Origin of the sequence: Paenibacillus sp. FSL H8-0168 (assembly GCF_038592955.1) — a bacterium.
Taxonomy (GTDB): domain Bacteria; phylum Bacillota; class Bacilli; order Paenibacillales; family Paenibacillaceae; genus Paenibacillus; species Paenibacillus polymyxa_B.
In genome coordinates, this window is record NZ_CP151948.1 from 5,040,001 (window position 1) to 5,096,595 (window position 56,595).

Annotated in this window: 70 protein-coding genes and 1 other annotated feature (2 of these 71 cut by a window edge); of the genes, 2 read left to right on the forward strand and 68 right to left on the reverse strand. The window is 45.6% G+C overall.

Annotated features, from left to right (window positions below; all coding sequences use genetic code 11):
- Nucleotides 1–581, forward strand: the 3' portion of a protein-coding gene (gene pdaB, locus MHI21_RS22300) for a polysaccharide deacetylase family sporulation protein PdaB (RefSeq protein ID WP_061831406.1). Its footprint begins 199 nt before the window's first position; the window shows 581 of its 780 coding nt (coding positions 200–780); the start codon falls outside the window, past its left edge; the stop codon is at nt 579–581.
- A gap of 106 nt (nt 582–687) precedes the next feature.
- On the forward strand, nt 688–1,431 hold the full coding sequence (gene gerD, locus MHI21_RS22305; protein WP_165179906.1) for a spore germination lipoprotein GerD: 744 nt from the start codon (nt 688–690) through the stop codon (nt 1,429–1,431).
- A 35-nt stretch (nt 1,432–1,466) separates the two neighbouring features.
- Here gerD and MHI21_RS22310 read toward each other — a convergent pair whose 3' ends face one another.
- From MHI21_RS22310 to MHI21_RS22645, 68 genes are all read right to left on the reverse strand, one after another.
- Complete coding sequence (locus tag MHI21_RS22310; protein ID WP_341163020.1) at nt 1,467–2,573, reverse strand: Mrp/NBP35 family ATP-binding protein; 1,107 nt, start codon at nt 2,571–2,573, stop codon at nt 1,467–1,469.
- Nucleotides 2,574–2,641: 68 nt separating this feature from the next.
- Nucleotides 2,642–3,409: an N-acetylmuramoyl-L-alanine amidase CwlD gene (gene cwlD, locus MHI21_RS22315; RefSeq protein ID WP_341163019.1), complete on the reverse strand. Its 768-nt coding sequence runs from the start codon at nt 3,407–3,409 to the stop codon at nt 2,642–2,644.
- 68 nt (nt 3,410–3,477) lie between these two features.
- Nucleotides 3,478–4,647, reverse strand: coding sequence for a sulfate adenylyltransferase (sat, locus tag MHI21_RS22320; protein WP_061831402.1), 1,170 nt, complete (start codon nt 4,645–4,647; stop codon nt 3,478–3,480).
- 53 nt (nt 4,648–4,700) lie between these two features.
- Entirely contained in the window at nt 4,701–5,393 is a 693-nt protein-coding gene (locus MHI21_RS22325) for a phosphoadenylyl-sulfate reductase (RefSeq protein ID WP_013312138.1), read from the reverse strand.
- A 1,186-nt stretch (nt 5,394–6,579) separates the two neighbouring features.
- Entirely contained in the window at nt 6,580–6,972 is a 393-nt protein-coding gene (rpsI, locus tag MHI21_RS22330) for a 30S ribosomal protein S9 (protein WP_013312140.1), read from the reverse strand.
- A gap of 20 nt (nt 6,973–6,992) precedes the next feature.
- The gene (gene rplM / locus MHI21_RS22335; RefSeq protein ID WP_013312141.1) at nt 6,993–7,430 is read right to left on the reverse strand and encodes a 50S ribosomal protein L13; all 438 of its coding nucleotides are present in this window, start codon (nt 7,428–7,430) and stop codon (nt 6,993–6,995) included.
- Between the two features lie 183 nt (nt 7,431–7,613).
- On the reverse strand, nt 7,614–8,399 hold the full coding sequence (truA, locus tag MHI21_RS22340) for a tRNA pseudouridine(38-40) synthase TruA (RefSeq protein WP_061831400.1): 786 nt from the start codon (nt 8,397–8,399) through the stop codon (nt 7,614–7,616).
- Nucleotides 8,400–8,550: 151 nt separating this feature from the next.
- Nucleotides 8,551–8,916, reverse strand: a complete 366-nt coding sequence (rplQ, locus tag MHI21_RS22345) for a 50S ribosomal protein L17 (RefSeq protein WP_013312143.1) — start codon at nt 8,914–8,916, stop codon at nt 8,551–8,553.
- Between the two features lie 34 nt (nt 8,917–8,950).
- Complete coding sequence (locus MHI21_RS22350; protein ID WP_007432558.1) at nt 8,951–9,895, reverse strand: DNA-directed RNA polymerase subunit alpha; 945 nt, start codon at nt 9,893–9,895, stop codon at nt 8,951–8,953.
- Between the two features lie 135 nt (nt 9,896–10,030).
- Nucleotides 10,031–10,426: a 30S ribosomal protein S11 gene (gene rpsK / locus MHI21_RS22355; RefSeq protein WP_013312144.1), complete on the reverse strand. Its 396-nt coding sequence runs from the start codon at nt 10,424–10,426 to the stop codon at nt 10,031–10,033.
- 19 nt (nt 10,427–10,445) lie between these two features.
- Nucleotides 10,446–10,814, reverse strand: coding sequence for a 30S ribosomal protein S13 (gene rpsM, locus MHI21_RS22360; protein WP_007432560.1), 369 nt, complete (start codon nt 10,812–10,814; stop codon nt 10,446–10,448).
- 21 nt (nt 10,815–10,835) lie between these two features.
- Nucleotides 10,836–10,949: a 50S ribosomal protein L36 gene (rpmJ, locus tag MHI21_RS22365; protein ID WP_003333770.1), complete on the reverse strand. Its 114-nt coding sequence runs from the start codon at nt 10,947–10,949 to the stop codon at nt 10,836–10,838.
- Nucleotides 10,950–11,067: 118 nt separating this feature from the next.
- Nucleotides 11,068–11,283, reverse strand: coding sequence for a translation initiation factor IF-1 (infA, locus tag MHI21_RS22370; RefSeq protein WP_006212898.1), 216 nt, complete (start codon nt 11,281–11,283; stop codon nt 11,068–11,070).
- 2 nt (nt 11,284–11,285) lie between these two features.
- Nucleotides 11,286–11,594, reverse strand: coding sequence for a KOW domain-containing RNA-binding protein (locus tag MHI21_RS22375; RefSeq protein WP_013312145.1), 309 nt, complete (start codon nt 11,592–11,594; stop codon nt 11,286–11,288).
- A gap of 9 nt (nt 11,595–11,603) precedes the next feature.
- Entirely contained in the window at nt 11,604–12,143 is a 540-nt protein-coding gene (locus MHI21_RS22380; RefSeq protein ID WP_328800966.1) for a M24 family metallopeptidase, read from the reverse strand.
- Between the two features lie 5 nt (nt 12,144–12,148).
- Nucleotides 12,149–12,793, reverse strand: a complete 645-nt coding sequence (locus tag MHI21_RS22385) for an adenylate kinase (protein WP_061831398.1) — start codon at nt 12,791–12,793, stop codon at nt 12,149–12,151.
- A gap of 90 nt (nt 12,794–12,883) precedes the next feature.
- Nucleotides 12,884–14,182, reverse strand: coding sequence for a preprotein translocase subunit SecY (gene secY, locus MHI21_RS22390; protein WP_342418938.1), 1,299 nt, complete (start codon nt 14,180–14,182; stop codon nt 12,884–12,886).
- Complete coding sequence (gene rplO / locus MHI21_RS22395; RefSeq protein ID WP_013312149.1) at nt 14,182–14,622, reverse strand: 50S ribosomal protein L15; 441 nt, start codon at nt 14,620–14,622, stop codon at nt 14,182–14,184. Before rplO ends, secY begins: the two co-directional genes overlap by 1 nt.
- A gap of 43 nt (nt 14,623–14,665) precedes the next feature.
- The gene (rpmD, locus tag MHI21_RS22400; protein ID WP_013312150.1) at nt 14,666–14,851 is read right to left on the reverse strand and encodes a 50S ribosomal protein L30; all 186 of its coding nucleotides are present in this window, start codon (nt 14,849–14,851) and stop codon (nt 14,666–14,668) included.
- Between the two features lie 12 nt (nt 14,852–14,863).
- Complete coding sequence (rpsE, locus tag MHI21_RS22405; protein ID WP_013312151.1) at nt 14,864–15,361, reverse strand: 30S ribosomal protein S5; 498 nt, start codon at nt 15,359–15,361, stop codon at nt 14,864–14,866.
- Between the two features lie 27 nt (nt 15,362–15,388).
- On the reverse strand, nt 15,389–15,757 hold the full coding sequence (gene rplR, locus MHI21_RS22410; RefSeq protein ID WP_007432568.1) for a 50S ribosomal protein L18: 369 nt from the start codon (nt 15,755–15,757) through the stop codon (nt 15,389–15,391).
- A 115-nt stretch (nt 15,758–15,872) separates the two neighbouring features.
- Nucleotides 15,873–16,415: a 50S ribosomal protein L6 gene (gene rplF / locus MHI21_RS22415; protein WP_013312152.1), complete on the reverse strand. Its 543-nt coding sequence runs from the start codon at nt 16,413–16,415 to the stop codon at nt 15,873–15,875.
- A 33-nt stretch (nt 16,416–16,448) separates the two neighbouring features.
- Complete coding sequence (gene rpsH / locus MHI21_RS22420; RefSeq protein ID WP_007432570.1) at nt 16,449–16,847, reverse strand: 30S ribosomal protein S8; 399 nt, start codon at nt 16,845–16,847, stop codon at nt 16,449–16,451.
- A 32-nt stretch (nt 16,848–16,879) separates the two neighbouring features.
- The gene (locus MHI21_RS22425) at nt 16,880–17,065 is read right to left on the reverse strand and encodes a type Z 30S ribosomal protein S14 (protein ID WP_010348808.1); all 186 of its coding nucleotides are present in this window, start codon (nt 17,063–17,065) and stop codon (nt 16,880–16,882) included.
- A 76-nt stretch (nt 17,066–17,141) separates the two neighbouring features.
- Complete coding sequence (gene rplE, locus MHI21_RS22430; protein WP_007432571.1) at nt 17,142–17,687, reverse strand: 50S ribosomal protein L5; 546 nt, start codon at nt 17,685–17,687, stop codon at nt 17,142–17,144.
- Nucleotides 17,688–17,718: 31 nt separating this feature from the next.
- Nucleotides 17,719–18,072, reverse strand: a complete 354-nt coding sequence (gene rplX / locus MHI21_RS22435; protein ID WP_013312155.1) for a 50S ribosomal protein L24 — start codon at nt 18,070–18,072, stop codon at nt 17,719–17,721.
- A gap of 36 nt (nt 18,073–18,108) precedes the next feature.
- Nucleotides 18,109–18,477, reverse strand: a complete 369-nt coding sequence (rplN, locus tag MHI21_RS22440) for a 50S ribosomal protein L14 (protein ID WP_007432573.1) — start codon at nt 18,475–18,477, stop codon at nt 18,109–18,111.
- A gap of 34 nt (nt 18,478–18,511) precedes the next feature.
- On the reverse strand, nt 18,512–18,775 hold the full coding sequence (rpsQ, locus tag MHI21_RS22445; RefSeq protein WP_007432574.1) for a 30S ribosomal protein S17: 264 nt from the start codon (nt 18,773–18,775) through the stop codon (nt 18,512–18,514).
- A 50-nt stretch (nt 18,776–18,825) separates the two neighbouring features.
- Nucleotides 18,826–19,023 carry a 50S ribosomal protein L29 gene (gene rpmC, locus MHI21_RS22450; RefSeq protein ID WP_007432575.1) on the reverse strand — a complete coding sequence of 66 codons (198 nt, stop codon included), beginning with the start codon at nt 19,021–19,023 and terminating at the stop codon, nt 18,826–18,828.
- A complete protein-coding gene (rplP, locus tag MHI21_RS22455; protein ID WP_007432576.1) occupies nt 19,013–19,447 on the reverse strand; it encodes a 50S ribosomal protein L16 in 435 nt (144 codons plus the stop codon). Before rplP ends, rpmC begins: the two co-directional genes overlap by 11 nt.
- Nucleotides 19,448–19,449: 2 nt before the next feature.
- On the reverse strand, nt 19,450–20,115 hold the full coding sequence (gene rpsC, locus MHI21_RS22460) for a 30S ribosomal protein S3 (RefSeq protein WP_013312156.1): 666 nt from the start codon (nt 20,113–20,115) through the stop codon (nt 19,450–19,452).
- Nucleotides 20,116–20,128: 13 nt separating this feature from the next.
- Nucleotides 20,129–20,461 (reverse strand): 50S ribosomal protein L22, encoded by a 333-nt coding sequence (gene rplV / locus MHI21_RS22465; RefSeq protein ID WP_013312157.1) that lies wholly within the window; start codon nt 20,459–20,461, stop codon nt 20,129–20,131.
- A 36-nt stretch (nt 20,462–20,497) separates the two neighbouring features.
- The gene (gene rpsS, locus MHI21_RS22470; RefSeq protein ID WP_007432579.1) at nt 20,498–20,776 is read right to left on the reverse strand and encodes a 30S ribosomal protein S19; all 279 of its coding nucleotides are present in this window, start codon (nt 20,774–20,776) and stop codon (nt 20,498–20,500) included.
- Nucleotides 20,777–20,848: 72 nt separating this feature from the next.
- Nucleotides 20,849–21,679 carry a 50S ribosomal protein L2 gene (rplB, locus tag MHI21_RS22475; RefSeq protein ID WP_013312158.1) on the reverse strand — a complete coding sequence of 277 codons (831 nt, stop codon included), beginning with the start codon at nt 21,677–21,679 and terminating at the stop codon, nt 20,849–20,851.
- A gap of 30 nt (nt 21,680–21,709) precedes the next feature.
- Nucleotides 21,710–22,000, reverse strand: a complete 291-nt coding sequence (gene rplW, locus MHI21_RS22480) for a 50S ribosomal protein L23 (protein ID WP_013312159.1) — start codon at nt 21,998–22,000, stop codon at nt 21,710–21,712.
- On the reverse strand, nt 22,000–22,623 hold the full coding sequence (rplD, locus tag MHI21_RS22485; protein WP_013312160.1) for a 50S ribosomal protein L4: 624 nt from the start codon (nt 22,621–22,623) through the stop codon (nt 22,000–22,002). Before rplD ends, rplW begins: the two co-directional genes overlap by 1 nt.
- A 26-nt stretch (nt 22,624–22,649) precedes the next feature.
- Nucleotides 22,650–23,273, reverse strand: coding sequence for a 50S ribosomal protein L3 (gene rplC, locus MHI21_RS22490; RefSeq protein ID WP_013312161.1), 624 nt, complete (start codon nt 23,271–23,273; stop codon nt 22,650–22,652).
- Between the two features lie 32 nt (nt 23,274–23,305).
- Nucleotides 23,306–23,614, reverse strand: coding sequence for a 30S ribosomal protein S10 (gene rpsJ, locus MHI21_RS22495; RefSeq protein WP_005544556.1), 309 nt, complete (start codon nt 23,612–23,614; stop codon nt 23,306–23,308).
- A gap of 339 nt (nt 23,615–23,953) precedes the next feature.
- A complete protein-coding gene (tuf, locus tag MHI21_RS22500; protein WP_023990558.1) occupies nt 23,954–25,144 on the reverse strand; it encodes an elongation factor Tu in 1,191 nt (396 codons plus the stop codon).
- A gap of 94 nt (nt 25,145–25,238) precedes the next feature.
- Nucleotides 25,239–27,317, reverse strand: coding sequence for an elongation factor G (gene fusA / locus MHI21_RS22505; RefSeq protein WP_029514491.1), 2,079 nt, complete (start codon nt 27,315–27,317; stop codon nt 25,239–25,241).
- A 47-nt stretch (nt 27,318–27,364) separates the two neighbouring features.
- A complete protein-coding gene (gene rpsG / locus MHI21_RS22510) occupies nt 27,365–27,835 on the reverse strand; it encodes a 30S ribosomal protein S7 (RefSeq protein WP_007432586.1) in 471 nt (156 codons plus the stop codon).
- 50 nt (nt 27,836–27,885) lie between these two features.
- Nucleotides 27,886–28,308 carry a 30S ribosomal protein S12 gene (gene rpsL, locus MHI21_RS22515; protein ID WP_007432587.1) on the reverse strand — a complete coding sequence of 141 codons (423 nt, stop codon included), beginning with the start codon at nt 28,306–28,308 and terminating at the stop codon, nt 27,886–27,888.
- 144 nt (nt 28,309–28,452) lie between these two features.
- Nucleotides 28,453–28,704: a ribosomal L7Ae/L30e/S12e/Gadd45 family protein gene (locus tag MHI21_RS22520; RefSeq protein WP_007432588.1), complete on the reverse strand. Its 252-nt coding sequence runs from the start codon at nt 28,702–28,704 to the stop codon at nt 28,453–28,455.
- 218 nt (nt 28,705–28,922) lie between these two features.
- The gene (gene rpoC / locus MHI21_RS22525) at nt 28,923–32,537 is read right to left on the reverse strand and encodes a DNA-directed RNA polymerase subunit beta' (protein ID WP_029514492.1); all 3,615 of its coding nucleotides are present in this window, start codon (nt 32,535–32,537) and stop codon (nt 28,923–28,925) included.
- Nucleotides 32,538–32,677: 140 nt separating this feature from the next.
- Complete coding sequence (gene rpoB / locus MHI21_RS22530; protein WP_061831396.1) at nt 32,678–36,223, reverse strand: DNA-directed RNA polymerase subunit beta; 3,546 nt, start codon at nt 36,221–36,223, stop codon at nt 32,678–32,680.
- Nucleotides 36,224–36,578: 355 nt separating this feature from the next.
- Nucleotides 36,579–37,181, reverse strand: coding sequence for a class I SAM-dependent methyltransferase (locus MHI21_RS22535; protein WP_061831395.1), 603 nt, complete (start codon nt 37,179–37,181; stop codon nt 36,579–36,581).
- Between the two features lie 148 nt (nt 37,182–37,329).
- Nucleotides 37,330–37,695 (reverse strand): 50S ribosomal protein L7/L12, encoded by a 366-nt coding sequence (rplL, locus tag MHI21_RS22540; RefSeq protein ID WP_010348819.1) that lies wholly within the window; start codon nt 37,693–37,695, stop codon nt 37,330–37,332.
- A gap of 68 nt (nt 37,696–37,763) precedes the next feature.
- Nucleotides 37,764–38,267, reverse strand: a complete 504-nt coding sequence (gene rplJ, locus MHI21_RS22545) for a 50S ribosomal protein L10 (protein ID WP_013312168.1) — start codon at nt 38,265–38,267, stop codon at nt 37,764–37,766.
- Between the two features lie 74 nt (nt 38,268–38,341).
- Nucleotides 38,342–38,493: a sequence feature (ribosomal protein L10 leader region), on the reverse strand.
- A gap of 68 nt (nt 38,494–38,561) precedes the next feature.
- Entirely contained in the window at nt 38,562–39,254 is a 693-nt protein-coding gene (gene rplA / locus MHI21_RS22550; RefSeq protein WP_013312169.1) for a 50S ribosomal protein L1, read from the reverse strand.
- Nucleotides 39,255–39,341: 87 nt separating this feature from the next.
- Complete coding sequence (gene rplK, locus MHI21_RS22555) at nt 39,342–39,767, reverse strand: 50S ribosomal protein L11 (RefSeq protein WP_007432595.1); 426 nt, start codon at nt 39,765–39,767, stop codon at nt 39,342–39,344.
- Nucleotides 39,768–39,840: 73 nt separating this feature from the next.
- Nucleotides 39,841–40,374, reverse strand: a complete 534-nt coding sequence (gene nusG, locus MHI21_RS22560) for a transcription termination/antitermination protein NusG (RefSeq protein WP_007432596.1) — start codon at nt 40,372–40,374, stop codon at nt 39,841–39,843.
- Nucleotides 40,375–40,396: 22 nt separating this feature from the next.
- A complete protein-coding gene (gene secE, locus MHI21_RS22565) occupies nt 40,397–40,588 on the reverse strand; it encodes a preprotein translocase subunit SecE (protein WP_013312170.1) in 192 nt (63 codons plus the stop codon).
- Between the two features lie 20 nt (nt 40,589–40,608).
- Nucleotides 40,609–40,758, reverse strand: a complete 150-nt coding sequence (gene rpmG, locus MHI21_RS22570) for a 50S ribosomal protein L33 (protein ID WP_023990562.1) — start codon at nt 40,756–40,758, stop codon at nt 40,609–40,611.
- 334 nt (nt 40,759–41,092) lie between these two features.
- A complete protein-coding gene (gene sigH / locus MHI21_RS22575; RefSeq protein ID WP_016324748.1) occupies nt 41,093–41,737 on the reverse strand; it encodes an RNA polymerase sporulation sigma factor SigH in 645 nt (214 codons plus the stop codon).
- 162 nt (nt 41,738–41,899) lie between these two features.
- Nucleotides 41,900–42,421 (reverse strand): NYN domain-containing protein, encoded by a 522-nt coding sequence (locus MHI21_RS22580; protein WP_007432599.1) that lies wholly within the window; start codon nt 42,419–42,421, stop codon nt 41,900–41,902.
- A 4-nt stretch (nt 42,422–42,425) separates the two neighbouring features.
- On the reverse strand, nt 42,426–43,172 hold the full coding sequence (gene rlmB / locus MHI21_RS22585) for a 23S rRNA (guanosine(2251)-2'-O)-methyltransferase RlmB (RefSeq protein WP_013312173.1): 747 nt from the start codon (nt 43,170–43,172) through the stop codon (nt 42,426–42,428).
- Nucleotides 43,173–43,227: 55 nt separating this feature from the next.
- Entirely contained in the window at nt 43,228–43,686 is a 459-nt protein-coding gene (locus MHI21_RS22590) for a ribonuclease III domain-containing protein (protein WP_341162976.1), read from the reverse strand.
- Entirely contained in the window at nt 43,683–45,086 is a 1,404-nt protein-coding gene (gene cysS / locus MHI21_RS22595) for a cysteine--tRNA ligase (protein WP_342418939.1), read from the reverse strand. Before cysS ends, MHI21_RS22590 begins: the two co-directional genes overlap by 4 nt.
- A 24-nt stretch (nt 45,087–45,110) precedes the next feature.
- Nucleotides 45,111–45,791, reverse strand: coding sequence for a serine O-acetyltransferase (gene cysE / locus MHI21_RS22600; protein WP_069290484.1), 681 nt, complete (start codon nt 45,789–45,791; stop codon nt 45,111–45,113).
- 486 nt (nt 45,792–46,277) lie between these two features.
- Nucleotides 46,278–47,738 (reverse strand): glutamate--tRNA ligase, encoded by a 1,461-nt coding sequence (gene gltX / locus MHI21_RS22605; protein WP_342418940.1) that lies wholly within the window; start codon nt 47,736–47,738, stop codon nt 46,278–46,280.
- Between the two features lie 39 nt (nt 47,739–47,777).
- Nucleotides 47,778–48,254: a 2-C-methyl-D-erythritol 2,4-cyclodiphosphate synthase gene (gene ispF / locus MHI21_RS22610; protein WP_025723806.1), complete on the reverse strand. Its 477-nt coding sequence runs from the start codon at nt 48,252–48,254 to the stop codon at nt 47,778–47,780.
- The gene (gene ispD / locus MHI21_RS22615; protein WP_039274950.1) at nt 48,251–48,949 is read right to left on the reverse strand and encodes a 2-C-methyl-D-erythritol 4-phosphate cytidylyltransferase; all 699 of its coding nucleotides are present in this window, start codon (nt 48,947–48,949) and stop codon (nt 48,251–48,253) included. The genes ispF and ispD overlap by 4 nt, the downstream gene beginning before the upstream one ends.
- Nucleotides 48,950–49,018: 69 nt before the next feature.
- Nucleotides 49,019–50,104 (reverse strand): PIN/TRAM domain-containing protein, encoded by a 1,086-nt coding sequence (locus MHI21_RS22620; RefSeq protein WP_254330788.1) that lies wholly within the window; start codon nt 50,102–50,104, stop codon nt 49,019–49,021.
- 194 nt (nt 50,105–50,298) lie between these two features.
- Nucleotides 50,299–51,045, reverse strand: a complete 747-nt coding sequence (gene pssA, locus MHI21_RS22625) for a CDP-diacylglycerol--serine O-phosphatidyltransferase (RefSeq protein WP_025723803.1) — start codon at nt 51,043–51,045, stop codon at nt 50,299–50,301.
- Between the two features lie 54 nt (nt 51,046–51,099).
- Nucleotides 51,100–52,176, reverse strand: a complete 1,077-nt coding sequence (gene disA / locus MHI21_RS22630) for a DNA integrity scanning diadenylate cyclase DisA (protein ID WP_013312183.1) — start codon at nt 52,174–52,176, stop codon at nt 51,100–51,102.
- A 12-nt stretch (nt 52,177–52,188) separates the two neighbouring features.
- Nucleotides 52,189–53,562, reverse strand: a complete 1,374-nt coding sequence (radA, locus tag MHI21_RS22635; protein WP_013312184.1) for a DNA repair protein RadA — start codon at nt 53,560–53,562, stop codon at nt 52,189–52,191.
- A gap of 241 nt (nt 53,563–53,803) precedes the next feature.
- Nucleotides 53,804–56,248: an ATP-dependent protease ATP-binding subunit ClpC gene (gene clpC / locus MHI21_RS22640; protein ID WP_023990572.1), complete on the reverse strand. Its 2,445-nt coding sequence runs from the start codon at nt 56,246–56,248 to the stop codon at nt 53,804–53,806.
- 44 nt (nt 56,249–56,292) lie between these two features.
- Nucleotides 56,293–56,595, reverse strand: partial view of a protein arginine kinase gene (locus MHI21_RS22645; RefSeq protein ID WP_039274956.1) — the 3' portion only. 762 nt of this gene lie beyond the right edge of the window; only the last 303 of its 1,065 coding nucleotides appear in the window; its start codon lies beyond the right edge, outside the window; the stop codon is at nt 56,293–56,295.

Sequence of the window (56,595 nt, forward strand, 5' to 3'; positions counted from 1 at the left end):
GCGATAAGCGCACTGCCCCCATCTTAAAAGTCCTTGAGGATAAGAAAGTGACCAAGTCCACCTTTTTTCTTTCTGCCCCTTGGAGTAAAACACATCCGGAACTTGTGAATCAGATTAAAGAAAGCGGATTTGAGATCGGCAGTCATGGCCATAAACACGAAAATTACAGCAGCTTAAGCGATGAAGATATTCGTAAGCAGATTTCAATTGCTCATACCACATTAACCGAACTGACAGGACAGTCCCCGAAGTTGATCCGTATGCCTAATGGCGACTTTGATAAAAGAGTCCTTCAGGTTGCCGGCACTTTAGGCTACAAAACCATTCAGTGGGATACAGATTCCCTGGACTGGAAAAACCCTGGTACTCAGGTCATAATCGACCGTGTTGTAAATAAAGCGCATCCTGGCGATATCGTCCTTCTGCATGCCAGTGATTCCTGTAAACAAACGCATGAAGCCCTGCCGGTCATTATCGACAAGTTGCGAGCACAAGGCTATGAATTCGTGACTGTATCTGAACTGCTTCAACAGGGTACAGTAAAAGGCAAAGAGGTACGCGATCAGGCACTGGGTCTTTAAGGAGTTATTTTACATCGTTCTCAGCTAAAAACCAAAAGCAAATCGACATATTTCTCCCCATTCATCCGCATACTATCCACATTCATGATGAAGGAGGAATACGGCCATGAATTGGACTCGTTTGCGATTTGTTAGCACGATATGCGTACTGGGCGTTGCACTGAGTGGATGCGGCTCGGATCAGGGTTCTGCGCCCCCCCAGAACAGTTATAAAGAGATGAAAACGATGGTTGTCGATATCTTGAAAAGCGATGACGGAAAAAAAGCCGTAGAGGAGGCTTTAACCGGGGAAAGCACTTCAAAAGAAGGACAATCCGGTCAAAGCAGTGAAGAGGGTGGGGCTGGTGGTGGATCTGGTGGCAGCATGGGAATGAAAATGCTTATGCCCATGCAATCGGCTGAACAGATGAAGATCGCAGTCAAAGATACTTTGGTATCACCTGAATATAAAAAAGAAATCGAAAAGATTATGACCGATCCGCGTTTTGCCGGAGAATTTGCCAAAGCCATCAACAGCCAAAGCAAACAGCTTCATATGCAACTTATAAAAGACCCTTCTTATCAAAAATCAATTGAAGCAATGCTCAAGTCACCAGAATTAACCAAAATGTATATGGACTTAACTAAAACCCCTGAATATCGCAAACAATCTATGACAGTCATGCATGATGCCATGCAAAATCCAATTTTCCGACTTGAGGTTATGAATTTACTCAAAACCGTCGTACAAGAGGAGCTTCAACCCAAGGTTGAGAAAAAAAGTGGTGAGCAAGGCGGTGCAGGCGGCGATAAGCAAGGTGGTGGAGGCAGCGAAGGTGGGGGCGAAGGAGAACAAGGAGGAAGCCAATAATAAAAAGGCTGGTTTAATAAACCAGCCTTTTTTCTTTATTCAGATTCCGTGTGCAAAATCGTAATCTGAGCAGCAATATCATTGTAAATGGTCCCCGTGGCAGACTCAGATTTATATACAGATGGAGAAAAGTCGGCTTCTGACGGATGGTTATCTGGAATACCCAGCGGAATTTGAGCAAGAAGTTTTGTATGAAGAGTGTCTGCCAACATAGCCCCCCCTCCTCGCCCAAAAACATAGTCCTTTTCTCCAGTGGAGGACACATAATAAGACATGTTCTCCACAACGCCGATGACCTTATGATCCGTTTGAAGCGCCATTGCGCCTGCACGTGCAGCTACAAAAGCCGCCGTTGCATGTGGAGTAGTGACAATGATTTCTTCACTCTGCGGAATCATTTGATGTACGTCAAGCGCTACATCGCCAGTGCCTGGTGGTAAATCGAGAATCATATAGTCCAGTTTTCCCCATTCGACATCACTAAAAAACTGTCTGAGCATTCTCCCCAGCATGGGACCTCTCCAGATCACCGGGTTGTTTTCTCTAACAAAGAAGCCCATAGACATGATTTTGATACCAAATCGCTCCACTGGCTGAATGATACCATCTTCGACAGTAGGCACATCCTCTACTCCAATCATATCCGGCACACTGAATCCATAGATATCCGCATCAATCAAACCCACACGCTTCCCCTGTCTAGCTAAAGCAGCCGCCAAATTTACAGCTACTGTCGATTTTCCGACACCACCTTTTCCGCTTGCAATGGCAATAAATCGTACGCCAGATGCTGGGCTAAGTAGCTCATGTTCTTCCATGCCAACAGCATGTCCTTTGGTCAAAACCGGGTCAGCCGCTTCCTCGGTCTCCTCTCCATTTTGAAGGGCAGACTTTTCATGCTCAGATGCCTCACGAATACGAATATGAACGTGACTTAATCCCGCCTCTTCTAATGTCTGCCGTATTTCTCGTTCCAACTCTTTCAGCGTCTCTTCCTGGCTATTCAGGGTAATGGCAGTCAAGGATACCCGATCCTCTTTAACCACCACATCCCGAATAAAATGGAGATCGACTAGACGGCGTCCTGTATGAGGCTCCCGCACTTGTTGAAGTAGCTCTATAACTTGCTCTCTTGATTGCATGAATTATCAGCACCTCTGCTTTAATGAATTACGGAGTGGTAAACACTTACAGTATACCACTATCTGGCTTAAGGTGCTGGTGAGATCCCCTTTTCCCCGGCACTGTAACGCAAAATCCCCTTATATATGGACGCCGCCACCTGCCTTTGATAGTTCACGTCACTAAGTCGTCTAGCTTCCTCAGGATGGGACAAAAATCCTACTTCTACAAGGGCTGATGGCATTTTGAGAGCTTTCAATAAATAAACTGTGTTCACGGTCTTAGCCACTCTGTCCGTATTTTCCAAGTTGCGTTTGATCTCTTCCTGAATTAAAGACGCCAAATTCCCGTTATCTGCATGGTTAGGTACGTAAAAGGTTTGGGCTCCACTCCAACGGCTCGACGGAATACTGTTCATATGGATACTTAGAAAGAGGTCTGCTTTCTGCTCCTCAATTATACGCACACGCTGCTTCAAATCCTCCGTTTTTCTTCTGGAATAACCTTTCGTTTCTTGCTGCGCCAGGTCGCGATCATCCTCACGTGTCATGACAACAACAGCACCTGCTTGCTGTAAATAATCCCGCAAATAAAAAGCGATTGCCAGATTAATATCCTTTTCAATAATCCCTTCTTTGCTAACCGCCCCTCCATCAGGCCCTCCGTGTCCAGCATCTAGGGCAATTACTTTACCAGTAAGGGGTAAACTCCAATGGGTCCAAGCTCTCGAAGCAGGTATCTCATACAATGCCAGTGTAATAAATAGAACGGCGAGACAACAGCCCAACAGCATTTTTTGCAACGTCCGATAGCGAATCCACAGTGTAACCTCGTTTTTACGATTATTTTTTTGCATAACAAAACGCCTCCGTCCTATACAGATACTAATAATCTATATGGGACGAGGCGTGTAGATAGTACAACTCAGGCATGAACAAATTCTTTCATACCTTCAATCAGCACTTGAGCGACTTCCGGTCGTGTAAATTCAGGTGGCGGGCAAACCCCAGAGCGCAACAATTCCCGTACCTTGGTGCCCGAGAGCGTTAAATGATGCTCTTTGGGATGTGGGCATGTTTTACTTGAGGCCATATTTCCACATCGGGTGCAATAAAAGCTGTGTTCAAAGAACAATGGAGTAATCCCCAGCTCTTCAGGTGTAAAGTGCCTGAAAATTTCCTGTGCTTCGTAGGTACCATAATAGTCTCCTACACCGGCATGATCCCTTCCAACAATAAAATGGGTGCAGCCATAGTTCTTTCGCACAATAGCATGGAAAATGGCCTCTCTAGGACCCGCGTATCGCATGGCAGCAGGAAATACCCCCAGAAAAGTCCGATCAGCCGGATAATAATTGTCCAACAGCACCAGATAGCTCTTCATACGCACATCTGCCGGAACGTCATCTGACTTGGTTTCACCAACGAGTGGGTTTAGAAACAAAGCATCCACAATCTCCATCGCGCTTTTTTGAATGTACTCATGTGCCCGGTGTACCGGATTTCGTGTTTGAAATCCGACTACTGTTTTCCAGCCTTTTTCTGCAAAATAGTCGCGTGTCTGTGATGGTGTATAGTAAAACTCACTAAATTGTGTGGGCTCCGGCCGATTCAGCACTTGCACACATCCACCAACATACGTAGCAGGTCGATCTAACAGTTTTTTTACGCCAGGATGAGCCGGGTCATCCGTCTTGAATACTCGTCTGGCTTCCTCAGCCTGATCTACCTGATAAATACTTTCAATATCAAGTACAGCATAAATAGTACCGTCTGTTTCACCCACCAAAGCCACCTGCTGACCTAATTTCAATTCACTGGCTACACTTTCTGCAACTGCAAGAGTAATGGGAATACTCCAGACTGTACCATCGGCAAGACGCATATCTGTTACCACTGACCGATAATCAGATTCATTCATAAACCCCGTCAAAGGAGAAAATGCCCCCACTCCAATTAAATCCAGATCAGAAATGGTCCATGAGTTTACACGGATTGGGAACAATTCCTCTGCGGCCTGCAAAAGTGCTTTTTGCTTCGGTCCTGTAATGATTTTATCAACAAGTGTTCCGCCATGCGGAAGAATTGCAGTCATAATGCACTTCCCTTCTCTTCATAAATATGACTCATAGCTACCTGAATACCATTTTATTGATGGAGCCCACACTCCGTTTTCTCATTGCCTGACCAGCGACCTGCACGAGGATCTTCACCTGGTAGGACCTCACGGGTACATTGCTCACAACCGATACTGGGATAATTGCGATCATGCAATGGATTATACAGCACTTCATGAGTACGGATATAGTTCCATACATCCTCGGATGTCCAGCTTGCCAAGGGGTTAAATTTAACGAGTCCAAACTTTTCGTCATACTCTACCTTTTTTGAATTCGCACGGGTAGGGGCCTGATCCCGGCGAATACCGGTAATCCATGCATCGTATTGTGACAAAATACGTGTCAGCGGCTCAACTTTGCGTATACCACAACATGTGTTTGGATCTGTTTTCCACAGTTCCTCTCCATGTTCAGCCGCTTGCTCTTCAGGAGTAATTAAGGGAGAGACCCTAACAAAATCCAAGTTATATCTGGCTTTCATCTGATCTCGCGTATCATAAGTTTCTTGAAAATGAAAGTCGGTGTCCAAGTAAAAAATGTCGGTGGAAGGGCTAATTTTTTGAAGCATATCTACTAGTACTACATCTTCTGCTCCGAAGCTACAAGCAAAGGTAAGATTGGGAAATGTAAGAACAGCATACTGGATAATTTCCTCTGGCGTAGCCTCTTCCAGTTCAATTGCCTTGACTCTAATCAACGCTTCTTTCTCCAATAAATTCATTATCAATGCGCCTCCATATGAAGATTCATAAATAAGTGTCACTCCAATACCGACTAAACTAATAAGATTAAATACAGTATAAAACTTTCACAATCATTGTCAATCCACGGCAAAATGTCCTGATGCAAGCATTTATCCACCTAAATTTGCAGGAATGTTGCTCTGTCAGCATTCTTTAATGCTTTCTTGCGTATCCAATCAAGTTCATTGACTTTATATAAAATATTCTTATACCAAACATTTTGAAAATGGACCATAGGCCCAGTGCGCGGCAGCCATCGGTAATGCTGAACAGCTTTGGGTTGCTTTGATCAAGCAAGAACCATCTGTAGAAGAAAGCAAGTGAAACCCACTATACTATTCCGGAGCTCTGGGTCAGCGATGCCTTCATTCTGAAAATTATAAAAGGAATGACTGCGCGCTAAACTCTTATTATACCTCTATTCAATCCCAAAGCGCTCGTAGCGGCAATTTCCGAGGAATTGATCACTGGACACAAGCAAGACTCTTATCGCTACTGGAAGCCTATTTAAAGCCTGTCATCAATGAGGGGCGATATTATGAGGGTAGACAGTCGGACAATACATGGTACTCCCGGTTATAGTTTGGAGCGATTGCTGTGTAGACTATTTCTATTACCAGTAACATGTACATCGCCGTTGCAATTGCAGTAGCCTAGGAAGCGGACACTGCTAGGCTAAGGACCGTCTTTCTGCACCGGCATACAAATAAAAAGAGGTATTCCTTGCCGTATCCCTAGCTAAGCCCAAAACAGCTGTACAAGAGGCATAGACAGTGCCAGCCAGAACATATCAAGGAGGACTTTACATAAACAAGTGAAAGCAAAGTATCCTCGTGAAACAGCACTTAGCAGAAAATATTAAGATGAGGCTATATTGAATAACCGAACATTATATTTTTAGTCACAGGTTATAAACATTACAGAATAAACTGCGTTGAAATAGCAAACTGTATTTGTGTATAACAATATCATCTTCAATTCCATCGTGGATAACTTTTCGTATTCCGTGCATTTGCATGCAGTTATTTATGTATTCGCTGAAACATGCTGAAGCTTGTAACTTTTAGAGTAGGTCTACTTATCCACATGTGGATAATGATCAGGAAATGACTAAATAAAAAAGAACCCTTTCCATAAGGAAAAGGTTCTTCTGTATTCGAAATATTAACGTTTCGAGAACTGTGGTGCACGACGAGCGGCTTTGAGACCGTATTTTTTACGTTCTTTCATACGTGGGTCACGAGTCAAGAAGCCTGCTTTTTTCAAAGCTGGACGGAATTCCGGATCTGCTTTCAACAGAGCACGGGAAATACCGTGGCGAATTGCGCCGGCTTGACCAGAGATACCACCACCATGAGCAATAACGAGTACGTCATAGCTGCCAACTGTTTCTGTCAGGTTCAGTGGTTGTTTTACGATCAGTTTGAGAGTTTCCAAACCAAAATATTCATTAATATCACGCTTATTGATGACAATGCGTCCTTCACCCGGTACGAGACGAACACGAGCTACCGAATGTTTACGACGACCTGTCCCATAGTATTGTACTTGTGCCATGAAACTGTCCTCCCTTTTAATTATCCGCGAAGTTCGTAAACTTCAGGTTTTTGTGCTGCATGTGGATGCTCAGTGCCTCTGTAAGCTTTAAGTCTCAGCTTCATTTTCTCGCCTTGACGAGTTTTAGGAAGCATACCGTGAACAGCCAATTCCAACATACGCTCAGGCTTGTTCTTAACCATTTCTTGTGCAACCGTTACTTTCAGACCACCCGGATGCAGGGAGTGACGGTAGTATTTCTTGTTCTCCATTTTTTTACCGGTCAATACGATTTTTTCCGCATTGATTACAACAACAAAATCACCTGTGTCCACATGTGGTGTAAATTGTGGCTTGTGTTTGCCGCGAATCAACGCAGCCGCTTCGCTTGCCAGACGGCCGAGCGTTTTGCCTTCGGCATCAATGATGTGCCAGTTGCGCTCAACTTCATTTGGCTTCGCCATATACGTAGTACGCATGAAAAGTATCCTCCTTAAGTTCGTTAACAGAAATCATCATTTATCTTCGTTCGTTAAGTTGCTGCATTATTGATGGATTAGATGTTAATTTAAAGTGATTATCTTAATTGGGGCTGTGGGAAAGCCATTAAGAAAACACAACTTTTATATTACAGGATAACCATCAATTCCGCAAGGGTAAAATCAATGTTTTTTGATGTTTTCGTCGTACTCTACATTCCAGAGCGTTAAAGCGTGTCCAACGGCCGTAGGTCCAGCCTTTGAACGATTTTTTGCCTCCAAAATGGAAGGAATATCATCCGACGATTTTTTGCCTTCTCCCACTTCCAGCAAAGTACCCATAATAATCCGAACCATGTGCTGCAAAAATCCGCTACCTGTAATATAAGTATGGATAATTCCCTGGTCATCCGAGCCCGGACGTGAAAAGGAATGGTCTACTGTCATATAGGCTTCATAAATAGTGCGAACATGATTCGTCTTTTGGGAACGTCGAGATGCGAACGAAGTATAGTCAAAGGTGCCCACTAAATGAGCCAACCCTTCCTCCATCGCTCTTACATCCAGTCTCGTTGGATGATGGGCCTGTGTACGACGGTGAAAGATGTCCGGAAATCGGTTCGCATTAATGCTGTACCGATATGTCTTCCGCTTCGCCATGCGGCGTGCATGAAAGGACAGTGGCACCTCTCTCGCATCCGTAACGATGATATCACGAGGCAACCAGGCATTAAGTGCCAGACACCAGCGCTGTAACGGAATCGGCGATTCAGTGTGAAAATTGAATACCTGCCCGTATGCATGTACACCTGCATCTGTACGGCCTGAGCCTGTAATTTTAAGACGCTCGCCCGTCAATGAGTAAATAGCATGTTCAAGGCAGTCCTGAATGGTGTTACCGTCAGGCTGCGTCTGAAAGCCATCATAGTGGGTTCCGTCATAGTTCACCTTCATGCACAAGTTCCGCATGTTTCTCACACCTTTATAGGGGTAGTCTCTGGCCTTACAAGGAATAACCGAACATAACAAAGGAGAAGCCCCTCAAGGACTCCTCCAAGAGAAAAAAAGGGTTGTTCAGAATCAAGCCGATTCTGTCCACCCTTCCCTCATCTTCGCCTGTCTACGCGCGGTCAACCAATTCCAGATATACCATTGGAGCGGCGTCGCCACGACGAGGTCCCAATTTCAAGATACGAGTGTATCCACCTGGACGCTCAGTGTAACGTGTAGCCAATTCGCTAAACAGCTTTTGGATTGCATCCTGCTCACCATCCAAAGTTTCACGGCGAACGAACGCAGCCACTTGACGACGTGCGTGCAGATCTCCTTTTTTCGCTTTGGTGATCAGTTTTTCAGCAATAGAACGAACTTCTTTCGCTTTAGCCTCAGTAGTTTGGATACGCTCATACAAGAACAGATCGGTTACCAAATCACGAAACAAAGCTTTACGGGCACTGGAGTTACGGCCCAATTTTTGGTATGCCATGTAATTTCCCCTCCTTCACAAAAACGTTGCTGTACTATTCTTCCGTACGAAGTCCTAAACCAAGTTCCTCAAGCTTCTCTTGTACTTCTTCCAAAGATTTGCGACCCAAGTTACGGACCTTCATCATATCTTCTTCAGATTTAGTCGTGAGTTCTTGTACCGTATTGATACCAGCGCGCTTAAGGCAGTTATAGGAACGGACGGAGAGATCCAGCTCTTCGATCGTCATTTCAAGAACTTTTTCTTTCTTGTCTTCTTCTTTTTCAACCATAATTTCAGCATCTTTTGCCTCGTCCGTGAGACCCACGAACAACATCACATGCTCGGTCAAAATTTTGGCTCCAAGGCTCACTGCTTCCTCGGGACGAATACTTCCGTCAGTCCAAACCTCAAGTGTCAGCTTGTCGTAATTCGTAACCTGGCCGACACGCGTATTTTCTACGCCGTAGTTCACGCGTGCAATCGGAGTGTAGATGGAGTCGACGGGAATGACGCCGATCGGCTGGTCATCACGTTTGTTCCGATCCTGCTTAACGTAACCGCGACCGCGATTGGCAAAAATACGCATGTGAAGTCTCGAACCCGGTCCGAGCGTAGCAATGTGAAGATCCGGATTAAGAATTTCCACATCACTATCCGCACGGATATCTCCTGCCGTTACAACTCCTTCGCCTTCCGCATCGATTTCGAGTACTTTCTCTTCATCCGAGTGGATTTTAAGCGATAAAGCTTTCAAGTTCAGAATGATCTCCGTTACGTCTTCCTTCACACCGGGAACCGTTGCAAACTCGTGCAGAACCCCATCGATCTGAACCGATGTGACTGCTGCCCCCGGTAACGAGGATAACAGAATACGGCGAAGCGAGTTACCCAACGTCGTACCGTATCCGCGTTCCAGCGGTTCTACTACGAATTTTCCATAGGTGCCATCATCATTGACGTCAACCGTCTCAATTTTCGGCTTTTCGATTTCTATCACTGCAATATCCCTCCTTCAAAACGTCGCTCCTATATGAAACATTCACCTTATCCATAGTCTATCATGCAGTATACCTAAACATCCATTCTTGGCAGTTTGTGCCGGATCTATACTACACGCAGAGGAGAAATCTCACTAGACGCGACGACGTTTTGGAGGACGGCATCCGTTATGAGGTACCGGAGTTACGTCTTTAATCAGGTTAACTTCCAAACCAGCAGCTTGCAAAGAGCGAATTGCTGCTTCGCGACCTGCACCAGGTCCTTTAACCATGACTTCGACAGTTTTCATGCCGTGTTCCATAGCAGCTTTAGCAGCAGTTTCTGCGGCCATTTGTGCTGCGAATGGAGTGGATTTACGGGAACCACGGAATCCCATGCCGCCTGAGCTGGCCCAAGAGATTGCATTACCGTGTGGATCTGTGATCGTAACGATCGTGTTGTTGAACGTGGAACGGATGTGTGCCACGCCAGTCTCGATATTTTTACGGTCACGGCGTTTTGTACGTACAACTTTTTTCGGTTTAGCCATTGAATGTTATCCTCCCTTCTTATTTCTTTTTGTTCGCTACAGTCCGACGAGGACCTTTACGGGTACGAGCATTAGTTTTAGTACGTTGTCCGCGAACAGGCAATCCACGACGGTGACGAACACCACGGTAGCAGCCAATCTCAGTCAGACGTTTAATATTTAAGGAAATTTCACGACGCAGATCGCCTTCTACTTTAACTTCTTTGTCGATCGTTTCACGTAATTTGCTCACTTCATCTTCAGTCAAATCACGAACACGCGTGTTTGCACTGATGCCTGTTTCCTTCAAGATTTTCTGAGAAGTCGTTTTACCGATTCCGAAAATGTAAGTCAAGGCGATCTCAACGCGTTTGTCACGTGGCAAATCCACACCAGCTATACGAGCCATTTTACGCTACACCCCCTTCTATTAACCTTGTTTTTGTTTGTGTTTCGGATTTTCGCAAATAACCATTACATTCCCTTTGCGGCGAATGACTTTGCATTTTTCGCAAATAGGTTTTACAGAAGGTCTTACCTTCATGTTGATTACCTCCTCCAAGCTTTACCCTGGTAAAACTCGCTTCGTGAACATTCACATCGTTTTGCCGAGCAAAACAAGTTTTTTTAAATGACATACGTTTAATAAAAACCTGCATGAATTACTTGCGGTACGTTATACGGCCTTTGGTTAAATCGTAAGGCGATAACTGTACAACCACCTTGTCGCCTGTCAAAATACGGATAAAGTGCATCCGCAGCTTTCCGGAAACATGAGCAAGAATTTGATGACCGTTCTCCAGCTCTACCTTGAACGTAGCGTTCGGTAGTGGCTCGATTACCGTACCTTCAACCTCAATGACATCTTCTTTGGCCAAAGTCAGTCTCCTTTCTCTTCAGCTTGGTATTCGGACGAGTCCAGGAAAGTTTTCACTGCATGGCGCAGCTTTCCGTTCGTCACCCGACCGCTTTCGTTTAAACTGTTTACAATCTCGCTACTAATCTTTGGCTGAGGCACCAAATGAAGAACATTTTTCTTCTTCGCTTGATCAAACTTTCGTTTATCCCCATCCGCAATATATACAAACCTGCTATCTGCTACTGAAACGACAACCGCAATCTGTCCGGCACCTCTGCCCTTCAGAATCTTCACCAGCTGACCGATTTGCAGGTTTCCTTGCTGAATCATTCCAATCACCTACGCACTCAGTTTCGTGAAAATGTCCATGCCGCCCGTTTCGTACGTCACCGCTTGCTCGTTATGAGCACATGAGGTTACGTTCATCGTAACGACCGTCCAGTTGTCTTCCAGCGTCCCTACATGGTGAGAACCTATCTGAATCATAGATTCAATAGCCAGCCCAATGCCGGTTTTCAGCCTCGGCCCCTGCTCAGGAATACCACGGTTTGGATTCTCAATATATTGCCGAATGGCATGCGACATTGTAAACTGGCGAGTTTTCGCGATGATATCGCCTTTGTTTAACTTGCGTTTGCCGGGAAATCCGTGCACCAGTTGTTCGTTGACTGAAGCGCAAATGCTAGCAGGAAAACCGTTATAACCTTTAAAAGACGGCACAGCTCCCTGACTGCGAATATACCGATCAGCTAAATGATCAAGTTCACCGGTCGTAATACCGGGCTCGATGTGTCCTGCCAAGAGATGATCCGTCTCCGTATCTATTCTCTTAGCTTTCCTCATTAAGCTTGATTCCGTCCCCGACTTGCAAATGATCATTACAGCTAACCCCGCAACAAGGACACGATATTTTGGGAAACCACATCAATATCCTGTTCTCCGTCAATATGACGCAGAAGATTCTGGTTCTCATAAAACGTGAGGAGTGGTGCTGTTTTATTACTATATTCTTCAAGTCGTGTTCTTACGCTATCTTCATTATCGTCAGGACGCTGATAGAGTTCCCCACCGTCTTTATCGCAAATGCCTTCAACCTTAGGAGGATTAAAGACAATATGATAGCTAGTTCCGCAGCTTTTACAAACCCGCCGTCCTGTGATTCGTGCCAACAAGTTGTCACTATCCACTTTCAAGTTGATGACGTCATCTAGCTTCGTATTCAAACGACCCAAAATTTGATCCAAGGCTTCAGCTTGAGCCAAAGTTCTTGGAAAACCGTCCAGCAAGAACCCTTTCTTGCAATCTGGCTGTTGTAGCCGTTCTTCAACGATACCGATTGTTACGTCATCCGGAACAAGTTCACCCTTGTCGATATATTCTTTAGCTTTAATGCCAATAGGTGTTCCCTGTTTCATCGCTAGGCGAAAAGCATCACCTGTCGAGATATGAGGAATGCCGAATTCCTTCACAATGACATCTGCTTGTGTACCTTTACCAGCCCCCGGAGGGCCCATGATCAAAATATTCACAATCTGTCACTCCTCAAGACGACCCCTACACAAGAAACAGCACAAAAGGTGCCGGTAAGCATGCGAACATCCTAAGCCGGTACCTATTGCCTATTTGTTGATGAAGCCTTTGTAATGGCGTTTGATCAGTTGGCTTTCGATTTGCTTCATTGTATCCAATGCTACACCAATGATGATGAGCAATGAAGTACCGCCAATTTGCACGGAACGAGGCAAGCCCGAAAGCGAACCGAAGAATACCGGCAAAACGGATATGACTGCCAGAAACAAAGCTCCTGTCATTGTCAAACGTGACATTACTCGTGTCAAGTATTTCTCCGTGGCCTTACCCGGGCGAATTCCCGGAATATAACCGCCGTTCTTCTTCATATTGTCGGCCATTTGCTGCGGATTCATCTGTACAAAGGTATAGAAGAATGTGAAACCGATAATCATTACGACATACAAAACCATGCCCAGCGGCTTGTCATAGTACAAGTAAGTGGTAATCCACTTAGCCCAAGCATGATCTGCCCAGAAACTCGCAATAATTGTCGGGAATTGCAGCAATGATACCGCAAAGATTACCGGAATAACGCCTGCCGCATTAATTTTCATCGGAATATGCGTATTCTGGCCACCGTACATTTTGTTGCCAACTACACGTTTCGCGTATTGTACCGGGATTTTTCGAATACCTTGCTGGATGTAGATAACACCAACAATAATCAGAACAATCACCAGGGCAATTATAATTGCCTTCAGAATATTCATAAACAGCTGATCTGCCTGAATAAACTGAGATTCTACAACCGTCCGAATATGTCTTGGAATACCCGCCGCAATCCCTGCGAAGATAACAATAGAGATACCGTTGCCGATTCCTTTTTCAGTAATTTGCTCACCGAGCCACATAAGGAACGTAGTTCCTGCTGTAAGCACAATGGCAATAACCAGATAATCTGCAAAATTGGCTCCTGGAATCATCGCTGCACCGTACAGTCGATTAAAGCCAATCGACGTTCCGAATGCTTGAATCAGGCCAAGTATTACCGTACCATAACGCGTAATTTGAGCCAACTTCTTTTTACCATGCTCTCCTTGTTTAGCCCATTCCGCAAGTTTCGGAATCACGTCCATTGACAGCAACTGTACAATGATGGACGCTGTAATATATGGCATAATCCCGAGGGCGAAGATCGAAAACTGATACAATGCGCCCCCTGAGAAGGTGTTAAGGAGTCCAAACAACTCGCTTCCTGCCTGATCCTGAGAAGTAAAGACTTGCTTGTTCACGCCGGGAACCGGCACGAAGGAGCCAATACGATATACAAAGAGTATAAACAGGGTAAACAGGATTCGGGTTCTAAGATCCTCAACCCGCCATATATTTTTCAGGGTCTTGAACATTAGATCACCTCGGTTTTACCGCCGGCAGCTTCAATTTTCTCTACCGCAGATTGAGAGAACTTGTTCGCTTTAACTGTCAACTTCACAGTGATTTCACCGTTACCCAGAATTTTAATTCCGGATTTGGCGTTTTTCACAATGCCATTGTTCAGCAAAAACTCAGGGCTTACTTCTGTACCCGCTGCAAAACTGTTCAAATCTTCGATATTCAAAACCGCATACTCTTTACGAGTAGGATTTACGAAACCGCGTTTAGGCAAGCGACGATACAGTGGGTTTTGACCACCCTCGAAGCCCGGACGTACACCACCGCCGGAACGAGCGTTTTGACCTTTATGACCACGACCAGAAGTTTTACCCGTACCGCTACTAGGACCACGACCCAAACGTTTACGTTCTTTGCGGGAGCCTGGAGCTGGGGAAAGCTCATGTAACTTCATCGTTCGTTGCACCTCCTTGATTATTGTTAAAATACTTTATTTCTTAAGCCTCAATTTCTTTAACAGAAACCAAATGGCTAACTTGATTAATCATCCCGCGAATAGCTGCATTGTCGGGTTGAACTACTTTATGGTTGATTTTACGCAAGCCGAGCGTTTTAACAGTCGTTCTCTGATTACCAGGACGGCCGATCAACGAACGAACGAGGGTAATTTCTAATTTCGCCATGATATTCCCTCCTTAGCCCAGCAGCTCTTCGATGGATTTGCCGCGCAATTTTGCAACTTCTTCAGCGCGTTTCAAGCGGGACAAACCTTCCAAAGTCGCATTGACCATATTCATGGAATTCGAAGAACCCAAAGATTTTGTCAAGATATCACCTACACCAGCAAGTTCCAGTACAGCACGAACCGGACCACCAGCGATAACTCCAGTACCTTCCGATGCCGGTTTCAACAGAACCCGGCCAGCACCGAACTTACCTGTAACAAGGTGAGGAATTGTTGTTCCTACGAGTGGAACGTGAACCAGGTTTTTCTTAGCATCTTCAATACCTTTGCGAATTGCATCAGGTACTTCGCCAGCTTTACCGATTCCAGCGCCTACCCAGCCGTTGCCGTCGCCCACTACTACCAGAGCACTGAAGCTGAAACGGCGTCCGCCTTTGACAACTTTAGCTACACGATTAATATTTACTACTCTTTCAGTCAGTTCCAAAGTATTCGGATCTACACGCAAGTCGTTAACCTCCTTTTGAGAAATGTCTTAGAATTCAAGGCCTGCTTCGCGAGCTGCATCAGCCAAAGCTTGAATCCGTCCATGATACAAGTATCCACCACGGTCAAATACGATGTTAGCATGACCTTTTTCTTTCGCACGTTTAGCAACGAGTTCGCCAACTTTACGAGCTGCTTCTACACTACCGCCGTTTTTGATTTCGCTGCTCAGTTCTTTATCCATAGTGGATGCAGATACCAATGTTACACCAGCTACATCATCAATCAGTTGTGCGTAGATATGCTTGGAAGAACGGAACACGTTCAAACGAGGACGTACAGCCGTACCTTCGATTTTCTTACGTACACGCAGATGTCTTCTGACACGTGCTTTATTTTTATCTTGTTTTGTAATCATCTCAAGTTTTCACTCCCTTCAGTTTGCCTTTTAAAACTTTATACTAAGACGCACTGGGTAAAAAAGAAGTACGAAGTCTTTCCAGCAGAAAGACCGCACAAAGTCGGTAAGAAACTTATTTCTTCTTACCGGCTTTACCTTCTTTACGAATGATGCGCTCGCCTTCGTATTTAATCCCTTTACCTTTGTACGGTTCAGGTTCACGAACGGAACGAATTTTAGCAGCGTAGGCACCTACACGCTCTTTATCAATTCCGCGAACGATGATTTTAGTGTTCGAAGGAACTTCGAATTCGATGCCCGCTTCCGGTGTGATTTCAACCGGGTGAGAGTATCCAACGTTCAGAACGATTTTATCTCCGGATTTGCTTGCACGATATCCGACCCCAACCAGCTCCAGAGATTTTGAAAACCCTTCAGTTACACCACTTACCATGTTGTTGACAACGCTGCGGGTTGTTCCATGCAAAGAGCGGTGAAGTTTGTTGTCCGAAGGACGAACTACATTAATTTCATTGTTTTCCACAGTAACGGACATGTCTTTATGAAGCTCACGAGTCAATGTTCCTTTAGGACCTTTAACTGTGATTGCTGTGTTGTTCAAAGTCACGTCAACACCACTTGGTACTGTGATTGGTTTACGACCAATACGGGACATATCTGTTGCACCTCCTATCTTTTAAACGTTATCTTACCAAACGTAGCAAACAACTTCTCCGCCGGCTTTGGACTGACGCGCTTCTTTGTCAGTCATGATACCTTTGGATGTTGAAATGATTGCGATCCCGAGTCCACCCAGTACGCGTGGAATCTCATTGCTCTTCGTGTAAACGCGAAGACCTGGTTTACTGATTCTTTTCAAACCTGTAATAACACGCTCGTTGTTTGCACCGTATTTCAAGAAAATACGGATGATCCCTTGTTTGCTATCTTCAACAAATTCCGCATCACGAATGAATCCTTCACGTTTCAGGATGTCGGCGATTTGTTTTTTCATTGTAGATGCAGGCATTTCTACTGTTTCGTGACGAACTGTGTTCGCGTTACGAATACGAGTAAGCATATCTGCAATTGGATCAGACATAGTCATTGTGTATAAACCTCCTTCCCAAACAGGACTTTTTACCAGCTTGCTTTTTTCACGCCAGGAATCTGGCCTTTATAAGCTAATTCACGGAAGCAAATTCTGCAGATCTTAAACTTTTGCAGTACCGAATGTGGACGACCACAACGCTCGCAACGAGTGTAAGCACGAACTTTAAACTTTGGTGCGCGTTGTTGTTTGACTTTCATTGAAGTTTTTGCCACTTAGCCTGACACCTCCTAAATAGTTTCGGAGAACAGGGTGTCTTTAAAATCAGACGCCCGAAACGTTATGCCAACATTATTTTGCGAAAGGCATGCCCAGCTGAGTCAGAAGCTCACGGGACTCTTCGTCAGTTTTGGCAGTCGTTACGATAACGATGTCCATACCACGAACTTTATCAACTTGATCATACTCGATTTCCGGGAAGATCAACTGTTCTTTCAGACCAAGCGTGTAGTTACCACGTCCGTCAAAAGCTTTTGTCGATACACCATGGAAGTCACGTACGCGAGGAAGAGTAATGTTGAACAATTTGTCCAAGAAATAATACATACGCTCGCCACGAAGTGTTACCTTTACACCGATCGGCATGTTTTCACGCAATTTAAAACCTGCAATAGATTTTTTTGCGCGAGTGATTACTGGTTTTTGACCAGCGATCAGCTGCATGTCGTTGAGAGCTGAATCAAGTACTTTGGAGTTTTGGACTGCGTCGCCAACACCCATGTTGATTACAACTTTCTCGATTTTAGGCACTTGCATCACTGTTGTATAGTTGAACTTCTGCATCAAAGCAGGAGTGATTTCTTTCAAGAAACGTTCTTTCATTCTTGTTGTAGCCATGAATCATATACCTCCTTTCTTCAAAAAATAATTAGTCGATCACTTCGCCAGAACGTTTTGCAATGCGCACTTTTTTTCCGTTGTCCAAAACTTTGTAACCAACACGGGTTACTTTTCCGCTCTTCGGATCAATGTGCATAACGTTGGAAACGTGAATCGGAGCTTCTTTCTCGATGATGCCGCCTTGTGGATTCAGCTGATTAGGCTTTTGGTGTTTTTTAATCATGTTAACACCTTCCACAAGCACACGGTTTTGACGAGGGTAAGCAGCGATAACGCGACCTTTTTTACCTTTATCTTTACCTGTAATCACCAGAACAGTGTCGTCTTTTTTGACGTGCAGCTTGTTGTTATGGGATTCCAGAACTTTTTTCACTTTTGGCATTTCGTACACCTCCTACGGGCACATTTTAAGGTGAGTTTAGATCACTTCCGGAGCCAAGGAAACGATTTTCATGAAGTCCTTGTCACGAAGTTCGCGAGCAACTGGTCCGAAAATACGAGTACCACGTGGACTCTTGTCTTCTTTAACGACCACTGCTGCGTTTTCGTCAAATCCGATGTAGGAACCGTCTTTACGGCGGATAGAACGTTTAGTACGAACAACAACCGCTCTTACTACATCACCCTTTTTGACAACGCCGCCTGGTGTTGCTTGTTTTACGGAACAAACGATCAGGTCACCAATTTGAGCTGTACGACGTCCCGTACCACCGAGCACACGGATACACATCAGTTCCTTCGCGCCGGAATTGTCAGCTACAGTCAAACGTGTAAATGGTTGAATCATTTATTTATCCTCCTTTCGGAAAAACTACACTACATTAGATTATAACAGCTTTTTCAACGATTTCGACCAGTCTCCAGTTTTTGTCTTTGGACAAAGGGCGAGTTTCCATGATTTTAACAGTATCACCAATTTGTGCGGTGTTGTTTTCATCATGAGCTTTGAATTTCTTAGTTACTTTAATGCGTTTATGGTAGAGATCATGTTTTTTGTAAGTTTCTACAGCAATCACAATCGTTTTATCCATTTTGTCGCTGACTACTTTACCGACTAATACTTTACGGGCATTACGTTCGCTCATTGTTGGCCTCCTTCCTAATTACAGGCGGATTTCCCACCCGGTCTGATATCTTAGCTAATCCCAAGTTCTCTTTCACGGATCACAGTTTTAGCACGAGCAATTTCCTTACGCACAGCGCCGATCCGAGTCGGGTTATCAAGCTGACCGGTAGCGAGTTGAAAACGAAGGTTGAAAAGTTCTTCTTTAAAACCGGAGATCTTTTGTTCGATTTCAGCAGTGGTTAGGTTGCGGAATTCACTAGCCTTCATTTGCTTCACCACCCAATTCTTCACGTTTCACAAACTTAGTTTTGATTGGCAGTTTGTGAGCGGCAAGACGCATTGCTTCACGAGCAATCTCTTCCGGAACACCAGCAAGTTCGAACATAATCTTGCCTGGTTTCACTACTGCAACCCATTTTTCTACGTTACCTTTACCACTACCCATACGAACCTCAAGAGGCTTCTGAGTAATTGGTTTGTCAGGGAAAATTTTAATCCAAACCTTACCACCACGTTTGATGTAACGAGTCATCGCAATACGTGCAGCTTCGATTTGACGGTTAGTAATCCATGCAGGTTCAGTAGCTTGCAAACCGTACTCACCAAAGTTCAGTGTAGTACCGCCTTTTGCACGACCCTTCATATGACCACGTTGTTGTTTACGATGTTTTACGCGTTTTGGTACCAACATGATTAGTTGCCTCCTTCCTGAGGAGCTTGTTTCTTAGCTGGAGGAAGAACCTCTCCACGATAGATCCATACTTTTACGCCAAGACGACCGTAAGTAGTATGAGCTTCCGCTGTACCATAGTCAATGTCGGCACGAAGCGTATGCAGTGGAACAGTTCCTTCGCTGTACCCTTCGGAACGAGCGATTTCGGCACCGCCAAGACGTCCGCCTACTTGAGTTTTAATTCCTTTTGCTCCGGAACGCATAGTTCTTTGAATTGCTTGTTTCAAAGCACGACGGAAAGAAACACGACGTTCCAATTGTTGTGCAATGCTTTCAGCAACCAGAATTGCATCCAGTTCAGGATTTTTAATTTCAGAAATATTGATGTGTACCTTTTTACCGCCTGCGATTTTAGTAATTTCATTACGCAGATTTTCAACTTCGGAACCACCCTTACCGATAACCATACCTGGTTTCGCAGTGTGAATCGTTACGTTGACACGGTTAGCTGCTCTCTCGATTTCAACACGGGATACAGCGGAGTCTTTCAATCTTTTTTTCAGATGTTCACGAATTCTAACGTCTTCCAGCAAAAGATCACCGAAATCTTTGCCTGCATACCATTTGGATTCCCAATCACGGATAATACCGATTCGGAGTCCGACGGGATTTACCTTTTGGCCCACACGTTTTCCCTCCTTATTTTTCAGATACCACCAGAGTAATATGACTGGTGCGTTTGTTGATGCGACTTGCACGACCCATTGCACGCGGGCGGAATCGTTTCATTGTAGGACCTTGGTTTACAAAAACCTGAGATACTACCAATTTATTTACGTCCAAAGAGTAGTTGTGATCTGCATTTGCAATCGCAGAATTCAACAATTTCTCAACGACTGGAGAAGCGGACTTTGGAGTGTGACGAAGAATTGCGATCGCCTCACCAACCTGCTTACCGCGAATCAAATCGATAACAAGTTTCACTTTGCGAGCAGAAATCCGTACGGACTTAGCATGTGCTTTTGCTTCCATTGAGTTTACCTCCTCTCAAACACTACGCTGTGTTGATTATCTTCTTGTTTTCTTATCGTCATCCGTATGGCCTTTGTACGTACGTGTTGGAGCAAATTCGCCCAATTTGTGTCCGACCATATCTTCCGTTACGTATACTGGCACGTGTTTACGACCATCGTATACACCAAACGTATGTCCGATAAATTGTGGGAAAATCGTAGAGCGACGGGACCAAGTTTTGATTACCACTTTTTTGTCCGACTCGTTCAAAACCTCTACTTTTTTCAACAGGTAACCATCAATGAATGGTCCTTTTTTGAGACTGCGACCCATTTATGAATCCTCCCTTCGTTAAAACGTAGTCGTTCCTTAATATGTTAACGTGCGACTTAAGCGCACGTTTTATTACTTAGTACGACGACGAACGATGTACTTATCAGATGCTTTACCTTTTTTACGCGTCTTGTAACCAAGGGTTGGTTTACCCCATGGAGACATTGGAGATTTACGTCCGATTGGAGCGCGACCTTCACCACCACCGTGTGGGTGATCGTTAGGGTTCATTACAACACCGCGAACTTCAGGACGTTGTCCCAACCAGCGACTACGACCAGCTTTACCGATTTTCACCAGTTCGTGGTCTTCGTTACCTACAGAACCGATTGTAGCGCGGCAAACTTTCAGAATGCGGCGAACTTCACCAGAAGTCAAACGAATTGTAACATACTTTTCTTCTTTACCAAGAAGTTGGGCTTCCGTACCAGCGGCGCGAACGAGTTGGCCACCTTTACCCGGTTTCAATTCGATGTTGTGGATAACCGTACCTACTGGAATGTTTTCCAACGGCAAGGAGTTACCGATTTTGATATCGGAACCTGCACCGGATACCACTTCGTCTCCTACTTTCAGACCTTTAGGAGCGATGATGTAACGTTTTTCACCATCCACATAGTGGATAAGTGCGATGTTGGACGTACGGTTTGGATCATATTCGATCGTAGCAACGCGGCCCGGTATTCCATCTTTGTTACGTTTGAAGTCAATAATACGGTATTTACGTTTGTGTCCGCCGCCTTGATGACGAACTGTAATTTTACCTTGGTTATTGCGTCCAGCTTGCTTGCTCAGAGGTGCCAGCAACGATTTCTCGGGCTGATTAGTTGTAATCTCCTCGAAAGTAGATACAGACATAGCACGTCTGGCCGGGGACGTTGGTTTATACTTTTTAATTGGCACTGAGTTTCCCTCCTTACTTTACAGTTTCAATTATACCGTTTCAAAAAACTCAAGCGGCTTACTGTCTTTGCTCAGCGTTACGAACGCTTTTTTCCACTCGCTCGTATAGCCGGAATGACGTCCGTAGCGTTTTGGTTTTGCAGGAACACGAAGCGTATTTACGTTACTTACTTTCACGTTAAAAATGGCTTCGATTGCTTTTTTAACTTCGACTTTGTTAGAACGAATGTCAACCTCGAAAACGTATTTCAAGTCATTCATCATACCAGCCGTACGTTCGGTGATAACCGGACGTTTGATAATATCACGAGGATCCTTCATTACGCGAGCACCTCCTCTACCTTCTGAACTGCTTCCTTCGTAATGATCAGTTTGTCGTGTCCGAGCACATCAAGAACATTAATGCCGTCTGCGGCTACAAACTTCACACCAGGAATATTACGAGCGGACAGTGCTACATTATCATCATAGCTAGGAGCTACGATCAATGCTTTACGATCAGCTTTAAGGTTATTCAAAATGGCTGCGAATTCTTTCGTTTTAGGTCCGTTCAGTGTAAGAGCGTCCAATACGATAATTTCATTCTCAATCACTTTGGATGACAACGCCGATTTGATCGCCAGACGACGAACTTTTTTAGGCAATTTGTAAGCATAGCTGCGTGGAGTCGGACCGAATACAGTACCGCCACCAACCCATTGCGGTGCACGAATCGAACCTTGACGAGCGCGGCCAGTACCTTTTTGTTTCCAAGGTTTACGTCCGCCACCACGTACTTCAGAACGTCCTTTTACTTTGTGAGTACCTTGACGCAGGGAAGCCAATTGCATAACAACAGCGTCATGAAGAACGTGCTTATTCGGCTCGATACCGAACACTGCGTCGTTCAATTCAATTTCACCAACTTGGCTGCCGCTAATATTAAATAGTGCTACTTTTGGCATTTCGTGTTCCTCCTTTCTTCAGTTGTTTATTTTTTCACCGTTTCTAATACTTTAACGAAGCTATTTTTAGGTCCTGGAATGGAACCTTTCACGAGCAATACATTACGTTCTGTATCGATCTTAACAACTTCAAGACGTTGGATCGTTACCGTTTCATGCCCCATGTGTCCTGGAAGGTGTTTACCTTTAGGAACGCGGTTAGCTTGAATGGAACCCATAGAACCTGGACCTCTGTGGTAACGCGATCCGTGTGCCATTGGTCCGCGGCTTTGTCCCCAACGTTTGATAACGCCGGCAAAACCTTTACCTTTAGAAATACCTGTTACGTCAACGAACTCGCCTTCTGTGAAGACATCAGCCTTCAGTTCTTGGCCAACCTCGTACGCAGCAAGGTCGATGCCACGAAGTTCACGAACGTAGCGCTTAGGTGCAGTATTTGCTTTTTTCGCATGTCCTGCTTCAGGTTTGTTGGATCTTTTTTCTTTCTTATCAGAGAAACCGAGTTGGATAGCTTCGTATCCATCGTTTTCCAGATCTTTCTTTTGCAGAACAACACAAGGACCTGCTTCGATAACCGTAACAGCAAGTACGTTACCTTCAGGGGTAAACACTTGAGTCATTCCGAGTTTTTTTCCTAAGATACCTTTCATGTTGACACCTCATTTCTTTTCCTAATTACATATTACAATTTAATTTCGATATCTACACCGGACGGCAGGTCCAAGCGCATCAAGGCATCCACAGTTTGTGGAGTCGGGTTAACAATGTCGATCAAACGCTTGTGTGTGCGCATTTCGAACTGCTCCCGAGAATCCTTGTACTTGTGTACCGCACGGAGAATAGTAATAATTTGTTTTTCAGTTGGCAGCGGAATTGGCCCGGATACACCTGCGCCCGAACGTTTAGCTGTTTCAACAATTTTCTCAGCGGATTGATCAAGAATTCTATGATCGTAAGCTTTCAAACGAATACGAATTTTTTGCTTTGCCATTTTAGTCCCTCCTTCTATCGCCCAATTTGGTATCGGACATACTCCGTGAAAATTTTCCGACAGCCCTCCCATGGCAAAGGGGCCGGGTGTGTCAGTAACCTCTCACATCATCGCACAGTCACAAACAACATTAGTTATTATATCGAATAGTTCTGCCTATTGCAAGCAAAAACGAAAAAACAATGCATCTTATTTTCAAAAGATGCAGTTGTGCTCGCAGCTCGCGATTTTCCCCAAGAGAAAAGCCCCCGCACCAGGGCAGGGGCTCGTTTAGCTTCGTTCCAATACAACGTTACTCGTTCCAGTACACTGTTACTCTATTTAAAGGCTAAAGCCTTCTTATTTGGAGATTGTTGCTACGGCACCAGCGCCAACTGTACGTCCACCTTCACGAATAGAGAACTTAGTTCCTTCTTCGATAGCGATCGGGTTGATCAGTTGAACAGTAACCGTGATGTTATCACCAGGCATTACCATTTCAGAACCTTCTGGCAAAGTAATGATACCAGTTACGTCAGTTGTACGGAAGTAGAACTGTGGACGGTAACCAGTGAAGAAAGGTTTGTGACGTCCGCCTTCTTCTTTAGTCAAAACGTAGATTTGAGCAGAAAATTCTGTATGTGGGTTAACAGAACCTGGTTTAGCCAATACTTGACCACGCTCGATTTGTGCACGATCTACACCGCGAAGCAGTGCGCCGATGTTGTCACCAGCTTGAGCGGAATCAAGCAATTTACGGAACATTTCTACGCCTGTTACTACGGATTTACGGGATTCTTCTTGAATACCGATGATTTCGATTTCGTCGCCCACTTTAACTGTACCACGCTCTACACGGCCTGTAGCAACTGTACCACGACCAGTGATGGAGAATACGTCCTCGACAGGCATAAGGAAAGGCTTGTCAGTGTCGCGTTCTGGAGTTGGGATGTAAGTGTCGATTGTTTCGAACATTTCAACGATTTTTTTAGCCCAGTCGCCATCTGGGTTTTGCAGTGCTTCACGAGCGGAACCGCGAGTGATTGGAGTGTCGTCGCCTGGGAAGTCATACTCGCTCAGCAAGTCGCGAACTTCCATTTCAACCAATTCCAGCAACTCTTCGTCTTCAACCATGTCGCATTTGTTCAGGAATACAACGATGTAAGGAACACCAACTTGGCGGGACAACAGGATGTGCTCACGAGTTTGCGGCATTGGGCCGTCAGCTGCGGATACAACCAGGATCGCTCCGTCCATTTGTGCAGCGCCAGTGATCATGTTTTTAACATAGTCGGCGTGACCTGGGCAGTCAACGTGTGCATAGTGACGGTTAGGTGTTTCATATTCCACGTGTGCAGTGGAGATTGTGATACCGCGTTCGCGCTCTTCTGGAGCTTTATCGATTTGATCGAATGCTACAGCAGCACCACCGTAAGTTTTGGACAATACAGTTGTGATTGCAGCAGTCAAAGTAGTTTTACCATGATCGACGTGACCAATAGTACCGATATTAACGTGCGGTTTGTTACGTTCAAACTTAGCCTTTGCCATTTGAACAATTCCTCCTCAATAACTTGTTTTATTTTAGGCTGCCGGATGTCTTTTTGGTAAAACCTTAAGCATACCGGTCAGCTGATACATTGTATTACTCGCCGCCTTTGGTTTTGGCAACGATCTCTTCAGCAATGCTCTTCGGTACTTCTTCATAATGAGAGAGTTCCATGGAGAACACGCCGCGTCCTTGTGTACCGGAGCGAAGTGTAGTCGAGTATCCGAACATTTCGGACAAAGGCACCTTCGCACGAATGATTTGAGCTCCACTGCGGGAATCCATACCTTCAATCCGACCACGACGGGAGTTCAACATACCCATTACGTCACCCATATATTCCTCAGGAACCGTTACTTCAACTTTCATAATCGGCTCGAGCAATACTGGTTTACATTTGTCTTTCGCTGCTTTCAGCGCCATTGATCCGGCAATTTTAAATGCCATTTCATTGGAATCGACATCATGGTATGATCCGTCCACGATTGTAGCTTTAACGTCCACAAGCGGGAAGCCTGCGATAACGCCGTTTTTCATTTGTTCCTCAATACCAGCAAGAGCAGGAGCGATGTACTCTCTAGGAACAGAGCCGCCGACTACCTTACTTTCGAATTGACTACCAGTACCTGGCTCGAGCGGTTCGAACTCAACCCATACGTGACCATATTGACCACGACCACCGGACTGACGAACGAATTTACCTTCGACACGTGCTGGAGCACGGAACGTTTCACGGTAAGCAACCTGGGGTTTACCCACATTTGTTTCTACCTTGAACTCACGACGCATACGGTCAATGATGATGTCCAAGTGAAGCTCACCCATACCCGCCAAGATGGTTTGACCTGTTTCTTCGTTAGTATGAGCACGAAGAGTTGGATCCTCTTCAGTCAACTTACCGAGAGCTACAGACATTTTATCTTGGTCAGCTTTGGTTTTAGGCTCAACCGCGATTTCGATAACCGGATCAGGGAAGTTCATGGACTCGAGAATAACAGGACTCTTCTCATCACACAGTGTATCACCTGTACCTGTATCTTTCAAACCTACGGCAGCCGCAATATCACCAGAGTAAACTACAGTGATTTCTTGACGACTGTTCGCATGCATTTGAAGAATACGTCCGATACGTTCGCGTTTACCTTTTGTTGCATTCAATACGTAAGAACCGGATTGAAGAACACCGGAGTATACGCGGAAGAATGTCAACTTACCAACGTAAGGATCCGTCATGATTTTGAATGCCAATGCGGAGAATGGCTCTTCATCGGAAGAGTGACGTTCAACTTCCGTACCGTCTTCCAAATGCCCTTGAATACTTGGCACATCAATAGGAGCCGGCAAATAGTCGAGAACAGCATCCAACATCAGCTGAACACCTTTATTGCGGTAAGAAGATCCACAGATAACTGGGAAGATTTTAACTTCTACAACACCTTTACGGAGAGCGGCTTTAATTTCGGCAACCGAAATTTCTTCGCCTTCCAGGTATTTCATTGTCAATTCTTCGTCCAGTTCAGCAACCTTCTCGATCAATTCATTACGAAGTTCTTCAACTTGATCTTTGAATTCCGCAGGAACTTCTACTTCTTCGATATCTTGACCAAGATCATCTTTGTACATATGAGCTTTTTGTTCAACGATATCGATAATACCAGTAAAATCATTTTCTGCGCCGATTGGCAATTGAATCGCAACTGCGTTCGCTTGAAGGCGATCACGCATGTCAGAGACAACATTCAGGAAGTCGGCACCAATGATATCCATTTTGTTTACATATGCGATCCGTGGAACGCCGTAGCGATCAGCCTGTCTCCACACGGTTTCGGACTGAGGCTCAACGCCTTCTTTCGCACTGAAAACACCAACTGCTCCGTCCAATACACGAAGGGAACGTTCAACTTCAACAGTGAAGTCAACGTGCCCCGGGGTGTCGATGATATTGACGCGGTGACCTTTCCAGGCAGCGGTCGTCGCAGCGGAAGTAATCGTGATTCCGCGCTCTTGTTCTTGTTCCATCCAGTCCATTGTCGCAGCGCCTTCGTGAACTTCACCGATTTTGTGCGTACGGCCTGTGTAGAACAAGATCCGCTCTGTTGTTGTGGTTTTACCCGCGTCAATATGAGCCATGATCCCGATATTACGTGTATTTTTCAAGGAGAACTCTCTTGCCATGAAATGGGTCTCCCTTCAAAATTGAAGTTATTTTTTTGAGCTGAATCCTACCAACGATAGTGAGCAAACGCTTTGTTCGCTTCAGCCATTTTGTGCGTGTCTTCACGTTTTTTCACGGAAGCGCCTGTGTTGTTGGAAGCATCAATAATTTCAGCCGCCAAACGCTCTTCCATTGTTTTCTCACCGCGGTTGCGGGAGTAGTTTACGAGCCAACGTAATCCCAGGGACGTACGTCTTTCTGGTTTTACCTCGATTGGTACTTGGTAGTTGGCACCGCCGACACGGCGTGCTTTAACTTCCAGGACTGGCATGATATTCTTGATAGCTGCTTCAAAAACTTCCATCGGGTCATTCCCCGTACGTTCTTGGATAAGCTTGAACGCATTGTACAGAATGCTTTGAGCAACGCCTCGTTTTCCGTCGAGCATGATGCGGTTGATCAAGCGGGTAACCAACTTGCTGTTGTATACCGGATCTGGCAACACGTCTCTTTTGGTAACTGGACCTTTGCGTGGCATGGATATCCCCCTTTCTTACATGTTAAACCGACATACGCGGTTTATATTCATTAGGATTTTTTAGCTTTAGGGCGTTTTGCGCCGTATTTGGAACGAGCTTGCATGCGGTTGTTTACGCCTGCAGTATCCAAAGCACCGCGAACGATGTGGTAACGCACACCCGGAAGGTCTTTTACACGACCGCCGCGAATCAGCACTACGCTGTGTTCTTGAAGGTTATGTCCAATACCTGGAATGTAAGCAGTCACCTCTACACGGTTCGTCAAGCGAACACGAGCATATTTACGAAGTGCGGAGTTTGGTTTTTTCGGAGTCATAGTACCTACACGAGTGCACACTCCGCGTTTTTGCGGGGCACTGATGTCGGTAGCTTCACGTTTCAAGGCATTAAAACCTTTTTGCAAAGCCGGTGATTTCGATTTCTCGATTTTGGCTTGACGTCCTTTACGAACCAGTTGGTTAATAGTTGGCATGTTGGTTGCCACCCCCTTCCTCAATTTTTGCTGTTACTTTACAAACCTTATCTAAGCCCACAGACCCAGGCGGTTCATAAAAGAACAAATGAAAAGTCTTTGCCGCCAAGAATAACAATTCCTTAGACAAAAACGTTCCTTACCCTATTGTTTTACGATAGCAGCCATTGCGGCTCCCACTTCAATCCCACATGCAGCTCCGAGATTTTTCATTGTGTCTACGAGAGTCACTTTGACTCCTTGCTTGTTGCACAAAGCAATGATGTTGGAAGTGAGACGCTGATCTGCGTCTTCTGCCACATATACTTCTGAGGCAAAGCCCAATTCTACCATACGAATGGTTTGTTTGGTACCGATTTTGACATGAGCATCTTGCAGTCCTTGTTCTTTAGACATATCTCATTCCTCCGAAAAGACCCAATAGCATATAGGCTGCTCACGCACCTTTGCTATATTAGCATTGACTATAAGTAATGTCAAGACAATTATAAACTATAATTCATTTAAACAGAATAGAACGTTTCATTTTTTAAAAAAGCACCGGAGCACCGTCTGCTGTAGCTTTTATGCAAAGCCTATGTCTACGGTGTTCCGGCAATCATACTATTTTTATATTACTCGGCCGAAATTGGTTCGAGCTCCTCAGATGGAGACTGCCCCTCTTCCGGTTGGGCAAATTTCACGCTACGGTAACGGTTCATACCTGTTCCCGCAGGAATCAATTTACCAATAATTACGTTCTCTTTCAGTCCAAGCAACTGATCGACCTTGCCTTTAATAGCTGCATCAGTCAGGACACGAGTAGTTTCCTGGAAGGATGCTGCTGACAAGAAGGAGTCAGTTTCCAGAGATGCCTTGGTAATACCGAGCAGTACCGGCTTGGCTACCGCTGGTTCTTGGCCGCTGAGAATCGCTATCTTGTTTGCATTTTCATACTCATGGACATCAACAAAGGAGCCTGGAAGTAAGATCGTGTCGCCCGCATCAATGATACGGATTTTACGCAACATTTGACGAATCATAACTTCTACGTGCTTGTCGTTGATTTCTACGCCCTGGTTCCGGTATACGCGTTGAACTTCCTGAAGGATATAGTTCTGTACCCCGCGAATACCTTTAATACGTAGCATTTCTTTAGGATCAATCGAACCATCTGTCAGTTCGTCCCCAGCTTCAACAGTCATACCTTCGCTTACGCGCAGGCGGGAACCATACGTTACTGAGTATGTTTTCGTTTCGGCTTCACCCTGAATGTCGATCTCACGGCGGTCTTTACCTTCACGAACTTCTTTAACTGTACCGTCAATTTCACTAATAGTTGCCTGGCCTTTAGGATTACGTGCTTCAAAAAGCTCCTGGATACGAGGCAAACCTTGTGTAATATCGTCACCCGCTACGCCGCCTGTGTGGAACGTACGCATAGTAAGCTGTGTTCCTGGCTCACCGATGGATTGTGCAGCGATGATACCAACTGCTTCACCAATCTCAACGTGTTTACCAGTAGCCAGATTGCGACCGTAACATTTCTTGCAGACGCCATGTTTAGCACGGCAACTTAGTACAGAACGAATCTGAACTTTGTGTACACCAGCTTTAACAATCGCTTCGGCTTTATCGGAGTCAATCAATTCGTTACGTCTAGCCAAAATCTCACCAGTCTCAGGATGACGTACCGTTTCAAAGCAATAGCGACCTTCCAGACGGTCATAGAGATCCTCAATTACTTCTTTACCGTCCTGGATACGGCTTACTGTGAAGCCTTTATCCGTTCCGCAGTCTTCTTCACGCACGATAACATCCTGCGCCACATCTACGAGACGACGAGTCAGGTAACCGGAGTCAGCCGTACGAAGGGCTGTATCCGCCAAACCTTTACGCGCTCCGTGAGTGGAGATGAAGTACTCGAGTACTGTCAGACCTTCACGGAAGTTTGATTTGATTGGGAGTTCGATAATACGTCCGGATGGATTGGCCATCAGACCACGCATACCGCCGAGCTGAGTAATCTGTGATTTGTTACCCCGCGCTTTGGAGTCCACCATCATCATGATGGAGTTGTAGCGATCCATGGACTTCATCAATACTTCGGTAATATCATCTTTCGCTTTAGACCAAATGTCGATAATCCGGTCATAGCGTTCTTCATTCGTAATTAGACCACGACGATACTGATTCGTCACAACTTGCGCTTTATCTTCGGATCCCTTAAGAATCTCTTGTTTTTCCACCGGCACGATTACGTCCGATACAGCAACAGTTACCCCTGCACGAGTGGAATACGTAAAGCCAAGCTGCTTGATTTTATCCAGAATTACAGCTGTTTCTGTTGTATGGTAAGTCTCAAAGCAACGGGCAATGATATTACCAAGGTAATCCTTGCCTACCCCACTAGCTTGCGGAGCGTTTTGAATGGCTTCTGTAAGATTTACACCCTTCTCGTAAACAAAGAACTCCTCCGCAGTACCATAAAGCAGGTTCGCACGGGTAGCATCATTGATGTACGGGAAGCTTGCCGGGAAAATTTCATTAAAGATAATTTTACCAACCGTTGTGATCAACATCGCTTCCTGTTGTTTTTCCGTAAAGCTCGTTTTATTCAAAGCTTTAACCGGAATAGCTACACGAGCATGAAGTCCAGCTGTACCACGTTGGTAAGCCGATATAGCTTCATTCATGTTGCGAAGGATCATATTGCTTCCTTCTTCTTCTTTGTTATCCATAGTCAGATAGAAAGAACCAAGAACCATATCCTGGGAAGGTGTAACAACTGGCTTGCCGTCTTTCGGATTCAAAATGTTCCCGGATGCTAGCATAAGCAAACGAGCTTCAGCTTGGGCTTCCGCAGACAACGGAACGTGAACAGCCATTTGGTCACCGTCAAAGTCGGCATTATATGCAGTACATACGAGCGGATGCAGACGAATTGCACGGCCTTCAACCAAAATCGGTTCGAACGCCTGGATACCGAGTCTATGCAGCGTAGGGGCACGGTTCAGAAGAACTGGATGCTCCTTGATTACTTCTTCCAGGACATCCCATACTTCTGCACTCACACGCTCTACTTTACGCTTCGCGCTCTTGATATTGTGCGCCAAACCTTTATTCACCAGTTCCTTCATAACAAAAGGTTTGAACAGTTCCAGTGCCATTTCTTTTGGCAAACCGCATTGATACATTTTCAAGTACGGGCCTACAACGATAACGGAACGACCAGAGTAGTCAACACGTTTTCCGAGCAAGTTCTGACGGAAACGTCCTTGTTTACCTTTCAGCATGTGGCTGAGGGATTTCAAAGGACGGTTACCTGGACCTGTAACAGGACGACCACGACGACCATTATCAATCAAGGCGTCAACAGCTTCCTGCAACATCCGTTTTTCATTTTGCACGATAATATCTGGCGCACCTAGATCTAACAAACGTTTCAGACGGTTATTACGGTTAATAACACGACGATACAAGTCGTTAAGGTCAGAAGTAGCGAAACGACCACCATCCAACTGTACCATTGGACGAAGCTCAGGAGGAATAACAGGAAGTACGTCCATGATCATCCAATCCGGTTGGTTGCCGGAGTTACGGAATGCCTCAATAACTTCAAGGCGTTTGATCGCACGGTTACGACGTTGTCCTTGAGCTGTACGCAGCTCTTCTTTCAAGAATTCTAACTCTTTATCTATATCCAAATCTTGAAGAAGCTTTTTAACCGCTTCAGCACCCATACCTGCCTGGAAGCCATAGCCGTATTTCTCACGGTAGCTACGGTATTCTTTCTCAGACAGGAGTTGCTTTTTCTCCAAAGGCGTATCTCCTGGATCGGTTACAACATAAGATGCGAAGTAAATGATCTCTTCAAGAGATCTTGGAGACATATCAAGAGCAAGACCCATACGACTTGGAATGCCTTTAAAGTACCAAATGTGCGATACAGGAGCAGCCAACTCAATATGGCCCATACGCTCACGGCGAACCTTAGCGCGAGTAACCTCTACTCCACAACGGTCACAGACAACACCTTTATAGCGTACACGTTTGTACTTACCGCAATGACATTCCCAGTCTTTCGTAGGTCCGAAAATTTTCTCGCAAAATAGTCCTTCTTTTTCCGGTTTAAGCGTACGATAGTTAATCGTCTCCGGTTTTTTGACTTCTCCGCGGGACCAAGAACGAATCTTTTCGGGGGAAGCAAGCCCGATTTTCATATATTCGAAATTGTTAACGTCCAACAAGGAGCAACCCTCCTTAACCAAATCCTGAGTTTTTAGGTTTGATACCGCCCAGCAGCACCGGGCGGTATCAAGAAACCTGATCCATCCTAGAATGGATCAAGGTATATAACAAAGCTGATATGAGTCAGTCAGCAGTCAAACTACTCTACGCCAACCTCAGAGCCTTCCAGATTCAAACTCAGCTTATCGCCGGTTGTGTCATCCTCATCATCAAGCTCTCTCATTTCGATCTCTTGTTCGTCTTCAGACAGAATCTTCACGTCCATACCCAAGCTTTGCAGCTCTTTGATCAAGACCTTAAATGATTCTGGAACACCCGGTTCAGGTACATTTTCACCTTTGACAATGGATTCGTAAGTTTTAACACGTCCAACCACATCATCAGATTTCACAGTCAAAATTTCCTGAAGCGTGTACGCCGCGCCGTAGGCTTCCAATGCCCATACTTCCATCTCCCCGAAGCGCTGTCCACCGAATTGAGCTTTACCACCCAATGGTTGTTGCGTAACGAGAGAGTAAGGACCTGTAGAACGAGCATGGATTTTATCATCGACCATGTGCGCCAGTTTGATCATGTGCATGACACCGACAGTAACTTCACGTTCAAAACGATCACCCGTACGTCCGTCATACAACACAGTCTTACCATTACGTTGCATGCCTGCCTCTTCCATTGTATCGAATACGTCATATTCCTTGGCACCATCGAATACTGGAGTTGCCACATGAATACCAAGACGCATTGCAGCCATACCCAGATGGACTTCAAGCACCTGTCCGATGTTCATCCGTGAAGGTACGCCCAGCGGGTTCAGAACGACCTGTACTGGTGTGCCATCCGGCAGGAACGGCATATCTTCTTCAGGCAGAATACGGGCAACGACACCCTTGTTACCGTGACGTCCAGCCATTTTATCGCCTTCGGAGATTTTACGTTTTTGAGCAATATATACTCGAACCAACTGATTTACACCTGGTGGCAGTTCATCGCCATTTTCACGTGTAAATACCTTTACATCTACAACAATCCCGTCTGTTCCGTGAGGAACTCTCAAAGAAGTATCGCGAACCTCGCGTGCCTTCTCACCAAAGATTGCGTGTAAGAGACGTTCTTCAGCTGTCAATTCAGTCACACCTTTAGGTGTTACTTTACCAACGAGAATGTCACCTGCGCCAATTTCAGCACCAATACGTATGATTCCACGCTCATCCAAGTTGCGAAGCGCTTCTTCACCGACATTTGGAATGTCGCGAGTGATTTCTTCAGGTCCAAGCTTCGTGTCACGAGCCTCGGATTCGTATTCCTCAATATGGATTGAGGTGTATACATCTTCCTTAACCAGTTTCTCACTCAGCAAGATCGCATCCTCGTAGTTGTAACCTTCCCAAGTCATGAAGGCAACGACAACGTTACGTCCCAACGCCAACTCACCCATCTCTGTAGATGGACCATCCGCAAGAATATCGCCAACTTTGACAATATCTCCTCTGTTCACAATCGGACGTTGGTTGATGCAAGTTCCTTGGTTAGATCGCATAAATTTGTGTAATTTATACTTAACAATGTCGCCCTTCACTTCAGCGCCATCTACAGTTTCGATACGACGCAACCAAATTTCGTTAGCCGAAGAACGTTCGATAACTCCGTTGTATTTAGATACAACGCAAACACCGGAATCTTTTGCAGACTTGTGCTCCATTCCTGTTCCGACCAATGGAGACTTCGGAATCAGAAGCGGGACAGCCTGACGCTGCATGTTGGAACCCATCAATGCGCGGTTAGAGTCATCATTCTCCAAGAACGGAATCAGTGCAGTCGCGACCGATACGACCTGTTTAGGCGATACGTCCATGTAATCGACACGGCTACTAGCCATCGGAATAATGTTATCAGACTGTTTGTTATAACGGACAATGACAACCTCATCCTTAAAGGTGTTTTCCTCCGTCAATTCCGCATTCGCCTGAGCTACAATGTAGTTATCTTCTTCATCAGCAGTCAGGTAATCAATCTGGTCTGTAACTTTTCCGGTTTTTGGATCTACCCAACGATAAGGAGCTTCGATAAATCCATACTCGTTAATGCGTGCAAAAGTGGACAAAGAGTTGATCAAACCAATGTTTGGTCCCTCTGGTGTCTCGATAGGACACATACGGCCGTAGTGACTCGGATGGACGTCACGCACTTCCATGCCCGCGCGTTCGCGCGTCAAACCGCCGGGTCCGAGTGCGGACAGACGACGTTTGTGCGTTAATTCAGCAAGCGGATTCGTCTGATCCATAAACTGAGACAGCTGCGAGCTACCAAAGAACTCTTTAATCGAAGCAATTACTGGACGTATGTTAATCAATGCCTGTGGCGTAATTACATTAGCATCCTGAATCGACATTCTTTCGCGCACTACGCGTTCCATACGGGACAAACCGATACGGAACTGGTTTTGGAGCAACTCACCTACAGAACGCAAACGACGGTTACCCAAATGGTCAATATCGTCCGTACTTCCGATTCCGTGAAGCAAGTTAATAAAATAACTGATGGAGGAAATAATATCGGCAGGCGTAATATTCTTAACCGATTTATCAATATTTCCGTTAGCAATCAGTTTGACTACTTTACCGTCCTCAATTGGTGAGAATACATCGATCGTCTGAAGTGGAATATCATTACTTTCTAACACACCACTAGCAACATGATACGTACGATGTCCTACTGATTCCTCGAGCTGGGCCAAAATCTCGTCCAACAGGCGGCGATCCACCATTTGACCAGCTTCAGCGATGATTTCACCAGTTGTTGTATCAATCAAAGTCTCAGCAAGTCGTTGATTGAACAAACGGTTTTTGATGTGAAGCTTTTTATTGATTTTGTAACGGCCTACGTTGGCCAGATCATAACGTTTAGGATCAAAGAAGCGCGCAACTAGCAAGCTCTTTGCGTTATCCAGTGTAGGCGGCTCACCCGGACGAAGACGCTCATAAATTTCAATCAGCGCTTTCTCGGTGGAATCCGTGTTGTCTTTATCAAGTGTGTTGCGGATATATTCGTCATTGCCGAGCAAATCCAGAATCTCAGCATCAGTGCCAAAGCCCAGCGCACGCAGCAACACCGTAACCGGAATTTTACGGGTACGGTCAATCCGGACATAGATAATATCCTTCGCATCCATCTCCAGTTCGAGCCAAGCCCCCCGGTTAGGAATTACCGTTGCGGTGTATGTTGTTTTCGCATTCTTGTCGACTTTTGTGCTGAAATAGACGCTGGGAGAGCGAACCAACTGGCTGACAATAACCCGTTCCGCACCGTTAATAATAAACGTACCCGTTTCAGTCATCAGCGGGAAGTCTCCCATGAATACTTCCTGCTCTTTCACTTCCCCGGTTTCTTTATTAATAAGCCGGACTTTTACCCGAAGCGGTGCTGCATACGTAACGTCGCGTTCCTTTGCGTCGTCAACGGTATATTTGGGTTCTCCGAGAGAATAGTCGATAAACTCCAAAATCAAATTTCCAGTGAAATCCTGAATTGGAGAAATATCCCGAAACATTTCCCGTAATCCTTCCTCCAAAAACCAATCATAGGATTTTTGTTGGATCTCAATCAGGTTCGGAACCTCGAGTACCTCATTAATACGTGCATAACTGCGCCGAGTGCGTCGACCATATTGAACAAGATGTCCTGCCAACTTAAACTCACCCCTCATGTCTACTCACTTTAAAAATACATTGCGAACCTCTGTTTGTGACCTTATAATAAGACACATACAGAAGATTCAATCTTACAAATACAGAAAAGCCCTTACTCGAATGCATTCGAAAAAAGAGCACCGTATCTGCAGAATCCTCTTACCGGAAGATCTTCATCACTTGTAGATTTGCCCAAAATGGTTGTATTATACGTAATAGAGATAAATACTATACCTACTACGCATAAATCTATTGACATTTCAACAAACTAAAGCCATGGAGGGCATCCTAATACTGACATTTTATAATAATATCACAGACCAGGATTCATGTCAATGGTCCTATTGCATTTTCTTAAAAACTTTTTTCAGCCTTCAAAATTCGATAACCTTTATCCTTTGTAACTTCCTCTACATGACCGAAAAGGCTCTCTATCTTAGCACTCGCCGAAGGGGCCCCCTGCTTTTTCTGAATAACTACCCACAAAGCTCCACCTTCGTTTAAATGCTCATAAGCAAGCTCAAAAATGGTATGCACTGTTTCTTTTCCTGCACGTATAGGAGGATTCGTCAAGATCACGTCAAAGCGTTCATCCTTCACTTCCGCAAACAAATCGCTTTGCTTAATGGTGACATTCTTAACCCCATTACGTTCCGCATTCTCTATCGCAAGTTGAACGGCTCGCTCATTAATATCAACCATTGTAACGTGTCCCTCTGGGACAAGCGCGGCTGCCGCCAGACCAATCGGGCCGTAACCGCATCCTACATCCAATACCGAGGCTTGTGCAGGAAGCTGCATCGCTTCAATTAGCACACGACTCCCGTAATCAATTCCCTGCTTCGAAAAAACGCCTGAATCGCTGGCAAAACGGTATGACCGCCCCCGCAGCACTGTTTCCAGGCTCCGTCGTTCATGCGCCGTCTCTGGCCGCTTGGAGTAATAATGATCAGCCATTCATGCCCACCTCTTTCGGTTGTACTACCATCATAGCCTTTACAATAACCTTTCAGACATGCTGGTACTACCGTTTTACAGCAACAAACCCCTTGAAGATCACCTCAAGGGGTTTGTTTTAGTCCATTGTCTGCTAGAAAGCAGTCAATTATTTTACTTCTACAGAAGCGCCTGCTTCTTCCAATTTTGCTTTAATGGATTCAGCTTCTTCTTTAGCGATTTTTTCTTTCAGTGGTTTTGGAGCGTTGTCAACCAGTTCTTTTGCTTCTTTCAGGCCAAGACCTGTGATTTCGCGAACTGCTTTGATAACGTTGATTTTGGAAGCGCCAGCGCTTGTCAAGATTACGTCGAACTCGGATTGCTCAGCTTCAGCTGCGCCACCTGCTGCGCCACCTGCTACAGCTACTGGAGCTGCTGCAGTTACGCCGAATTCTTCTTCGATTGCTTTCACGAGATCGTTCAGTTCCAATACGGACATACCTTTAATTGCTTCCAAGATTTGCTCTTTACTCATGGTTGAACCTCCATTTAAATTCGTATTTTTTTGTTCTCAACTGCTATACAGCAGGTTTAATCCCTAACTTATGCGCTTTGCTCTTCTTTTTCTGCAACAGCTTTAACTGCAAGCGCGAAGTTGCGCACAGGAGCTTGAAGCACGCTGAGGAGCATGGAAAGGAGACCTTCGCGGGATGGCAGTTCTGCCAGTGCTTTGATTTCCTCAACACCGATAACGCGACCTTCTACAACTGCACCTTTCAGTTCCAGTGCATTGTTCTTCTTAGCGAAATCGTTCAAGATTTTAGCTGCAGACACTGCATCATCTTTGCCGAACGCGATTGCAGTAGGACCTGTCAATACTGCGTCCAGTTCAGTCAATTCTGCTGCCGCAGTTGCACGGCGGAGCAGTGTGTTTTTCAGCACTTGAAATTCGATTCCGGCTTCGCGAAGCTGCTTACGCAGCTCAGTTACTTGGGCAACATTCAGACCGCGATAGTCTGCAACCACAGTCGTTACGCTCTCGCGCAATTTTGCAGCTACAACTTCAACAGCTTCTTGTTTTGCTTGAATCACCTTTGCATTTGCCAAACTGTACACCTCCTGATCAATTTATCCGCTTTGTTCGAAGCACCCAATCTGGTGATCTTACAAAGCTTGCTTTCATAAGCATGAAAAAAGCCTCCGTAGAGTACGAAGGCTTGATAAATCTACATGGACGGGACAAGCCCGTCACATGAAACGTTCTATCATAACACCTCGGTAGGAAATTAAGCCCAAAGGCACCTACTGTCTACGGTAAGCATATTCAACTTTAATGGTCAGTCACAAGGACTCACAACTTTTATAGAATAACAAATTTGATTGAACATGTCAATCAAAATATTATCTGTAAACAGATGCGTTCACACGTGCACTTGGTCCCATAGTCGAAGAAATAGCGATGTTTTTCAGGTATACACCTTTAGCAGCCGCTGGCTTCGCACGATTCAAGGCTTCAACCAAGGCTTTAAGATTCTCGTTCAGCTGTTCAGCACTGAAGGAAGCTTTGCCGATTGGCGCGTGAATTTGACCGGCTTTGTCGAGACGGTATTCGATTTTACCGGCTTTAATTTCTTGAACAGCCTTGGCAACGTCGAAAGTAACTGTGCCTGCTTTAGGGTTAGGCATCAAACCTTTACCACCGAGCAAACGACCCAGTTTACCAACCTCACTCATCATATCAGGTGTCGCAACGCAGACGTCGAATTCGAACCAGCCTTGTTGGATTTTGTTGATCATATCTTGATCGCCAACAAAATCAGCGCCAGCCGCTTCCGCTTCTTTCACTTTGTCACCTTTTGCAAATACCAGAACGCGTTGTGTTTTACCCGTACCGTGCGGCAGGACAACAACACCACGAACAGCCTGGTCTTGTTTACGGGAATCTACGCCCAGACGAACTGCTGCTTCAACGGTTTCGTCGAATTTCGCAGTCGCAGCCTTTTTCACCAGTTCAACGGCTTCTAAAGGCTCGTAAGTTGCTTCGCTGTCAATCAGCTTAGCAGCTTCCAGGTACTTCTTACCATGTTTAGCCATAATGTTTTCCTCCTTATGTGGTATTAGCGGATATTCCTCCCACACTTGCCGGACAGTCAAACTGCCGGCACACGTAGATTAATAAAATTAATCTACGATGGTGATACCCATGCTGCGAGCAGTACCTTCAACCATACGCATTGCCGATTCTACGGAAGCTGCGTTAAGGTCAGGCATTTTTTGCTCTGCAATTTGACGAACAGCAGCGCGATTTACAGTTGCAACTTTCGTTTTATTCGGTTCACCGGAACCTTTTTCGATTTTAGCAGCAACTTTCAACAGAACAGCAGCCGGTGGAGTTTTGGTGATGAACGTAAAAGAACGATCCTCAAATACCGAAATTTCAACCGGAATAATCAGGCCTGCTTGATCAGCAGTACGAGCATTGAACTCTTTACAGAATGCCATGATGTTGACACCTGCTTGACCCAAAGCTGGACCTACTGGAGGCGCTGGATTAGCTTTCCCTGCAGGAATCTGCAGTTTTACCATTTTAATTACCTTTTTTGCCATGGATGACACCTCCTTGACTCAATAGTGGTAGACGGACCTATCGATCCTCCCACAAGAAACCTGTAAGAAAAATCTATATTTTCTCCACTTGAGTATAATCCAACTCAAGCGGGGTTTCCCGTCCAAACATGTTGACGTGAACTTTAAGCTTGCTCTTCTCAACCAAAATTTCTTCCACGGAGCCCACAAAATTCGCAAAAGGACCAACTTTAATTCGCACGGATTCCTTAACATCGAATTCAATCTTCGGTTTCGGCTCTACCATGCCCATATGCTTCAGAATCTGTTCAACTTCTTCTGGAAGCAATGGCGTCGGTTTGGAACCCGAGCCTGTCGACCCTACAAATCCCGTAACACCTGGTGTATTGCGTACAACATACCAAGAGTCGTCGGTTTGGACCATTTCGACTAAGACATAACCAGGGTAGACTTTACGCATAACGGTTTTTTTCTTACCGTCCTTGGTTACCAGTTCTTCTTCCATAGGAACAAGAACACGGAATATCTTGTCTTCCATGCCCATGGACTCAACGCGTTTTTCCAAATTGGCTTTGACTTTGTTCTCATACCCTGAATAGGTATGAACGACGTACCATCTTTTTTCCATATCAAGCCACCTGGAACCCTTCCTAGATAATCGCTTCGATCACAGCGGAAATGCCGATATCGAGAACCCAAAAATAAATCGTGACGAACGCAATTGTCCCTATGACAATCAACGTATAGTTGGTCAGTTCTTTACGATTGGGCCAGCGAACCTTCTTGAGTTCAGCCCAGCTTTCAGAGAAAAAGGAAAACAGAGACTTGAAACTGCGTTTCACGCCGACTACACCTCCAAAAACTATCTGGTTTCCCGATGAGAAGTCTGTTCGTTACAGGACTTACAGAATTTCTTCATCTCCATGCGGTCGGGGTGATTACGCTTGTTTTTCGTCGTTGTGTAATTTCTTTGTTTGCATGTTGTACAAGCCAAAGTAATAATTACCCGCATGATGTGCACCTCCCGAAGACATCCAACACCGGAAGTCTCATAATTGATCCTAAAAAAAACCGCGAATTTAGGCCTACCTAAAACACTTTATCACACGGGGTTTTCCATGTCAACGAATGTTTGCATACAATTCGCAGTCCCGGCTGTGGTGCATTTTAACATCTGTGCATCCTTTAAAACTGTTCTCCGAAAAGCTGCTTCAAAAATCAAGGCGATATCTATTATTCATCTTTTTTAGTATAAATCATTTGTAACACTTATAAACCTGCATAGCCTACCCATAACGAATAAAAAAAGACTCGGACTCGAGCCTTTTCCCTGTCAGCCTCTACTTTCAACTATCTCTTACTTCCAGATACTTTTCAAGTTTACGCTTGACCCGTTGCAGCGCGTTATCAATGGATTTCACATGGCGGTCAAGATCCTCTGCAATCTCCTGATACGAACGTCCGTCCAGATACAACATAAGTACCTTGCGTTCCAGCTCGCTCAGAATCTCGGACATCTTGTCCTCAAGGCCCACAAACTCTTCCTGATTGATTATCAGCTCTTCAGGGTCACTTACTTGTGTTCCGCAAATCACATCGAGCAACGTGCGGTCTGACTCTTCATCATAGATGGGTTTGTCCAGAGATACGTAAGAGTTCAGAGGAATGTGCTTTTGTCGTGTAGCCGTCTTAATTGCCGTAATAATCTGTCGTGTAATGCACAACTCGGCGAAAGCCTTGAACGAAGCAAGCTTGTCTCCCTTAAAATCACGAATGGATTTGTAGAGACCAATCATGCCCTCCTGAATAATATCCTCGCGATCAGCACCAATCAAGAAGTAGGATCTGGCCTTGGCCCGCACAAAGTTCCGGTATTTGTTAATCAGAAACTCCAGTGCTTCCCCATCACCTTCATGGACTGCTCCGACAATGTCTTCATCATTTTTGTAATCAAACTTTGACAACATGATATCCTTGAGGTCCACACTCACTAACAATCCCTCCGGCTGCAACGCAAGGTACCCGTTACTCTCTCAAATATAGGACAAGTATACGCGATGTAACCTGATACCGTCAACCACAACAACCTAAAAAAGAAGAGCGCTAACAAAATTGTCAATGGTTTCAAAATGGAGGAGTGCCCAATTATTGGTTTATTCTCTTCTCCATCGTTCAAACAACTTTCGAAGCTCCGGACTCAGTTTGGCATCTAGCGAGTTACGGGACAATTTGGCACTATCCTGCTGGATTCGCTTCTGCACTTCCCTTTCGGATTCCTCAATCTCGATCAGTAATTCCCGCGCCGACACCCTGAGTGCACCTTGTCCAAATGCGACATGTTGCTCTACCTGATCGCTTGTCGCTACGTAAATACTTCTTCTCTTACTGCTCAGCTCCCGAACCAATCGCTCGATGCACTCATCAGCAGTTTCTTTTTCTCTGGTAAAATAAATCTGGACTTTGCTCTGAGCAAAAGTTTTACCTAATCCTGGCACCCTGTAAGCATCAAATACGACGATGACTCTTCTGCCGGAATACGCCTGATGATCCGCCAGTCGTTCAAGAAGTCTGTCCCTCGCTTCCTGCATACCAGATTGTACCAGTGCGGAAAGTTCGGGCCAGGCTCCAATCATGTTGTAACCGTCCACAAGCAGAACATCCCGCGTGTCAGCCATATCGTTAGCCCCGTGCCTGTCGTCCGCGCAATACTTCGTACATGACAACACCCGCAGCTACAGAAGCATTAAGGGAATTAATTTGCCCCGCCATTGGCAGCTTGACGAGTACATCGCATTTTTCACGGATCAAACGGCCCATTCCTTTATTCTCGTTACCAATGACAATGGCTACTGGCCCCGTGAATACTCCATTCCCAAAGACAGGATCTGTCGCTGTAACATCCGTGCCAACTACCCATACACCTTCTTCTTTAAGACGATCAATGGTTTGTCCCAGATTGTTTACACGCGCCACCGGGACGTACTCCACAGCACCTGCCGATGTTTTGGACACTGTTACAGTTACAGCTGCAGAGCGCCTTTTCGGCACAATAACACCATGTGCTCCAGTGCAGTCCGCTGTACGAAGGATGGAGCCCAAATTATGAGGATCTTCAATCTCATCCAGCAAAATTAAAAACGGCTCTTCTCCCTTATCACGAGCAGTGGCGAGCAATTCTTCCACTTCAACATAGGCAAAAGGCGCAGCTTGCGCGACCACTCCCTGATGCTGAATGCCCGGAACCATTTGATCCAGCTTACGCTTGTCTACCTGCAAGACAATAATTCCTGCTTTTTTGGCCTCAGCTGTAATCGGCAGCGTCAAATGTTTTTGTGCATTATCCGCAATCCATATTTTATTTATCGTTCTGCCTGAACGCAATGCCTCCGTTACCGAATGCTTACCGGCAATCCATTCTTCTTCCATCTCTAGCTTCCTCCCGGGAAACGGCCGATGCTTGTTCCATCCAGTCCGTTCCCATTTATGATTTTTCTGTATTTTCCATCTGTGCAATTCCGTACGTAATCAACTCTCTTAATCTGTCCAAATGTCCATCACAATAAAGAGATCCAATCAACCCTTCCAGTGCAGTGGCGTGCCGATATTCAAGCACATCAGCATTTTTGGGCAAACTTCCTGATTTAGCATTTCTTCCTTGTCGCACAATATCGCGTTCTTCTTCCGTCAGTACCTTTTCCAATAGCCCCAACATGCGACTCTGCGCCTTGGCGGAGACTAGCCCTGTGGCTCGGCGGTGCAGATGATTTGGACGCAGGTTGGGCTGTGCCAACAAATATTGCCGGACAGCTACCTCATACACTGCATCACCAATATAAGCTAGTGCAATGGGGGGCATCAAACGAGCTGGCTTGGACGCAGGGTACGGGAACCAGTTCCCCGTACCTGCCGATGCTCCTGATTTCAGTGGCTTATCACTCATTTTCGCCGCCACCGCATACCCTGCGCCGTATCTTCAAGCACAATGCCTTTTGCAGCCAACAGATCGCGAATTTCGTCAGCTCTACCCCAGTTTTTGGTCTTACGAGCTTCGACACGTTCTGCAATTAACTGCTCAATTTCGTCATCCAGCAACTCTTCACTCGGTTCCGAATAAATGCGAAGAACGTTATTCATCGATTGAAAGGTATGCAATACAGCTTGTAGTTCCGCCTGATGTACGACATCTCGCTGCAACAAATGGTTTGCTTCGCTAACCCAATCAAATACAGCAGTAATCGCATCAGGTGTATTGAAATCATCATTCATTTTTTCGCCAAACTGCTTCAAAATTCCGTCGAGCTTCGTTTGCAGTTCCGTCGATACTCCCCCATTACCTTCCAGCGCATTAGCTAAACGATGCTTCACATTGGCAACTGCATTGGCGATCCGCTCGACACTGTTCTCCGCCTGACTCATAGTCTCTTGGTTGTAGTTCAACGGATTCCGGTAATGCGTCGACAACATAAAATAACGTAAAGCCTCCGGCTTGTGATGAGCGCGCAAATCTTTAACCAAAATACCATTACCGAGTGATTTCGACATTTTTTCATTATCTATGCGAATATAGCCGTTATGCATCCAGTAGCGAGATAATGGCTTACCCGTGATCACTTCGGATTGTGCGCATTCACATTCATGATGCGGAAATTGCAGATCCTGTCCGCCCCCATGTATATCCAGTGTATCCCCCAAATAATGGCGAGCCATAGCAGAGCATTCGATATGCCAGCCTGGTCGTCCATCTCCCCAAGGGCTCGACCAATAAATTTCGCCCGGTTTCGCTGCCTTCCAGAGTACAAAGTCCTCAGCATTTTCCTTGCGTTCATCCACATTGATGCGAATACCGAACTGAAGCTCTTCCAGATTTTGACCTGACAATTGTCCGTAATCTTTGAACTTTTTGGTTCGATAGAACACATCGCCATCATTCTCATAGGCATAGTCCTTGTCTACCAATTCCTTAATAAAATCAATAATCAGGTCCATGCTCTCTGTTACACGAGGGTTCATACTGGCAGCAGGAACATTCAATCCTGCCAGATCCTCATGGTAGGCAGCAATAAATTTCTCAGCAACTGCCGAAACCTCCATATCAAGTTCCCGAGCTTTGCGGATTAATTTATCATCGACATCCGTAAAATTCACCACATAGTTTACATCATAGCCCAAGTACTCCAGGTAGCTGCGCACCACGTCAAATACAATTACAGGTCGTGCATTGCCAATATGAATGTAATCATACACGGTAGGTCCGCATACATACATTTTAACCTTTCCAGGCTCCAGTGGCACAAAAGGCTCCCGACTCCTCGTCATTGTATTATAAATTTGAAGCGGCATTGTTATATTCCTCCCTCATGAAAATCATTTTTCTAATTTATTCTCTTGGGTCACCTGATGTTTCTGAGCAGATGCCCCATCCTTCAAATCAGACATTTCTGCACGCAAACGTTCTATTTCCCGTTGAAGTTCTCGCATAGAGTCCACAACCGGATCAGGCAATTGATGACTAAGTCGGTCTGGACGCCTACCATCCTGTCTGACAACTCGCCCAGGGATGCCCACCACCGTACTGTTTGGTGGAACTTCTTTGAGCACAACCGAGTTAGAGCCAATGTTGGATTGTGCCCCAATCGTGAAAGAACCTAATATCTTTGCACCGGAGCCGATAACAACATTATTCCCAATGGTCGGATGGCGCTTCCCTTTCTCTTTCCCAGTCCCGCCGAGTGTGACCCCCTGATACAATATGACATCGTCGCCAATCTCACAGGTTTCACCGATGACAACTCCCATGCCATGATCAATGAACAGCCGATCTCCGATACGAGCCCCAGGATGAATTTCAATGCCTGTCATAAACCTTGATACCTGGGATATAACACGGGCTAGAGTACACCAGTTTCGCAAATAAAACCAATGTGCGATTCGATGTGCCCAAAGGGCATGAACGCCGGAATACGTAAAAATGACCTCCAGCTTACTCCGGGCGGCCGGATCATTATCCAAAACAGTCTGAATGTCGGATTTGAAATGTCTGAACATGTCGCCCTCCTATTCCCTTCATATCCTTGCCGCATCATCACAACACTTCACGTTCCGCCAATTTTCGCATCCACCAGCACTCTTCGACATTTTTCAATCTATAACGAGTCTGAGTCTGATAAAAAAGAAAAAGCGTCTCCGCAGCCTAAGCTGCAGAGACGCATGAACGTGGTCCCACTCTGCTTCGAACATATCTGCTGCATAAAAAGCAGACAGTCCGTCTTTGGCGTCCTGTAACGGGAACGACTCGGCACGCCCTTGTCACATCAGCATTTGACGCTAATGAAAGTTCGGGCGCACGGCTCCCAGGCGCATTTCCTCCGCAGGTCATCTGGACGGCTCTCAGCCTGGAGTTTCCCCTCGACCGTCCTCTCTGGCAGATGCCCATATGCAGTGTACTTCTCCTGTTCGCAGCCTTTACACGTAAATATCAATCCGTATCAATGGAGTCATTATAGCGAAAAGACAACAAATTGACAAGAAATATCAGCCTTTAATTTGTGCCTTGAGACGATCTAGTACCTTGTCACGTCCGAGCAAAAAGATGGTTTCATTCAGATCTCGTCCATGCGTTTGGCCTGTAAGAGCCACACGAATCGGCATGAATAGTTGTTTTCCCTTAAAACCCGTTTCCTTTTGAACTTCCTTGATCAGCTTAGCCATTTGTGGAGCTGTAAATTCCTCGCTCGTTTCAACTTTACCTGTAAAAGCTCTAAGTACCTCAGGAACCTGCTCTTCGGCTAATACAGCTACTGCTTCAGCATCCAGCTCCAGATGTGAACGGAAAAACAACTCAGACAACGCTACAATATCGGATGCAGAAGTCATCTGTTCCTGGTATAAACGAACAAGGGCCTTAGCCCAATCCAGTTGTTCCGAAGACAGGTCAGTCGGCAACAGCCCCGCTGCCTGGAGATGTGGAATCGCCATGCTGGCAATACGCTCAGGATCAGCCTTTTTAATATAGTGATTGTTCAGGTAAGCAAGCTTATTGGTATCAAACACAGCTGGACTTTTGGACAAACGATTAGGATCGAAAATCGAAATCAGTTGTTCCCGATCATAGATCTCTTCTTCGCCTTCCGGGGACCAGCCCAGTAGTGCAATGAAGTTGAATATAGCTTCTGGCAAATAGCCCAACTTGTCATACTGCTCCATGAACTGAATAATGGATTCGTTACGCTTACTGAGCTTTTTGTGATCCTCGCCTACAATCAGCGTCATATGACCGAATCGTGGCGGTTCCCAGCCGAGAGCTTCAAAGATCATCAACTGCCGCGGTGTATTGGAAACATGGTCTTCGCCCCGTAGTACATGCGATATTTTCATCAAATAATCGTCAACCGCTACAGCGAAGTTATATGTCGGAATACCATCCTTTTTGACGATAACAAAATCGCCGCTTTCCTTGGAATTAAACGTAATTTGACCTTTAACGATATCATCAAACGTATATTCACGATCTTCCGGTACGCGAAAACGAATACTTGGTACACGGCCCTCTGCTTCGAATGCCTGGCACTGTTCTTCTGTTAGATCACGATGCTTTCCAGAATAGCGTGGTGTCTCCCCACGTTCCGTCTGTTCTTCACGCTCGCGCTCCAGCTCTTCTTCAGTGCAGTAACAGCGATAAGCCAAACCACGATCCAGCAAATCCTGCCAGTACGTTTTATATATGTCCAAGCGTTCCGTCTGACGATAAGGTCCAAACTCGCCTCCCACGTCTACGCTCTCATCCCAGTCCATACCCAACCATTTCAAATATTTAAGTTGGCTTTCTTCTCCGCCCTCAATATTGCGCTTCACATCTGTGTCTTCAATACGAATAATAAATTTTCCACCTTGATTGCGAGCAAACAAATAATTAAATAATGCCGTTCTGGCATTTCCAATGTGCAGATGCCCTGTAGGGCTTGGTGCATAGCGTACACGAACTTCCGTGCTCATATAATCTCCTCCAAATTGAATTACTCAAGATGATAGCATTTACTTGATAAGACAGACAACCGATTGAGCCGCGATTCCTTCACCCCGTCCGGGAAACCCGAGTTGCTCTGTCGTGGTCGCCTTGACGTTCACCTGGGATAGCTCCTCTGCTTCCAAAGCCCGTGCAATGACTTCATTCATCTGCGGAATATACGATGCCATTTTGGGCTTTTGTGCGATAATCGTAGAATCAATATTCCCCAAGCGATATCCTCGCTCTTTAGCTAGCCCCCACACATGCTCCAGTAGCTTAAGACTGTCGGCATCCTTAAATTCTGGGTCATTATCCGGAAAATGCTTCCCGATGTCTCCCAAGCCAAGCGCGCCTAGGATAGCATCACTAATGGCATGCAGCAGCACGTCTGCATCGGAATGGCCCAACAAACCTTTTTCATACGGAATATTCACACCTCCGATGATGCATGGCCTTCCTTCCACCAGCTGGTGGACGTCAAATCCTTGTCCCACTCTGATCAATTTATATCCTCTCCCTCTGTTTTTACCCATAACGCCGCCATATCCAAATCCTCAGGCGTAGTAATTTTGATGTTCTTGTAGCTGCCTTGAACGACAGTAACCGGAATTCCTAGCCGCTCTATCAGCATAGAATCATCTGTTCCCAAGAATCCCGACTGCTCCGCTTCCTCATAGGCTCGCAGCAGATCGGAAAGACGAAAAGTCTGTGGCGTTTGAATACTCCACAGACTTCGGCGATCCGGCGTTGCTGTAATGATACCATCCCCGTTCACTTGCTTGACCGTATCCTTTACAGGTACTGCCGCTACAGAAGCACCAGTACGCTGGGCTGCCTCAAGGCATGAACGTACAAGCTCAGGTTGAATGAGTGGACGCACACCATCATGCACCATCACCCAATCCGCTTGTAAGTGGCGCAGACCGCGATAAACCGAATGCTGGCGTTCATTGCCACCAGCCACCACCCGTACATTTTTACCGATTTTGTATTGATGAATCCAATCACGGCAGCGTTCCACATCTCCTGTCCCAGTCACCATCACCATTTCATCCACTTCGGGCATAGCTGCGAATATTTCAAGTGTATGTATGAAGATGGGCTTGTCCCGCAAAAGCAGAAATTGCTTGCTCTCCTGCGTCCCCATACGGGAGCCGCGCCCTGCTGCCACAATGACAACTCCTACCCGATTGTTCATTCAAATAACTCCTGCCCTGATCGCTTTGGACGATCCGTATGATAACACATCTACTTCATCATACCGCGTTTATTGAGCTTTTTCCAATAATTTTGGTTTAGCAAAGATCATACGGCCGGCAGAGGTCTGAAGTACACTCGTGACCAGTACCTCCATCAGAGAGCCAATATAGTCACGTCCGCCTTCCACAACAATCATCGTGCCATCATCCAGATAGGCTACACCCTGCCCATGCTCCTTGCCGTCTTTAATAATCTGCACCATAATTTCCTCGCCGGGCAATACGACAGGCTTCACTGCATTCGCCAAATCGTTAATATTCAGCACCGATACACCTTGCAGTTCGCATACTTTATTCAGGTTAAAATCATTAGTTACAACTTTACCCTGCAACACCTTTGCCAGCTTGACCAGCTTACTGTCGACCTCTGAAATTTCCTCAAAATCACCTTCGTAAATGAGCACATTCACATCCAGCTCTTTTTGGATTTTATTCAAAATATCCAGACCCCGGCGTCCACGATTACGCTTAAGTAAATCTGATGAATCTGCAATATGCTGAAGCTCCTCCAGCACAAATTCAGGAATCACAATCGTTCCTTCAATAAAACCTGTCTTGCAAATATCTGCAATACGCCCATCTATAATGACGCTGGTGTCCAATATTTTATGCTCCTCCAGCTTGCGTTCTTCTACACCCGTTCCCCGACCAAAAAAACCAGAACTCCAAAAGGATGACAGCTCGTCCCGCTTTTCTAGTCCAACCATCAATCCTACATATCCGCATATCACGGTAACAGCGGTCTGGATAAGTTGACCTGGGGCCCCCAACCATGAAAAAAGCGGATAAACTGCTAAGGAAAGCATCAATCCCACCGCTAAACCAATCACACCTGCCATCATCTCGTTCATCGGAATTCGTACCAAGCCTTCAATGCCCTGCTGCAATCGATTTGCCACGGATGCCCCTGCGAATGAACACCCAGCCATAAATAGCACTGCTCCCGCCATCATCCAAACAATCATTCCCGGTAAAGACCCATCACTCAACCATTGTGGCATCCACGATACAATGCCTCCTACCCGCTGGTATAACGTATAGCCAAACCATGCTCCGCACAATCCTGTAAAAGTTAAAATAGCCTTTCTCCACATTGAGTCTCTATACCTCCTTTATTTTCGTTGCATATAGTCTGCTGCTTATTGGATACATAGCATTTCTCTTACCAGTATGATCCATTTCCCACATAACTAACCCTGTGTTTTCACTTTTTATGCATAAAAAAAAAGCATTTATCTCCCTAAAATGATTCAAGGAAATAAATGCTTATTCTTGTTCTTGCTTGATACTAGCGCTGTGAATGACGATATTGATCGTCCTGTTCTTCCTGACTGGAACGCTCCCGATCACGTCCACGTCTGCGTGACAGCTTACGAATGTTCAGCTTCATACCATACAATGCATACAGCACCAGCGGTACAAAAATCAGCTTCGACAGCTGGTCAGGGAATTTAACAGCCAACACCACCGCTGCAATTACGACCCATGGAGCAACCCAGATCGCCTTTTTCGGAAGGCCGACCTTTTTAAAATTCGGATATCTCATGGAGCTGACCATCAAATAAGAAACCAGCAACATGGCAATCGACATGTATAACAATGAAATATCGTTATGAAATAAGGACAAAGTGGCTAATACGCCACCTGCTGCCGGAATTGGCAAACCCGTAAAATAACCTGGTACACCAGGACGTACGTTAAATCGAGCCAAACGCAACGCTCCGCACATAGGGAAAATGGCAGTAACCGTCCAAGCGAGAGCCGAATTCGCATCATGAAAAGCAACCATGTACATAATAACTGCGGGAGCAACACCAAAAGATATCATATCTGATAAGGAGTCCAGTTCTTTACCGAATTCGCTTTGGGCATTCAGGACCCGGGCCATTCTTCCATCCAGTCCGTCCAACAACATGGCGACAATAACCATAATAGCGGCAAGACTGTATTTTCCGTCTACAGCCAATAAAATGGCGATCATTCCGAGAAACAAGTTACCTAAGGTACACATGTTCGGAATTGATTTGGTAATCATCTCTTCACCTCAATGTATGAATTGTTCCATTATAATCCTTTCACTGTATTACATTTACATTTGCCTGTCAATGAAAACTTGTTCCTGCAAACGTTTAAGACCTTCTTTAATCGTACGCGCACGAACCTCTCCAATACCATCCACTTCATCCAGTTCTTCTATCGTTGCTGTGATGACATGTGGAAAACGTCCAAACCGCTCCACCAGATTATGAATAATCACATTCGGCAAACGCGGTATCTTGTTCAGTACCCGATAGCCACGTGCAGCAATATACTCCTCTGATGTCGCAGCTGAAGAAGGGTAGCCTAGTAAACGTACAATATGATTCACATCCAACAATTCGTCGTCCGTAGAACGTTTGAGTCCCAATATAATTTCACGAATCTTCTCGTCGCTATCGTCTTTGGCATAATCCTTATACAGCAACCAAGCTTCTTCCTCAATATTGCTGACAAGCTCTTCCATCTGCATACTAATCAGACGGCCCTCATTTCCGAGCTCGTTAATAAATCGTTTGATTTCCATTTTGATGCGCAGCACCATTTCGATCCGCTGGATGACATTAACGACTTCTGGCATGGTAACCAGCTCTTCAAATTCAGATGCTGTCAAATTGGTAGAGGCTTGCCCCAACACGGATCTATATTTTTCTAACGTCTGAATAGCCTGATTAGCTTTCGTTAAAATAACTCCGATTTCCTTGAGCGCATACCGTAATGTCCCCTGATACAAGGTAATAATATTACGCCGCTGGGAAATAGACACAACTAATTTGCCAGTTTGCTTTGCAACTCGTTCTGCTGTCCGGTGCCGAATTCCTGTTTCAATAGAAGAAATGGAGGAGTCCGGAATCAGTTGTGTATTGGCATATAAAATTCGTTTTAAATCCTCGCTCAATATGATTGCGCCGTCCATTTTAGCCAATTCATACAAATAGTTCGGCGAAAAATCACAATTGATGGAGAAACCGCCATCCACGACTTCCATAACTTCTGGGCTATAGCCAACGACCAGAAGAGCACCCGTTTTGGCACGCAAAACGTTTTCCAACCCGTCGCGAAAGGGAGTTCCCGGTGCCACAAGCCGCAGCAAATCGTTCATTTTATCCAGTTGGCTCGCTTCTTTCATTCTCAATGCCCCCTAATCTAATGCGGCTGCCAGTGCATCTGCCACCGTTCCTACTCCTATAATTTGTATCCCTTTCGGATGTGTCCAGCCCTTCAAGCTTTTCTCCGGCATGATCACCCGTTTGAAACCTAGTTTCTCCGCCTCTCGTACTCGCTGTTCCGCTCGGGATACCGCACGCACCTCACCTGTCAGCCCCACCTCGCCAAAAATCACATCATACGGCTTTGTAGGAGCATCCCTAAAGCTGGAAGCAATACTCACAGCTATAGCCAAATCCACCGCCGGTTCATCCAACTTCACGCCTCCGGCTACGTTGAGATAAGCGTCCTGGTTTTGCAAAAACATGCCCATCCGCTTTTCTAGCACGGCTATGATTAATCCCATTCGATGATGGTCGACTCCTGTGCCCATTCGGCGTGGAGAGGGAAAATGCGTAGCTGCAATCAATGCTTGCAGTTCAACCAATACAGGTCGGGTTCCTTCCATACTGGCTACAACAGTAGAACCCGCCACCCCCAGTGGTCGTTCAGACAGGAATAGTTCAGAAGGATTCGACACCTCACGCAAACCGCTTTCAGCCATTTCAAAAATACCAATTTCATTTGTAGAACCGAAACGGTTTTTAACTGCACGCAAAAGCCGATACGTATGATGACGCTCTCCTTCAAAATAAAGTACACAATCAACCATATGTTCCAACAAACGTGGACCAGCAATGGCCCCTTCCTTGGTCACATGTCCTACCAATACCGTAGCAATACCTAGCCCCTTGGCAATTCGCATAAAGCGTGAAGTACACTCCCGCACCTGAGCCACACTACCTGGTGCACTCGTCACCTCAGGCAAATATACAGTCTGTATCGAGTCGATGACCAAAAACTCCGGCTTCAAGCTGTCCACCGCTTCTTCAATCGTCTCCAAATTCGTCTCACATAATACGTATAGGCTGGGGGACAAGGCACCGAGCCGATCTGCACGGAGTTTCGTTTGACGGACAGATTCCTCACCAGACACGTACAGCACCTTTAAACCAGTTAAAGCCAGTTCATTAGATGTTTGCAGCATGAGCGTAGATTTACCGATTCCCGGATCACCGCCCACCAAAACGAGTGAACCCGGCACCACACCTCCACCGAGTACTCGATTCAATTCGCCAATTCCCGTCAAAATTCGTGTTTCTTTGCCACTCTCCACCTCTATAATAGGGAGTGGCTTGTCTTTTGTGCTATGAGTAAGAAGGGAAGACCCCATTCCTTGAGTTTTTACAACGCTTTCCGTTTCTTCGACCATGGAATTCCATGCCTGGCATCCAGGACATTTTCCGTACCATTTGGGCGATTCATAACCACATTCCGTACAGGAAAATTTAGTTTTCACTTTAGCCATACTTTGTTCCCTGGCTCCTTATTGACGACGATGATGTCAAATTTATGTTCATACAGCCCAGAAAGAGCTGTAACAATAAAAGTTTACCATTGAAGCTTGGCGGACGTAAAGCAATATCACAAACTTTCCCAAAGCATTTACCCAACCTTTTCACCGTGTTTTATACACAAAAAGGGTGTCTTCGCAATAGCTTTCCAGCTTGCGAGACACCCTTTTCTGCTATCTTATTTAGTAAACTGCTTTAGGACTTGGCAGATACATTATCCTTTTTGGTTACAGTCAATGCACCGTTCTCCTCATCAATGAAGAGTGAGTCACCTTTAGTAATGTTGCCAGTCAACAGTTCCTCGGACAGGCGATCTTCAATATGCTTCTGGATTGCACGACGCAATGGACGCGCACCATACGCTGGATCAAAGCCTTCCTTGGCAAGGAATTTTTTAGCGTTGTCTGTCAACTCGAAGTCCACCTCATACTCATTCAGGCGCTTACGCAGCTCCTCAGACATGAGTGATACAATTTCGGCAATATGTTTTTCTTCGAGAGAATGGAAAACGATAATTTCATCAATCCGGTTCAAGAACTCAGGACGGAAGCTTTTCTTCAGTTCATCCATCACTTTGCCCTTCATATTATCGTAATCCGCTCCAGCGTCCACTACAGCTGTAAAACCAAGCGTGGAGTTACGTTTAATCGCCTGTGCACCAACATTAGATGTTAGGATGATGAGTGTATTACGGAAATCAACGACACGACCTTTGGAATCTGTCAGACGACCATCTTCCAGCACTTGCAGAAGAATATTGAATACTTCTGGGTGTGCTTTTTCAATTTCATCCAGCAACACAACAGAGTATGGCTTACGACGTACCTTCTCAGTCAGTTGACCGCCTTCTTCATATCCAACGTACCCTGGAGGCGCCCCTACCAGACGGGACGTGGAGTGTTTCTCCATATATTCGGACATATCGATACGGATAACCGCATTTTCATCTCCAAACATGGATTCAGCCAAGGCGCGTGCCAACTCTGTTTTACCAACCCCAGTTGGACCGAGGAAAATAAAGGAACCAATTGGACGCTTCGGATCTTTCAGTCCGGCACGTGCCCGGCGAATCGCCCGGCTTACTGCCTTAACTGCTTCATCCTGTCCAATTACCCGCTCATGCAACAACTCTTCCATATTCAACAAGCGGTGTGTTTCTTCCTCTTTCAGCTTGCTGACTGGAACACCTGTCCAGATTGCAACGACTTGAGCGATATCCTCTGGGGTAACTTCGGAATCTGTACGACCCTGTTGTTCTTTCCATTGGTTTTTCGTCACGTCTAACTCTTCACGGATTTTTTGCTCTGTATCACGCAGCGCTGCCGCTTTTTCAAACTCCTGACTTTGTACCGCTGAATCCTTTTCCTTACGGATATCTTCCAGACGGTTTTCCAGCTGTTTCAGGTTTGGCGGTACAGTGTAAGAATTCAGCCTTACTTTGGAGCCCGCCTCATCAATAAGGTCAATAGCCTTATCTGGCAGGAAGCGGTCGGTGATATAACGATCTGACAATTTTACGGCCGCTTCAATAGCCTCATCTGTGATCTTTACACGGTGATGCGCTTCGTAACGGTCACGCAGACCATACAAGATTTGAATCGCCTCTTCTGGAGAAGGTTGATCCACTGTAATGGGTTGAAAACGACGCTCCAAAGCAGCATCTTTCTCAATATATTTGCGGTATTCATCCAGCGTGGTCGCACCGATGCATTGCAGCTCGCCACGCGCCAGAGCAGGTTTCAGGATGTTGGACGCATCAATTGCGCCTTCCGCTCCACCAGCACCAATCAGCGTATGCAGCTCATCAATGAACAACACGATATTACCCGCTTGACGAATCTCGTCCATAATTTTTTTCAAACGATCCTCGAATTCACCACGATACTTGGTGCCTGCTACCACAGAACCCATATCCAGTGTCATTACGCGCTTGTCACGCAACGTTTCGGGAATCTCATTCGCTATGATTTTTTGGGCCAATCCTTCGGCAATCGCCGTTTTACCTACCCCAGGCTCACCAATCAGAACCGGATTGTTCTTTGTACGGCGGCTGAGTACCTGAATTACGCGTTCAATTTCCTTGCTACGCCCAATAACAGGGTCCAGGTTGTTTTCCTTCGCAGATGCCGTCAGATCGCGTGCCAGACTGTCCAGAGTTGGCGTGCTGACATTAGCTGGAGCACCGTGATGGCTGGAAACAGCCTCGCTGCTACCGAGTAATTGAAGCACTTGCTGACGCGCTTTGTTCAGACTAATGCCCAGGTTATTCAGTACACGTGCTGCTACGCCTTCGCCTTCACGAATAAGACCAAGCAAAATATGTTCTGTACCTACGTAGGTATGGCCCAGTTTGCGGGCTTCATCCATAGACAGTTCGATGACTTTTTTGGCGCGTGGAGTATAGGCAATGTTCGTCGGTTGCTCTTGACCGCGTCCAATCAGCGTTTCCACTTCATCCTGGATTTTTTCCAGTCCCAGTCCTAAACCAATTAAGGCTTTCGCTGCTATTCCTTCACCTTCACGAATGAGGCCTAGCAATATGTGCTCTGTGCCAATGTTGTTGTGTCCCAATCGAACAGCTTCTTCCTGAGCCAAAGCAAGCACTTTCTGTGCACGTTCCGTAAATCTTCCAAACATCATATATCCTGCACCTCCACAGTGTGTATTTCAGATCATTCTATATCTTAAAGGGTTGTGCCTAATTTTTGCCGGATCAGCTTCGCCCGGTACATATCGCGCTCTTCGGTATTCATTTTATCCCCAAAGCTTTTTTGCAGGAACCCGGGTTGTGTCATCACATTCAGCTCATTCATCGCTGCGGTGGAAGGACGCTCCAAAATTCCTAAATCTACGCCAAGACGCACATCGGACAGCCGCTGTGCAGCCTCCTTGGAATCCAATACTGCTGCATATGACAAAATACCGAACGAACGCATCACCCGATCTGTAATTCGCAGCATGGATTCATTCATTAGCCGTTCTCTGGC

What these genes read in the sequence shown, in the direction of transcription:
- gerD (WP_165179906.1), top strand. Translation starts at nt 688, where the DNA reads ATGAATTGGACTCGTTTGCGATTTGTTAGCACGATATGCGTACTGGGC.
- MHI21_RS22310 (WP_341163020.1), bottom strand. Translation starts at nt 2,573, where the DNA reads ATGCAATCAAGAGAGCAAGTTATAGAGCTACTTCAACAAGTGCGGGAG.
- cwlD (WP_341163019.1), bottom strand. Translation starts at nt 3,409, where the DNA reads ATGCAAAAAAATAATCGTAAAAACGAGGTTACACTGTGGATTCGCTAT.
- sat (WP_061831402.1), bottom strand. Translation starts at nt 4,647, where the DNA reads ATGACTGCAATTCTTCCGCATGGCGGAACACTTGTTGATAAAATCATT.
- MHI21_RS22325 (WP_013312138.1), bottom strand. Translation starts at nt 5,393, where the DNA reads ATGAATTTATTGGAGAAAGAAGCGTTGATTAGAGTCAAGGCAATTGAA.
- rpsI (WP_013312140.1), bottom strand. Translation starts at nt 6,972, where the DNA reads ATGGCACAAGTACAATACTATGGGACAGGTCGTCGTAAACATTCGGTA.
- rplM (WP_013312141.1), bottom strand. Translation starts at nt 7,430, where the DNA reads ATGCGTACTACGTATATGGCGAAGCCAAATGAAGTTGAGCGCAACTGG.
- truA (WP_061831400.1), bottom strand. Translation starts at nt 8,399, where the DNA reads ATGCGGAACTTGTGCATGAAGGTGAACTATGACGGAACCCACTATGAT.
- rplQ (WP_013312143.1), bottom strand. Translation starts at nt 8,916, where the DNA reads ATGGCATACCAAAAATTGGGCCGTAACTCCAGTGCCCGTAAAGCTTTG.
- rpsK (WP_013312144.1), bottom strand. Translation starts at nt 10,426, where the DNA reads ATGGCTAAACCGAAAAAAGTTGTACGTACAAAACGCCGTGACCGTAAA.
- rpsM (WP_007432560.1), bottom strand. Translation starts at nt 10,814, where the DNA reads ATGGCTCGTATAGCTGGTGTGGATTTGCCACGTGACAAACGCGTTGAG.
- rpmJ (WP_003333770.1), bottom strand. Translation starts at nt 10,949, where the DNA reads ATGAAGGTAAGACCTTCTGTAAAACCTATTTGCGAAAAATGCAAAGTC.
- MHI21_RS22375 (WP_013312145.1), bottom strand. Translation starts at nt 11,594, where the DNA reads ATGATTCAGCAAGGAAACCTGCAAATCGGTCAGCTGGTGAAGATTCTG.
- MHI21_RS22380 (WP_328800966.1), bottom strand. Translation starts at nt 12,143, where the DNA reads ATGATCATTTGCAAGTCGGGGACGGAATCAAGCTTAATGAGGAAAGCT.
- secY (WP_342418938.1), bottom strand. Translation starts at nt 14,182, where the DNA reads ATGTTCAAGACCCTGAAAAATATATGGCGGGTTGAGGATCTTAGAACC.
- rplO (WP_013312149.1), bottom strand. Translation starts at nt 14,622, where the DNA reads ATGAAGTTACATGAGCTTTCCCCAGCTCCAGGCTCCCGCAAAGAACGT.
- rpmD (WP_013312150.1), bottom strand. Translation starts at nt 14,851, where the DNA reads ATGGCGAAATTAGAAATTACCCTCGTTCGTTCGTTGATCGGCCGTCCT.
- rplR (WP_007432568.1), bottom strand. Translation starts at nt 15,757, where the DNA reads ATGATTACAAAACAAGATAAAAATAAAGCACGTGTCAGAAGACATCTG.
- rplF (WP_013312152.1), bottom strand. Translation starts at nt 16,415, where the DNA reads ATGTCCCGTATTGGTCGTAAACCAATCACAGTACCAAGTGGTGTTGAC.
- rpsH (WP_007432570.1), bottom strand. Translation starts at nt 16,847, where the DNA reads ATGACTATGTCTGATCCAATTGCAGATATGCTTACTCGTATTCGTAAC.
- rplE (WP_007432571.1), bottom strand. Translation starts at nt 17,687, where the DNA reads ATGGCTACAACAAGAATGAAAGAACGTTTCTTGAAAGAAATCACTCCT.
- rplX (WP_013312155.1), bottom strand. Translation starts at nt 18,072, where the DNA reads ATGCCAAAAGTGAAAAAAGTTCTGGAATCCCATAACAACAAGCTGCAC.
- rplN (WP_007432573.1), bottom strand. Translation starts at nt 18,477, where the DNA reads ATGATTCAACCATTTACACGTTTGACTGTAGCTGACAATTCCGGCGCG.
- rpsQ (WP_007432574.1), bottom strand. Translation starts at nt 18,775, where the DNA reads ATGAGCGAACGTAATGCCCGTAAAGTATTAGTCGGTAAAGTAGTCAGC.
- rpmC (WP_007432575.1), bottom strand. Translation starts at nt 19,023, where the DNA reads ATGAAGGCTAGTGAATTCCGCAACCTAACCACTGCTGAAATCGAACAA.
- rplP (WP_007432576.1), bottom strand. Translation starts at nt 19,447, where the DNA reads ATGTTGGTACCAAAACGCGTAAAACATCGTAAACAACAACGTGGTCAT.
- rplV (WP_013312157.1), bottom strand. Translation starts at nt 20,461, where the DNA reads ATGGAAGCAAAAGCACATGCTAAGTCCGTACGGATTTCTGCTCGCAAA.
- rpsS (WP_007432579.1), bottom strand. Translation starts at nt 20,776, where the DNA reads ATGGGTCGCAGTCTCAAAAAAGGACCATTCATTGATGGTTACCTGTTG.
- rplW (WP_013312159.1), bottom strand. Translation starts at nt 22,000, where the DNA reads ATGAAGGATCCTCGTGATATTATCAAACGTCCGGTTATCACCGAACGT.
- rplD (WP_013312160.1), bottom strand. Translation starts at nt 22,623, where the DNA reads ATGCCAAAAGTAGCACTATTTAATATTAGCGGCAGCCAAGTTGGTGAA.
- rplC (WP_013312161.1), bottom strand. Translation starts at nt 23,273, where the DNA reads ATGAAAGGTATCTTAGGAAAAAAACTCGGAATGACTCAAGTGTTTACC.
- rpsJ (WP_005544556.1), bottom strand. Translation starts at nt 23,614, where the DNA reads ATGGCAAAGCAAAAAATTCGTATTCGTTTGAAAGCTTACGATCATAGA.
- tuf (WP_023990558.1), bottom strand. Translation starts at nt 25,144, where the DNA reads ATGGCAAAGGCTAAGTTTGAACGTAACAAACCGCACGTTAATATCGGT.
- fusA (WP_029514491.1), bottom strand. Translation starts at nt 27,317, where the DNA reads ATGGCAAGAGAGTTCTCCTTGAAAAATACACGTAATATCGGGATCATG.
- rpsG (WP_007432586.1), bottom strand. Translation starts at nt 27,835, where the DNA reads ATGCCACGCAAAGGTCCAGTTACCAAAAGAGACGTGTTGCCAGATCCG.
- rpsL (WP_007432587.1), bottom strand. Translation starts at nt 28,308, where the DNA reads ATGCCAACTATTAACCAACTGGTTCGTAAAGGACGTCAAGCCAAAATC.
- MHI21_RS22520 (WP_007432588.1), bottom strand. Translation starts at nt 28,704, where the DNA reads ATGTCTAAAGAACAAGGACTGCAAGATGCTCATGTCAAAATCGGTACC.
- MHI21_RS22535 (WP_061831395.1), bottom strand. Translation starts at nt 37,181, where the DNA reads ATGGCTGATCATTATTACTCCAAGCGGCCAGAGACGGCGCATGAACGA.
- rplL (WP_010348819.1), bottom strand. Translation starts at nt 37,695, where the DNA reads ATGAGTAAAGAGCAAATCTTGGAAGCAATTAAAGGTATGTCCGTATTG.
- rplA (WP_013312169.1), bottom strand. Translation starts at nt 39,254, where the DNA reads ATGGCTAAACATGGTAAGAAGTACCTGGAAGCTGCTAAGCTGATTGAC.
- rplK (WP_007432595.1), bottom strand. Translation starts at nt 39,767, where the DNA reads ATGGCAAAAAAGGTAATTAAAATGGTAAAACTGCAGATTCCTGCAGGG.
- nusG (WP_007432596.1), bottom strand. Translation starts at nt 40,374, where the DNA reads ATGGAAAAAAGATGGTACGTCGTTCATACCTATTCAGGGTATGAGAAC.
- rpmG (WP_023990562.1), bottom strand. Translation starts at nt 40,758, where the DNA reads ATGCGGGTAATTATTACTTTGGCTTGTACAACATGCAAACAAAGAAAT.
- MHI21_RS22580 (WP_007432599.1), bottom strand. Translation starts at nt 42,421, where the DNA reads ATGGCTGACACGCGGGATGTTCTGCTTGTGGACGGTTACAACATGATT.
- rlmB (WP_013312173.1), bottom strand. Translation starts at nt 43,172, where the DNA reads ATGGAAGAAGAATGGATTGCCGGTAAGCATTCGGTAACGGAGGCATTG.
- MHI21_RS22590 (WP_341162976.1), bottom strand. Translation starts at nt 43,686, where the DNA reads ATGAGTGATAAGCCACTGAAATCAGGAGCATCGGCAGGTACGGGGAAC.
- cysS (WP_342418939.1), bottom strand. Translation starts at nt 45,086, where the DNA reads ATGCCGCTTCAAATTTATAATACAATGACGAGGAGTCGGGAGCCTTTT.
- cysE (WP_069290484.1), bottom strand. Translation starts at nt 45,791, where the DNA reads ATGTTCAGACATTTCAAATCCGACATTCAGACTGTTTTGGATAATGAT.
- gltX (WP_342418940.1), bottom strand. Translation starts at nt 47,738, where the DNA reads ATGAGCACGGAAGTTCGTGTACGCTATGCACCAAGCCCTACAGGGCAT.
- ispD (WP_039274950.1), bottom strand. Translation starts at nt 48,949, where the DNA reads ATGAACAATCGGGTAGGAGTTGTCATTGTGGCAGCAGGGCGCGGCTCC.
- MHI21_RS22620 (WP_254330788.1), bottom strand. Translation starts at nt 50,104, where the DNA reads ATGTGGAGAAAGGCTATTTTAACTTTTACAGGATTGTGCGGAGCATGG.
- pssA (WP_025723803.1), bottom strand. Translation starts at nt 51,045, where the DNA reads ATGATTACCAAATCAATTCCGAACATGTGTACCTTAGGTAACTTGTTT.
- disA (WP_013312183.1), bottom strand. Translation starts at nt 52,176, where the DNA reads ATGAAAGAAGCGAGCCAACTGGATAAAATGAACGATTTGCTGCGGCTT.
- radA (WP_013312184.1), bottom strand. Translation starts at nt 53,562, where the DNA reads ATGGCTAAAGTGAAAACTAAATTTTCCTGTACGGAATGTGGTTATGAA.
- clpC (WP_023990572.1), bottom strand. Translation starts at nt 56,248, where the DNA reads ATGATGTTTGGAAGATTTACGGAACGTGCACAGAAAGTGCTTGCTTTG.